Origin of the sequence: Bacteroides sp. L10-4 (assembly GCF_013373675.1) — a bacterium.
In the GTDB taxonomy this organism is placed as follows: Bacteria; Bacteroidota; Bacteroidia; order Bacteroidales; family Bacteroidaceae; genus Bacteroides; species Bacteroides muris.
Genome location: NZ_JABXJH010000003.1, coordinates 57,672 through 115,342, shown reverse-complemented (window position 1 = coordinate 115,342; position 57,671 = coordinate 57,672). Strand labels below are relative to the sequence as shown.

Genomic DNA, 57,671 nt, shown 5'->3' with positions numbered 1-57,671 from the left:
GAGGTATAGAAGTTCATCTTGTCCGAACCTCCGGATGCCGATACCGTGTGGTTCTGGATGGAACCGGTGCGGAACATTTCATCAAACTGGTCGGTGTTGGGGAAGAGGATGGGGTCTACCATGCTCATGGCAAGCCATTGTTCGGCAGAAGCCGGGCGGAAGTTGGTAGAGTTGTTGCCGGAAGCCGCTGCACGCATATGCATGGTCAGCGCGCGGCTGTAGTCGGCCATGTAGTCGTAGAATTCCACGGGGCTGGACCATGCGTAGGAGCCGTTGTAGTTCACTTTCGCCTTGCTCTCTTTCAGTCCGCTCTTGGTAGTGATAAGGATAACGCCATTGGCAGCACGCGAACCGTATACGGCAGACGAAGCCGCATCTTTCAACACGGAGATGCTTTCGATGTCGTTCATGTTGATGCGGTTGATGTCTACGTCGGGCATGCCATCCACCACAATCAGCGGGTCTGAGTTGTTGATGGACCCCAGACCGCGCACCTTCAATGAGGCACCGTCGCCTCCGGCAAAACCGGTGCTTTGGCTTACCACCAGGCCCGGAACCAGACCGGAGAGGCTGGAAGATACGTTGGTAATGGAACGGCTGGCGATGTTCTCGTCGATTTTCACGGCAGACACCGAACCGGTCAGGTTGACTTTCTTTTGCGTACCGTAACCGATGACCACGACTTCATCCAAGGCTTGTGAGTCTTCGGAGAGGGTGACTACAATATGGTTTTTTCCTTTCAGTTCGATTTCCTGAGTGGTGTAACCGATGAAAGAAACCACCAGCGTGGCGTTGGGCGGGGCTTGCAGGGAGAATTTTCCATCCAAATCGGTGATGGCACCATTGGTAGTCCCCTTTACGGTCACATTGGCACCGATGACGGTTTCTCCCAGTTTGTCTTTCACCGTACCGGTAATCTGGACATTCTGTGCCGTAGCGGCTCCAATGCCGATAAATAGCAATAGGAATACAAATAAATGTTTCATACGAAATTTTTTTAATGAATAAATGTTGGTTTCATGGTTTTGAAGAGGTGTTGTTCTCTTTGGGAAGATGCAGCGAGCCGATGCGTGTGCCGACTCGTCGGGTGATTTTTCTGCGAGTGTTATTTCATAGGCGGTTCTTTTTTTTAGGGGTTATTGGTATAGTCTGTTTACTTAATGATTTTTTTTGTAGGCTTCTTTCAGCTCCTCATACCATTTCTGTAGGACGAAGAATGCCTTCTTCTTTTGTCCTTTGTCTGATACCAGTCCCTTGCGGTTGAAGTCATCTTGTATTTCGGGTACGTGACGACGGGGAGAGCGGAAATCTTTCAAAATCCATGGTGTGGTGCCTGCCAGTCCTGGAATGCGTTTCAGCATTTGGATGTGGCGTATATACATGTCTTCTTGATATTCTTCGGTGAAGCGTTCTTGAGGTGACCCGTGTCGGCCGTATAAGGCACCGCCTCCAAGTTCGCTGATGAATACTGGTTTAGGGGTTTCGAACGTCCAGTTGACGCGATCGCATTTCTCGGAGTCACCATCGTACCAGCCTACGTATTCGTTAAAACTTATGATGTCCAACACTTTGTCCAATGGGTCGTTTACTGTCATCAGGCCGGGACTGACTTCTTCTTTTTCCATAGCTGCACCTATCAGGCGCACATTGTCGAGACTTCTTGCTTTGTTGGCCAAGTTGGCCAGAAAGGTCAGACGTGGTTCGCTGATGGGAGTTTCGTTGGCAATGGACCAAATGATGATGTTGCAACGGTTTTTGTCGCGTGCAATCATGTCGCATAACTGTTGTTCGGCATTCCGATAGGTTTCTTTGTTTTCCCAATGAATAGTCCAATAAACAGGAATCTCTGACCATACAAGGAAACCCATCCGTTCGGCTTCGCGCACCATTTCTTCATTGTGTGGATAGTGGGCCAAGCGCACGAAGTTGCATCCAAGTTCCTTGGCCCAGCTCAGCAGGGTGTGTGCGTGGTCTTTAGAGTAGGCACGACCGCTGTAGTAGGCTGTTTCTTCGTGGATGCTGATGCCTCGGCAAAATATTTCCCGATTGTTCAGCATTATCTTGGTGCCTTCGGTACGGATGGTTCGGAAACCTATTTCGTCAGTTACTTTATCAGCCCCGGAAGTAATGGTTATGGCATATAGCTTGGGGTTCTCCGGAGTCCACAAAAGGGGGGCGGCTTTTACCTGAAAGGAGGCATAGCCGTCTGCATTGGTGGTAACCTCTTTTTTGATTTTCAATTCAGGAATGTCTAGCGTTACTTTTTGGGATTGGGTGTTGCCGTCCAGTTGTATCCAACCCTCGATGGTGCGTGTGTCGTCCTTTTTCAGCTGTACATAATAGTCGCGGATGTAGGTCGAAGGCGTTTCTACCAGACTGACCGGGCGGGTGATACCTCCAAAATTCCACCAATCAGCATTTATGGTGGGCACTGCTTCGGGAATCCGTTTGTTGTCTGCTTTCACTACCAGGCTATTTGTACCTTCTTTCAGCAAGTGGGTTATTTCAAAATTGAAGGGGGTGAATCCTCCTATGTGCTTGCCCAGTTGCTTGCCATTCAGCCACACGATGGCTTCGTAGTTGACTGCTCCGAAGTTCAAGAAAAGCCGTTTGCCGGGTTCTAATGAGTATTCGAAGTGTTTCCGATACCACACGGTTCCTTCGTAATAGTATAATTGGGGACGTTGTGTGTTCCAGTCGCCGGGGACAAATAGCAGTTTGTCTGTTTCGAAATCATACTCTTGTAGTTTGGTCTTGTCCGAATAGGTTTTATCTTGGGCATATCCTCCGTCGTAGGGTTTCAGTCGATAATCGTAGTATCCGTTTTCAAACGGGTCGACGATGGTTTTCCATTGTCCGTCGAGCGAGGTGGTCTGGCGTGAACCGATATTCATGATGGAAGGAGCCTGTTGGGCAAATGCCGTTGCTGCTAGGAGGGATGCCAATAGGAAAGCAAAAACTTTTTCTTGTAGGTGTTTCATGTCATTAAATTTTTAGGGTTATACCGGTCGGTTTTTATTACCGGCAGATTGTACTTCTTTGCGCAAATTGATGGCAAATGTATCATCATATTATATGTCTTCTCCGAAAGAAACTACATCTTGGCTACTTCGAATCCTTATTTTGACTACATCAATGCTTTCTCATGCTTGTGTCAAATAATTGGTTTATATGTGATTATATATATTTTATTGGTGTCTCATCTATTCTGTTAAAGAGGCTGATGGAAAATGTGGTTTGAAAGAAAGAGATTATCTTTGCTATGCGAAATAAATATGGACTACTATGAAACGCAGACTCTGTTTTATTCTTTCCTTTTTAGTCGGGGTTGCTTTTTCGTTGAAGGCGGAGTGGCAACGGCCAGTGACCAACTATACAAGACATGCCTATAAGGCCGGAAACCAAAACTGGATGCTGCAACAGCATGAGAACGGTTGGTTGTATGTGGCCAATAACAAGGGGTTGCTGGAGTTTGACGGCACTTCCTGGGAGCTATATCCCATACCGGATGCCAAGATGCGGGCCATGAAGATTGGGGCAGACAATCGTATTTACATCGGTGGGATTGGCCGTTTCGGCTATTTCACTCCAAATAGGTTGGGGGGATTGGACTATACCTGCCTTTCGGATAATCTGCCCGGCAATTCGGTGGTTGGTGTTATTTGGAATATTTTGCAGGATAAGGACAAAATATATTTCCAGTCAGACCGTGGCCTGTTTTGTTGGGCAGATGGACGGGTGGACTATATAGAATCGGCCGATGAAATAAATGTTTCAGCAATACTCTATAATAAATTTTATATTGGTACACCCGAAGGAATGTCGGTGATGGAGGATAATCATTTCCGGCTGATTCCGGAAACAGAAAAGCTGGGAAGGATTTCGAGTTTGCTGCCCTATAACGGCCAGGTGCTGATAGTGACTCGTTACAATGGCTTGTTTGTTTATGACGGAGAAGCCATCCGCAAGTATGCGTGTGCGGCTGACGACTTCATGCGTCGCAATCGCATTTTTTGCGCGGCACTCCACCAGTCGTTGCTGGCACTTGGCTCTGTGCAAGAAGGGGTTTGCCTTTTGGACTTGGAGAAAGGCGATACAGATATAATCTCCATCCACAATGGTTTGCAGAATAAGACGGTTCTCTGCATGAACTTCGATAGGAAGAATAATCTTTGGCTGGGTCTGGATAATGGCATTGATTGTATTCGGTTGAGTTCTCCGGTCTATTCTTTATATGGCAGCAAGCCTGTCATCGGGTCGGGATACTCCTCTTGTCGGTATGGAGATAAACTGTATCTGGGCACCAATCAAGGACTTTACCGTACTGTTCTGCCCGAGGGACGGAGCAAGGAAGCAGCGGTGGAATTTTTGTCTGAGACGGGCGGTCAGGTTTGGTCGTTCTTGCGTTACGACAACAAGTTGTTTTGTGCTTCGGACAATGGGGTTTATGTAATCGAGGGAGACAGGGTAGAACATCTGGACGGGCTCAGGGGAGTGAGGCAGCTGGTGGCACTGCCTGGTAGGCCGGATGTATTGATAGCCGGTGCGTATGGCAAATATAGCGGACTGTATCTGTTGGAGAGGACTGCCGGTAGTTGGCAGGTGGTGTGCAGGCTCAAGAATTTTACTTATGCCGCCAAGAGCCTTATGGCCGAAGGGATGGGAAACATAGTGTGGATTACTAATAAGGATAGGGGAGTTTGCAGGGTGAGCCTTTCGGACAACCTGCGCGAGGTGGTTCATCTGAAGAAATACAACCATGTTTCTTTTCCTATCGGTAATGAGGCCTTGCTAGCGCGGGTGAGCAACGAGCTTGTGGTGGTCTCCTGTCATGGATTGTGGCGTTACAATCCGTTGACGGATGCGTTGGAAGAACACTCGGAGCTGGAGAATATGCTGGATGGCAAGGCGGCTTATACATATATGACGATGGATGTGTCCCATAACATCTGGTATGTGTCGGGGGGGCCTTGAAGTTGTTGCGCTATGATGCGGTGAAGAATGTTTATACAAAGAATTCTCGTGACTTTTTTTTGAAGGGTTCCTTAATCGAGAATTATGAGCATGTAGGGGTTTATGGCGACGGGGCTATTGTTGGCACGGAAGAAGGGTTCTCGTTGGTGAAACCTTCGATGGTGGAAACTGGCAAGGAGCGGCTGGCCTTGCAGATACGTCATGTGTATCTGACCGGTCGTAAAGATTCGCTGATATACGGTCGCAGTTATCGCTACGAAGATGTGCCGGTAGTGGTCCCTTATAAGTACAACTCTCTTCGTATGGAGTATAATGTGAACAATTACGAGACAGCTTCTTCGGCTCTCTTCTCTTACCGGCTGGGCAAGGGGGGAGACGAAGGAGAGTGGAGCGAGTTTGGCGAGAGCGCCATGAAAGAGTTCACCGGCCTATATGAAGGCGACTATCTGTTCAGTGTCAAGCTGCTGACGGAGGAGGATGACGAACCTGTGATGACTTCTTTTTCGTTCAGGGTGCTGCCGCCCTGGTATCGCACTTGGTGGAGCCTGATGCTGTACGTGGCCGCCTCCTGCCTGATGTTGTATGCTGTGTATGTGCGGGTGGTGGCCAGCAGGAAGCGTCTGCTGTTGCAGAAAGAGCTGGAACTTTATCGGCAGAAGCAGGCATTCGAGGAGGTCAGCGACTTGAAAGATAAGAAGATAGAGTCCTTGAAAGAGGCCAATCTGCAGGCCGAACTGCAGCATAAGTCAGAAGAATTGGTCCGCACTACATTGAACATTGTGCGTAAGAATGAGATGCTGATGGATATCAAGAAGGAGGTTTTAGGCATCTCGCATGCTGTCGGTGAAGAGAATCTGGTTGCCCTTCGCCGCAAAACGCTCCGTCTGTTAGGACAGATTGAAACGAACATCGAGCACGATGGTGATTTGCAGGCTTTTCAGACTACTTTCGATTCGGTACATCACAACTTCTTCAGCAGGCTGGAAGAGGCTTATCCCAAATTGAGTAATAAGGAAAAATTGCTGTGTGCCTATATCAAGATGAATCTGCTCTCCAAAGAGATAGCCCCGTTGATGAATATCTCTTTGCGCGGGGTTGAAATCAGCCGTTACCGCTTGCGGAAAAAGTTAGCTTTGGGTGAGGGGGAGAATCTTGCAGAGTTCTTGCAAAAGTTTTCTAAATGAATATCTTAAATAATTCGTTACGGAATAAATCCCTCTTTTCTTGTACCGGAGTCTGAAACATGCCTGCTCCGTATAAAGTGACTCATGTGGAGAAAATACAATATTACTTTATTAGGATTACAGTATTACTTTATTTTGAATAAAGAAGCGTAAAGCGTGAATCCGTTGATTATTAGTATAATGCAATTCTCTGGTAACCTTTGTACATAAGCATGATACTCCCTGCGATTTATCTTTGCTGCAACACCAGCAGGCTTTCCGGCCCCATATTGAACAGCAGGTCTATGATGCTCAGGTTGGGCAGAAAGCCAAGTCTTTCCTGAAATACCTGATAATAGGGCTGTGGTGAGAACTCCGTGTCTTCCAGCCTGAAGTTCTTTTTGGGGTGGATTCGCTCGCGGAAGTCCACCTCGTCTGTGGCAAATTCGGTACGGTATTCCGCAGTGCGTTCCATGTCAGGCTGTATATCTATGAGCGAGCAGACGAGACGGCACAACTCTTCGTTGAAGTCTATCAGAAACTCATACTTCTTTTCATAGAAAGGACGGAAATCGTCTTTATAATATTCAAAGAAAGGGGTATGGTTATAGGCCGACTCTATGGCATTCCAATGCAGGTGCCGCCAGTTGCCGTGGTCGGAAATACGTATATCCCGCATCGGACATTTCAGCGTGTCCGGCTTGACGGTGGGAATGGAAAGTGCCAATTCACCGTCCGGTGCGGCAATGGTGCAACGGTTGCGGTAGGTCTGCTTCATATAGTGGTCGTGCTGCTCGATAAACACTTTGTCGTATGCCAGCAATTTGGTGTAATACTCTACGGGGGCCAGATAGGCGGAAGAAAGAAATACGGTTTTCATCAGTATATTTAGGATTGGGCGATTTATGATTTGCAGTTGAAGTTACTGTTCATTGTTTATTCTTTCATTTTTATTCTTTCATTTTTATTCTTTCATTTGTGTCATTCCACTCTTTTCCACATTCTGTCCCAGCGGTAGCCGTTGAAGAGTCCTGTTCCTTTCTTTTTGGAAAACCAGATGACGCTTGCCTTGCCTATTATATGGTCTTGGGGTACAAAACCGAAGAGGCGGGAATCTGAAAGGTTGATGGAATTGTTGGCGTTTACCCAATAGTAATCTTTGCTGAAGTAGCAGTGTTGCACGGGCTTGCCTTCTATAAAGAGGGTGTCGTTCTTTATTTCAGCCTGCTTCTTTTCGTGAAGTACCAGTGTGTTTTGCAGCAAAGTTCTGTTCCACGGATATACGCGTATGGCTTTGCCTTTGCTGGGGATTATCAGCGGTTTCAACGTTTCCATGGAGTCTTCCTTGACAATCGGTTCTATCCAGCAATTTCCGTTCATGGCTTGTTCCAGCAAGTAGTGTTCATAGCGGCTGAAACTACGTATATTCTTTATTAAGTCCTGTCCCAATAGTTCGTTGGGAGCGATGGAAAGGATGGAAAGCAATGAATCCAACTGTCGTTCCCGTTGTCTGGGATAAGAGTAAAGGAACTTCTGGTCGGGCGCATTCTTCTCGGAAGGAATCACCGAAAAGAGCGAATCTATCAGTAAAGTGTCTCCGGGAGTGCCGATGCAACGGCCGATAAAGACTTCCCGCCGGTCAATCATGGGTTCTGAAAGATTGGCCGGGTTGTTGAATACGAGAATATCTTCTTTCCGTACCGGACTGTCTGCCCAGCGATGATACCCCCATAATTTCATAAAAGGAAGTCGCAGACCGTAGCTCCACTTGTTCACAAGAATACGCTCACCCTGGTACAGTGAGTTTTCCATACCGGAAGAAGGGATAAGATAGGAAGTTGCAACACAACCTCGAAGCAGCACTACGACGAGTGTCACTCCAACTATTGCAATTGCTATTTTCCAGCCTTTCATCCTATCGTTCGAAATTAAAGAATGAAAAAATTAAAGAATTAAAGAACGAAAGGTTTGCAATCGTTTCCCACCTTCCCCTTTAATTCTTTAGTTTCTGATTATTAATTCATTTAATGCCGTCCACCCACTTGAATATCCGGTTCCAGCGTATCTTGCCGTCAAACCAGTTGCGGTCTTTGTCTAATGACAACCATACTACGATAGGCTTTCCTACGACATGGTTTTCCGGTACAAAACCCCAGTAACGGGAGTCGGCGGACTTGTCGCGGTTGTCGCCCATCATCCAATAATAGTCCATATTGAAAGTATAGGAGTCGGTCTTTTCACCGTTAATGTAGATGCCGTCTTCCTTGACCTCCAGCTTGTTGCCTTCGTAAGCAACGATGCAGCGTTCGTAGATGGGCAGGTTGTCTTCGGTCAGCTTGATGGTGGCGCCTTTGGCGGGAATCCAGATTGGGCCGTAGTTGTTGCGGTCCCATTTGGTGTAAAGGTTCAGCGGATACATCTGTCCCGAGAACTCTCCCGGCTCAATGATAATCTTGCTGATTAGCTTCTTGTTGCCCGTAAGGGTCTCGTACATCTTTTTGGTAAGCGGAAGATGATAGACCGGCGTCAGCCTGCCTTGGGCATCCCGGTAGTCCAGTCCCATTTCAATCAGATTCTCTTCCCAGCCCAGACCGTCGGTCATCAGAGTCTGGTCTTCTTTGCTGATGCCCAGTTCACGGAACATATCATCAGTGATATAAGGTCCCGTAGTTTGTACAAAGTAGTTGAACTGCATTTCCGTAGGGTTCTCGGTAGCCTTGCCGTCAATGTATACTTGCCCTTTCTTGATTTGCAATGTATCTCCGGGCAGGCCTACGCAGCGTTTTACATAGTTTTCACGACGGTCGACGGGGCGTATGACAATGTCACCGTACATTCTCGGATTGGAACGGATAAGGTTACGCCCGGCATTGTAGTACAAATCATAGACAGTACGTTGCTGCTTGCGTGTCAGGCTGTCCATATTCACCTTGTTGGGATACACGCGTTTTCCTTCTTCGTAAGCAAGGGTATAGAAATCTGTCTGTTGGAAATTGGTGGCTACCGTGTCGCCTGCCGGGAAGTTGAACACCACAATATCGTTCAGTTTCACTTTTCCGAAGCCCGGCACACGTTTATATTCCCATTGAGGCCATTCGATGTATGATTTGGTGTTGAATACCGGCAGCGTATGCTGTGCCAGCGGCATGGAAAGCGGCGTATTCGGCACGCGCGGACCATAGCTCATCTTGCTGACATAAAGGAAATCGCCTACCAACAAGGATTTCTCCAGTGAGGAAGAAGGTATCTGATAATTCTGGAACACATAGATATTTACGAAGTAGACGGCTACCAGCGCAAACACGATGGCATCTATCCAGCTCATGATGCTGCGTACGGCAGCGTTCTCCGATTTCTTCCAGAATCCCCAAGGTATCTTCTTGCTGATGTAGATGTCAAAAATGAAGGGGAGCACAATCAGTCCCAGCCAGCTTTTTACCCAGACCAGAAAGGCAAGGTAAAGTAGGGTGACTATGCTGAATTTAATCCATTGGATACGTGTTGCTTTTCTCATGATGTTTTAGTCTTTTAAGAATGGAAACAGGTCACTCATTCCCAAAGCACCTTCGTGCTTGGCGGTATATTCGGCGGCAAGGACGGCTCCCAGGGCAAATCCCCTGCGGTTCTTGGCATCATGGGTGATAGTGATGCTGTCGGCCTCGGAGTCGTAGCGGATGCTGTGGATGCCCGGTACTTCCCCTTCGCGGATAGAGTTTATTGGCAGTTCATCGGCCGTACATTCTGCAGAGCCCGAAACAGTCCCGTCGGGAGCTTGGAAAGTTCCTTCTACCCATTTGTCTTTGCGGTCGAGATTCTCCAGAATACCTTCGGCAAGCGTGATGGCCGTACCGCTCGGGGCATCCATCTTATGGATGTGATGCGTTTCGCTCATCCTCACGTCGTAGGCAGGGAATTGGTTCATTATCTTTGCGAGGTACTTGTTGACAGCAGAGAATATGCTTACTCCCAGACTGAAGTTGGACGACCAGAACAGCGTTTTGCCACCTTCGGTGCAAAGCTTCTTCACTTCGTCTCCATGTTCTGCCATCCATCCCGTACTGCCGGATACCAGTTTGACTCCGGCTTGGAATGTTTTCATATAGTTGTTGTATGCAACCATGGGATTGGTGAACTCTATGGCAACGTCGGCGCTCTTGAAGGCTGCCGATTCAAAGTCTTCCTGATTGTCGACATCGATGATGCTTACAATTTCGTGTCCGCGGCTGAGGGCTATCTTTTCGATTTCCTTGCCCATTTTTCCATAGCCGATTAATGCGATTTTCATTATTTCTATCTGTTTTAATTTAGTTTATCAACAAACTATAGGTTGCAAAGATAATCTTTTTCTTACATTTGTGCTCAACATTAACGTCTTGTTAACATGGAACAACTACTGCATTACGTTTGGAAGCACAAAATATTTCCTTTGTCGGCACTCCAAACAACCTCCGGACAGCCGGTAGAAGTGATAGATCCCGGTTTGCCGAACATCAATGCAGGCCCCGACTTCTTTAATGCCAAGCTGAAAATAGACGGTACGCTCTGGGTGGGCAACGTCGAAGTGCATACACGGGCATCAGACTGGTTGCTCCATAGGCACGACCGCGACAAGGCATATGATAACGTCATTCTGCACGTAGTGGGCGAATCTAATTGTGATGTGTATCGCACGAACGGTGAATTGATTCCTCAAATGGTGCTCGCTTGTCCCGAAACTGTCAGCCGGCGTTATGAAGAGCTCCGTCAGACAGAGATTTATCCTCCCTGCTACTCCATCCTTGCATCCCTTCCGAAGCTCACCGTCCATTCCTGGCTGTCCGCCTTGCAGGTGGAGCGCTTCGAGCAGAAGGCACGCGCCATATCCTGTCGGCTCGAACGCTGTAATCATCATTGGGAAGATGTTTTTTTCATTACTCTTGCCCGTAACTTCGGTTTCGGGCTGAATGGAGACGCTTTCGAGGCATGGGCAAACCGTCTTCCGTTCCGCGCCGTAGACAAGCATCGGGACAGTCTGCTTCAGGTGGAGGCTTTCTTCCTGGGGCAGGCAGGACTGCTGGAGGAAGACTCGGCAGGGATGGATGATTACTATTTGAAACTTCAGAAAGAGTTCCGCTACCTGCAGCACAAGTTCGGGCTGGCGGCTCCTATGTCCGTTGAACAGTGGCGGTTTCTGCGTCTTCGTCCCGATAACTTTCCGCATGTACGTCTGGCCCAGCTTGCCAAGCTGTATCACAAGGAGCGGGCGCTCTTTTCGCGCGTCATGGAAGCTGAAACGCCGGAAGCAGTGAAGAAGATACTGTCTGCCGATACTTCCGTATATTGGGAGGAGCACTTCAACTTCAGAAAGGTTTCACCCCGGAGGGAAAAGCGGGTAGGGGACGGCGCCTTGAATCTGATAGCCATCAATACGGTTATTCCGTTTCTTTATGCATACGGCATGCACAAGGCCGATGACGCTTTGTGTGACCGTGCCACCCGTTTCCTTGAATCCTTGAAGGCTGAGAACAACCACGTGACCCGTCTGTGGGACGGTGCCGGCCTGCCGGTATCTACCGCTGCCGATTCGCAGGCATTGCTCCAACTTCAAAAGGAGTATTGCGACAAGAAGGACTGCCTGTGCTGCCGGTTCGGTTACGAGTATCTGAAGCATAACGGATGATAATAATTATCACCCCATAGCCTTAGCAGTTTATCACTTTTATATTATCTTTGCGCCTTGAAAAATAATCCGAGTATATGAAGGCTATCCGCTTTGTTCTTTGTCTGTTTGCGGCACTTATGCTGACCATTCCCAATGGTCTGGCTGCCGAAGAGGAGGATTTCAAGACATTTCTCAGGAAATTCACGTCCAGTGCTTCATTCCAGTATTCCCGAATCAAGTTTCCTTTGAAGTCTCCCATCGCCCTTTTGAAGGATGACGGTGAGACGGAACAGACTTTTCCCTTCACCCGCGAGAAGTGGGCATTGCTGGACGAGGAAACGCTGAAGGAAGGGCATATTGCCGAAGAGGAGGGAGGCACCTATATATCTCGTTTCACAGTCAATGAACCTGCCCATAAGGAGTTCGAAGCAGGCTATGATGAATCGGAACCTTCCCTTCGTGTGGTCTTTGAACTGGCAGACGGCAAGTGGTACGTCACCGACTGCTATAACGACTGGTACAACTTCGACCTTCCTATCTGTGAACTGGAAGAAACCATTCAGGCTGTACAAGAGGAAAACAAGGCTTTCGAAGAACTTCATCCTTGAGAAAGTAGGGGCAGAAATTCGCCTCAATCATTATTTTATCCTTCTTCTGTACGATTTATGCCCCTCTTTTTCCAAAAAGAGGGGTTTCTTTGTACCGTACTAATACATTGAAATATGCGGTTACGACTTCTTTTGCCGATTTTCAAGCGGTGAATATCAATAACCTTAAATAAACGGACATGATGCAATTCAGTAAATGGAAAATGGGAGCGGCAGCGCTCGTTTGCATGTGGCTGCCGGGCAGTGTACATGCACAAATCGTGAAGAATGAGCGTTTGCTTTCTTTTGAGGAGAAGCTGGTTCCGGCGTTTGTCACTACGGCAGCCGGTTCGCAGTTGGGCATTAGCGATGAACATTATAGGGACGGCGACCACAGCTTGAGCTGGACTTTCGAGCCGGGTGCCGCACTGTCCATCAAGAAAGACTTGAAGTTTGAGAAGAAAGACCCGACGGGGAAAGACACCTATCTTTCGGCTTTCATCGTATGGGTGTACAATGAGCAGGCCCAGGACAAGCAGATTCAGTTCGAGTTCCTGAAGGATGGCAAGGTATGCACCTCTTTTCCTTTTGGCATCAACTTTACCGGTTGGCGCGGAGCATGGGTATGTTATGAACGCGATATGCAAGGCACCCCGGAAGAAGGGATGGACGAAATCCGCATTGTAGCCCCCGACGTGAAAGGGAAACTCTTTTTCGACCATCTGATTACTGGCAGCAAGGTAGATGCCCGCCAGCAGACTGCCGACTTGCAGGTGCCGTTCGTAAATAAGGGAACCACCAACCACTGGCTGGTTATCTACGAACACTCCTTGTGGAAACCGGACATCCCCCTGACAGACGTGACCGAGGCGCAGAAGCAGGATATACGGGTTATGGAGAAGCGTTTCCGAGACATGCTCTACACGCCTTCCGTGCTTTCGGACAAGGAGATGCAGTCCATTCGCAAGAAGTATGATTTTTACCGGATTACCTATAAGAACGGAAAAGTGGCGGGACGTCCTATTTATTTCGTACGTCAGTCCGAGGCTTACGAACGTATCATACCCGATTGGGACAAAGATATGTTCTCCAGACTGGGGGTGGAGATAAGCGACTACTTCAATCTGATGAAACGCATTGCCACTGCTTATAACAATACGCAGGATGCGGTGCTGAGACACGAGTTGAAGCAGAAATTCATCGCCATGTACGATAACGCCACCGACCAGGGCATTGCCTACGGCAGTTGCTGGGGAAATATCCACCATTACGGATATAGTATGCGCGGCCTTTTTGTGGCTTATTTCCTGATGAAGGACGTGTTGCGTGAGGCAGGTAAGCTGGAAGAGGCGGTACGTACGCTCAACTGGTATGCCATCACCAATGAGGTATATCCCGAACCTGCCGTCAACGGTATTGATATAGATACGTTCAACACCAAGTTGCAAGGGCGCGTAGCCAGCATTCTGATTATGGAGGATACGCCGGAGAAACTGCAATACCTTCGTTCCTTCTCCCGCTGGCTGAACAAAGGCTGCCTTCCTGCGCCGGGACTGGCCGGTTCTTTCAAGTCGGACGGTGCCTGCTTCCATCATTGCAACAATTATCCCGCTTATGCGGTGGGCGGTCTGGACGGTGCCACCAATATGATTTACTTGCTGAGCGGTACGGAGTTCCGTCTGTCCCGGCAGGCGCACGAGACGGTGAAGAAAGTGCTTCTCGCCATGCGTTTCTATTGCAACCTCAAGCAATGGCCGCTCTCCATGTCGGGCCGCCATCCCAACGGGGGAGGAAGTCTGATACCTATCCAATATGCCACGATGGCCATTGCCGGTACGCCGGACGGCAAGCAGAAATACGACCCCGAAATGGCCGCAGCCTATCTGCGTCTGGTTGCCCATACGGAAGCTCCGGACAAGAATGCGCCCGACTATCTGCCGAAGGCTTCTACCCGCCACGAGCTGGAGATGAAGAAGCTGCTCGAAACCCAAGGCTTCCGCCCCGAACCGGTTCCGCAAGGCAATCTGGCTTTGGGCTATGGTTGTGTATCCGTGCAGCGCCGCGACAACTGGGCTGTCGTAGTACGCGGACATTCCCGTTACCTCTGGGCTGCCGAACACTATCTCCCCGCCAACTTCTATGGCCGTTATCTGGCGCATGGCAGCATGCAGATTCTTACCGGAAAACCCGATGAAACGGTTACTTTTGCCACCAGTGGCTGGCAGGAGGCAGGCTTCGACTGGAATCGTATTCCGGGGGTCACGAGTATTCATCTGCCTTTCGACCATTTGCGTGCCCGGGTCTTGAATGTCGATACCTTCTCCGGCATGGAGGAGATGCTCTATTCCGATGAGACTTTCGCCGGCGGTTTGTCCCAAGCACATCAGAACGGTAACTTCGCTATGGTACTGCACGAACATGACAAGTACAACGGCTCGCACCGTGCCCGCAAGTCTTTCCACTTCTTCGGCGGCACCATTGTATGCCTCGGTACGGACATCGAGAACCTGAATGACGAGTATCCGACGGAAACCACCGTGTTCCAGCTTGCCGCCACCACTCCCGAAACCCGCCGGTACTGGGAAGCTTATCAGAGTGACGGACAGACCTATATCGACCCCAACGGCGTGGGCTATTACATCTCCAAAGCCTCACGCCCGGATGCCCGTTACGAGAAGAACTTCCCGCAAGTGACCGTGGGCGAGCGCAGCACCGAGCCTACTTCCGGCGACTGGATATCCCTGACGCTGCAACATGGCAAAGCCCCGAAGGGTGCTTCCTACGAATATGCCGTGCTGCCCCACACGGATGCCGCCGCTTTGAAGGCATTTGCCAAGAAACCCACTTACAAGATTCTGCGGCAAGACCGCAACGCCCACATTGTGTCTTCTCCGGCCGACGGTCTTACTTCTTACGTCTTGTTCGAGACTCCGCAGGCGCTGCCCGACGGCGGATTGTTGCAGAAAGCCGATACATCGTGCCTTGTCATGATACGCGAATATGAGGACAAGCTTCTGCTGACTGTCTCCCAGCCCGACCTGGCCTTGTATCGTGGCCCGAGCGACGAGGCTTTCGACAAAGACGGAAAACGTATTGAGCGCAGTATCTATTCACGCCCGTGGATAAAAAATGTCAGTGGTGAAATTCCCGTGACCATTACGCTGAAAGGTTTGTGGAGAGTGACCGAAACTCCATATTGTCAAGTGGTGGTGGCCGACCGGAAGCAGACAGTACTTCGTTTTACCTGTCGCGATGCAGTGAGCCTTGACGTGGAATTGAAAAGGTGAACCTTAGAAATCGATTTTTAAATCCGATAAATTTGTACCATGATGAAATTCAAAGACGTACTATTTTGTACCACAGCTTTTGTTCCAGTTTTGTCGGGAGCCAAGGAGTTGCCGAATATTATCTATATTGTGACCGATCAGCAAACGGCTTCTGCCATGAGCTGTGTGGGAAATACGGATGTGCATACCCCGAATATAGACCGTTTGGCGCAGGCGGGTGTCTTGTTTACCAATGCTTATTGCTCTGCTCCCTTGAGCGGTCCTTCTAGGGCATCCATGTTTACGGGACACACATCCCATGAAATAGGTCTTGCGAGAAACAATGTGCCTATGTCCGATTCCTTGCGGGCAACGACCTTGGGAGTTCTGATGCAGCATGCCGGATATGAATGCGCATATGCCGGAAAGTGGCATGTACATACCGCTTCCATACCGGATCGGGAGTTTGGTTTTTCTGTCCTTCATCCGCACACCGACCACGGATTGGCTGAGGCTTCCGTTGCCTTTCTTGAACGGGAACACACCCGGCCCTTCTTTCTTGTAGTTGGCTTCGATAATCCCCACAATATCTGTGAATATGCACGTGGGCAGAATCTGCCATACGGCAATTTGCCTGAACTTTCTCAAGACGAATGGCCTGGATTGCCCTTGAACTTTTCCCGTCATCCTTACGATGCCGATGTGATAACCTATGAACAATCGCTGAACTATTCGACCTATCCCACGCGTCATTATTCCCCGGATGACTGGCGTCGCTATCGCAGTCTTTATTTCCGTTTGGTAGAAAAAGTGGATGCTGAAATCGGAAAGATTGTCGACATCATTGATCGGCGGAATCTATGGAAGAACACGGTAATTATCTTCACGAGCGACCACGGTGACGGTGTGGGAGCACATCAATGGAATCAGAAGTCTGCTCTTTACGAAGAAGTGGTGAACATCCCTCTGATAGTGACTCTACCCGGAAAGAAGAATGCCGGAAAAGAGATGCCGCAGCTCGTCAATGCAGGTGTTGACTTCTTTGCTTCCGTATGCGACTGGGCAGACATTCCTCTGCCCGGAGGTTTGTATGGCGTTTCTTTTAAATCCTTGGTTGAGAGTGCCGACCCAGAACAGGCACACCAACCTTATGTGGTCATAGAAACCACCTTCGACAAAGGTATTACCCGTGGTTGGGCTTTGCGTACTCCGCGTTATAAATATGTGTTGTATGATAAAGGAAACTATCGTGAACAGCTTTATAACATGGAGGACGACCGCGGAGAGATGCGTAACTTGGCTCTTGAAAAGAATTATCGGGAAGTGTTGCAGCAGCATCGCGCCTATTTGGGCGAATGGATGAGACGGCATCGTGTGGCGCAGATACGGCCTGAGGTACATCTAATCCCAGAGTAATGTTCTTTCCATTTTGTAACTGTTTGCATCGCTTGTGAAACTTCGGTAAGCTCAAAATCGGTTTCTCAAAGTTCTGCAAACAGTCGAGCGACGGCTACTTCGTAGTTGCTTAGCTTCGTTGTCTTATGGATGATTTTCTTTGCTTTCCGGTCGGCATTGGGAAGCAGGTATTCCCAAAAACTTTTCATTTTTGTCAGCAGTTGTAGGTCACCACCTTGTAGGCGTTCCTTGTAGGCATTGAACACTTCGTTGTGTAGTAGTCTCACTTTTTTTGCCATTTCATCGGAAGAAAGAGGATGTCCTTGCTGGTACTCCCAGGCCAAAGCAGGGTTGGCGAGCAATCCACGTCCTATGACAACACCAACCAATCGGGGAAAGCGGGCGACTATGCTTTCGATGTCATCTGGCGTGTGTATGTCACCGTTGTACAACAGTGGTTTGTCACATCCCTTGTAGAAGGCTTCAAAGCCATTCCAGTCAACAGTACCTTTATACTGCTGGATGCCTAAGCGCGGATGGAGAGTGACATGTGAAAGTGGCAGTTCGTTCAGTAGAGGGAGCAGGGCGAGGCACTCGTCCGCATGTTCCCATCCCAATCGCAGTTTTACTGAAAAGCGGATTTCCGGGAACTTCTCTACAGCGGTTTTCAGCAGCGCCTCTACCTCCTTGGGGTGGGGCAACATACCTGCTCCGTTGTGCCGCTTGACCAACATGGGAAACGGACAGCCAAGGTTGATGTCGGCTTCCCGATAGCCGTATTCGATGAAAAGGGCCATTATCTGCTCTAATTTATCGGGAGTCGGGGCTATGAGTTGCGGAATGAAGTGCATTTCCCCGTTGTTGTCGGGATGGATTTCGCGTATGTCCTTGCGACGGATTTCGCCGTGTTCCACACGTACAAACGGAGAATAGTAGGTGTTGATACCTCCGAAGATTCGGGCATGTGCCAAGCGGTAGGCCGAATCAGTGTAGCCTTGCAGTGGGGCGAAGTAGATGGGTAATCTGTTTTCGTTCATATCGGCAAAGATACATGTTTTCTTGCGAAACAGCACTTGCTTTGCCGAAATTTTATATTTTCCCCACTGCTTTCTCCGGCTTTTTATCGCTTGCTAACTATTTGTTCAGCAGGATAAATTCTATAGGCTGCCCGTGTCTGCAAGTCACGGTGAGTACTGTTTCTGTTTGTCCTACTTCTACGGTTACGTCCTCCTGCAGTGTTTTACATTTCCATTGACCTTTCAGTATCAACTTCTTCTCAATGGGGCGGCTTGGCTCTTTGGTGGTAAAAGCCTTTTCAGAGATATTCAAATTGGGGTCGCATACGCTGAGCAAGAGGTTGGAACCAGATTGCTTTTGCATTACCATCGTTTCTGCAGGGATGGAAAGGAATAGTTCGTCTTTTTGGGGAAGATAAGTTTCAAAGGCTGCGTATGCAGTGATACCTGTCTGTTTATCGATAACCACATGGGCGATACTGTCTTTGTGGAGTATCTGGTAAGGTGCTTTCCGTCTGGCGGCATCCAGTTCTTTTGGACTGGGCTGTATCAATACCATATATTCGTATCCGGCATTTTGTGGCGCTGCCCCATGATTGATATAGGCAGAAGCAAAAGTTCCTTGTGTCTTGGCACGGGTTTTTTCATGGTGGGAGTCTTGCCGGGCAATCTGTATCTGCACGTTATCTCCATTCACCAGATAGTAATTGTTATATCCATCTTGGATGCAATGACGTTTGCCATCGTTTAATTCTTGGTGGAAAGGCACGTCCTTTAGTTTGCCGTCTACATAGATGTCGCTTTTCCCCTTTTGGAAGGTACTTTGAAAGAGCGTTGTTTCCGTTGGGAAAGAAGCATTGCTATTACTGATACCCGTACCCAGACATATCATACGGTTATTGAAACAGAACACAGATTTGCGGGCAACGAAATCGGGTGTGAAGTTTTTCAAGTTACGTTCCATCAGCTTCATGGCAAACATACCGTTCTTACCTTCAAGGGAACTGCTGCCGGAGAAGTTCTCTTTGGAATGTGCCATGGTGGTACCGGGCAGAGGACTGTCTAGTAAGTCGAACGGTAAATGTATTGTGGTGGTTCCGGGCAGACGGTTCCAGTCCCATCCGTTTTCATCGAAACCGCTGGCTTTGCGCGACGGATAACCCATGATTTGGACGGAACCATAACTTTGGTAACGTCCGTAACGATTATCTTTCCTATAGATTTCGGATCCCCATACATCGGTAGTATAGCCTTTCAAGGTTACCATCCAGTCGTTTCGGCGGAAAATGCCTGCCGAACCATAATTGTATACAAAAAAGCCTTGCGGAGCTTTTGCGGGGGTAATTCCTTCTTTTCTGAAATAGATGGCTTCGGGAGTATCATTGTTGCAAAGCCGCATATAGTCTGCTGCTAAGTGGTGGTCGAAGGTATTGCTTTCTCCTGATAAATCTCCGGCAAGGGCAAGATAGGCAAAGGCAGCTACGTCATTTTCTTTCATGGAACCTCCGAAAGGGTGTCTTCCGCTGATACCGATACCCCATTCATAGATGTTGCAATAATTGCGCATAGATATGAATGCGGATTTCAGCACCTGGCGTGCTTCCATGGTAGGCACGTACCGGGTATGGCTGGTGAGTGCTATGAACTGCCCTACCATGGCGAGCACTCCGGTGGTATAGGCAGGATAGAATCCTCCGTGGTGGAAGGTTGTTCCGTCTACCTTGATACCGCCAATGGTTCCCGGACTGTATTGCAAGGAACCACTCAGCCATCTGGAGAGTCCGGCAAGGGCCCGTGCTCTTTCCCTTTCGTCCACAAACAAGAGTGCAGATACGGTTTTTGCCATCAGCAGGGTGTGCCAGCTATCCAGTAATTCGTCCCGTCCGTATTGGAAAGGTATCCTTGTTTCTTGTAATGCTGACCAGAAGATAAGTGCTGAGAGAATATTATCCCTATTGGGAGCTTTCCAGATAGCGTCGCGCATCAGCCATGCCGTAGTATATATTTTTCGTACCTGATAACCGTAGTGATGGTTGGTGCCCATGCCACTGCCAAAAGCGAAACCTTGGTTGATAGCGTAGTCCCAAACGAGGAAGTAATTCTTTGCCGATTGGGCAGAATGGTTGTAGTAAGCATCGTATGCAAACCCCGAGAGCATATCTTCCAGATCGTTCCAAGAGAGTTCGCCTTTTCGACGGTTTAGTTCATCGGGTGCTACAACGGGAGCACCGGTGAAACCGTTACTGGATGGACGGATATTGGCCGCCTTGAATGTGCTGTAGGCTTTTGATATTCCTTTTTTAGGTGCTTTTGGGGTGTCGAGTATTGCGGTCAGCCGTGCTTCTATAGTGGCCAGTTCTTGTTTCTCGTCGGTGGTTAACGATTCGCTCAGAGGTAGGTCGTATTGATATTGTTCCCATTGCCAGACGCGGCACCAATGCCACAGGTCGCGATAGGTCAGCGAGTTATTGGTCGGCATCTGCAAATCGGGGGTAGTACGGTCATTGATTTTTTTTACCGGGAAGGTCAGTCGGTCTATAAAGACTCGTCCGGTGCGGTTGGGGGCAATGATACGGTAACCGGCAATTTTCTTATCTTGTTTGTCTCCTTGCATGTGCTTGAAGCTTATCCAGCAGGCGCGCCATCCGGCAGCGTATAGTCGGAATCCGAAGTGATGGGAAACATGTCCGTTGGGAGAGTAAAATTCAAAACGCAGGGAGTCTTGCTGAGGCTTTTCATTGTATATCCACAGAGTGATTCCGTTGTCGCCCTCCAGGGTAAAAACAGATTCGGATGGAATGTCCAATATGCTGTTAGGAGAGAATTTCCACTCCAGGCTCTTGCTTCCTTCTTTATAGTATGATGATGATAACGCCAACTCTTGTTTATCGGAACTTTTGAAGTTACAGGGGATTTCTTCTTCGAAACTTACGAATTGTGCAAAAGCGGATGAACTAAGATAGGTCAAAATAAATAGCAACTGAAAAAACTTTCGTGTCATAACTATCAGGTTAAATAAGGTCATTAATTGATTGTGTTACAAAATTACGGAATATTGTTTTCATAAGATGTGTGGATTGTACAAAACAAGTGGTAAAATCATTCATTAAAATGAGGAGAGTAATCTCTCGATTACCCTCCTCTGCACAAATAAAATTAATTAAGGTCTATTTGATTATTTGTGATATAGAGATAATAAGGTTAGAAGTCTTGCGGTTTTATTACCACCATTTGTTCTGTTTTAGTTTAGTATTCACGGACAGTTCTTTGTTGGGAATGGGATAGAACTGATGTTTTTCTTCTGTTTTGGCTGCTACAGTAGCGGCGAAGTCATATTTGCCACCGGTCTTGTCGGCCTTGGCTTCATTTTCACTCTGTGAGTTCCAGCGTTTGTCGGCTGCTGCCGTACCCAGTGTATTCTGCATTCTTTCCAAGTAAATTCCCCAACGTACCAAATCGAACTTACGTATGGACTCGAAGCAAAGTTCGCGGGCGCGTTCATCACGTAATTCTTGTTGGAACTGGTCGTATGACAAGTTTTTGAGTTCCGGAATGCCGGCGCGCTTGCGTACAAGATTTATTGCTGTATAAGCCAGGTCCGTAGGTTGCTTGTTCACTTCATTTTCGGCTTCGGCCAGCATTAGCAATACGTCGGCATAGCGCAGAATCGGATAATTCTCGGGAGTCCAGTTCTTGTTCTTGTTTTCGGCTGTTTCCCACTCACGGCGGAACTTACCACAACGGCGCATGGTGATTTCATGGTCTTTCCATTTTACTTGCACGTCTTTCGCATTCAAGTAATAAGGTGCCATGGAAAGGTCACGACGTTTGTCTGTACTGTTCTTTTCAAATAAATCCCAAAGGACTAATGTACCTGCATAGAAAGCATAGGTATAACCTTTACCCATGGCGTTACCATTTCTTTGGGCGTTACCGATGGTATTACCAATACGGCTTTCGGTATAATTATTGTCAAGGCGAGTACCTATAAATTCTACTTCCCAGATGGATTCGTTATATTCAGTGTCATATTTATCTGTTGCCATACACTTCCACATGGCGTACACATCAGGGTTTAAGTCATGTTTCTTGGATTTGTAGACTTCATTGGCATATTGAGCCGCTTTTTTATAATAGGCTTCTCCACCGTCGGAAGGTTTTCCTGCTCTCCATAAGCATACGCGTGCTAGGATGCCATATACAGAAGTTTCTTTCACGTGGGATGGGCTTTTGTCATATTCTTTTTTGTCAACCAAGGGAATGCAATCTTCCATTTCTTTGATAATCCAGTCTAATGCTTCCGCATTGGAGGTGGCAGGCATACTGGCGGCATTGATGTCATCTAAAGATTGTTTGCGGATAGGCACCTCATAGAAAGCCTGTACAAGTAAGAAGTGATAGTAAGCACGGAGGAACTTAGCTTCCCCTTTGATTCTATCTTTGGCGATTTGACTCATTTCTGCCTTGTCTATGTTCTCAAGCAAACCATTGGCGTTTTTAATGCCGGTGTATAGTGCTTCCCAGATATTCCATATTTCTTGAGTGGTGCTGGTATAGTCGTTTGCCCATAGCTTACCGGAAAAGTTGCTGTTGCGCGTATAGTAGCTCAGGTCATCTATATTGGTCATTTCTGTGGAATAGAAATTACCATATAAGTTGGCGGTTGCCATTGGGTAATATACTGCGGCAAGTGCCATGGTACATTCAGACTCGTTTCTATAGAATGTGGTTGGTGAAACGAAATCGTATGGTTCGGTTCCTAAGAAGTCACATGAAGTCATAGAGACTACTCCTATGAGGACAAGGGCTTTTTTGAATATATTATAGAACTTTTTCATCATTGTTTTTGTTTTATACGTTTGTTGTTAGAAAGTAAGGTTCACTCCGATAGATGCGTTGAAAGAGCGTGGATATGCAGACCAGTCGAATCCGGGAGTCAATACCGAATTACGTGTAGATACTTCTGGGTCTGAGCCGGAATAGCCTGTAATGGTAGCGATGTTTTCAGCGGAAACAAATACTCTGGCAGAGCTGATGAATGCTTCTCTCAGCATCTGTGCCGGAAAATTGTAACCTAAAGAGATGGATTTCAGTTTCAAGAACGAACCATCTTCCACATAGAGAGAACTATACTCGTTGGAGCCGAGGGCATTTGCACGGGGCATGTTGCTATACGGGTTTTCGGGAGTCCAACGGTTGGTATAGGATGCAAACATGTTAGTGTTCTTCTTCTTGGCGGGATTTTCAAAGACCATTCGGTTAGCGTTCAGAATATCATTTCCTAAACTCCATTGCAAGAAGATACTGAGGTCCCAATTCTTATAGGTAAAGCTATTGGTGAAACCGCCGGTGCATGTGGGCAGGCCGTTACCGATGGTGGTACGGTCTTTGTCATTGATGATACCGTCGCCTGTATCAGGAATACCGTCGCCATTGGTATCTATCGTAGGCATGTCTTTATATTTGGGGTCACCGGGTTGGCAGCCTTTCACGTAAGAAGCGATACCCTCTTTCAGGGTGTACACTTTCTTGCCTTTGTCGTCCGTAGTGATGTTGAAGTCCGATTCTTTGTAGGTACCTTCATAAATGAAACCATACATCTTGCCGGCCGATTCGCCGATACGGCTGACGTATGCGGGCATGGTTTTGTACTTGTTGTCCCAGCTTACATAACTTGTAATTTCACCTTTTCCTTCCGTCAATGCGGTAATCTTGTTGGAGTTGAATGCTATATTGAAGTTGGAAGTCCATGAGAACTTCTTATTCTTCAGGTTAATAGTTTCCAAAGTAAGCTCGAAACCTTTGTTCTTGAGTTTACCGACATTGAGCGTTGCACTGGAGAAACCGGAACTGCCTGGAACATCAGCTCTGAGTAACAAATCCTTAGTGGTTTTTATATAATAATCGGCAGTCACGTTGATACGTCCGTCGAAGAAACCTAAATCCAGACCGAAGTCTATTTGTTCGGTAGTTTCCCACTTGAGTTGTGAATTGGCTTTATTGGCAATATGGAAACCTGGGGTAAATGAACCATTCCAAGGATATTTATACACGTTGTCGCTTGTAATCAGTTTGGCCATGTAGTCAAAGTCGCCCACACGGTTGTTACCTGTCTGGCCGTAGCTGAGGCGTAGTTTTCCATTAGACAGCCAAGAAGCATTTTCCGATACAAAAGCTTCGCGACCGAAAGCCCATGCCACAGATGCAGAAGGGAAATATCCCCAGCGGTTGTTTTTCGGGAATTTAGAAGAACCGTCGGCACGCATGGTGGCGTTAAGGTAGTATCTTGAATCATAGTTATAGTTGATACGACCGAAATAGGACATCATCTTGCTTTCTCCCTGGTTGCTCTCTATGGTTTGGTTGGTACCTTTATCTAGTCCTGCCATACCGAAAGACTCATTACTGATATGTTCGGTTGCTACGGAGTGGGAGTAATTGCTGTTCTTCTGTAAACTTAAACCTGCCAGTACATTCATGCTGTGAAGTTTTTTATTGAACTGATAGGTCAATGTGTTTTCGTTCAGATAGCTTCTGAATTCATATTGGTACAACTTAGCATTGATACCTTTACTTTGTGTATTGGAAGGGTGAGAATTACCGGTACGGGTATTAGGACCATTAAACTCTTCTTCCTTTATGTCACGGCTCGAATAGCCTGCTGCAACTTTAAACTTCAAGTTCTTGATGATTTCATACTCTGCACTCAAGTTGGCTTGCAATGTGTTGGTAGTGTTCCTGCGATATTCGTTCTTGGCCGACAATACAGGGTTGAAGCGATAGTCTTCTGCCATGTCTATATCGGTATCGTAAATTTCGTCTTTTAAGTCGGCGCCTGACGGAGATACGGGACGGTAAGCCCATACACTGTACATGAATGCGGTAGACATGGCGCTGGTGTTGTTCGAGGGATTGGGCCCGTTCTGTGTTGTACTGGCAAAGTTGGCGTTGGCATCTACCTTCAGTCTCTTGTTGAATTGCTGGCTGAGGTTGACACGTGCCTGGTATCTGTTTAAGTCAGAATTGATGATGACGCCTTCCTGGTCATTGTAGGATACGGAAGTAGAATATTTCAAGTCGCCGGCATTGCCATTCAAAAGCACGTGATGGTTATGGCTCATGGCTGTGCGGTAAATCTCTTTCTGCCAATCGTAGGATTTGAATTTGCGGTAATCCTCCAGTGTATTTCCATCTTTCAGATACATGTTCTTGAAATCCTCTGCACCCATGACTTCTTGTTGGAGTTTCACAAATTCATATCCATCCATCATTTCGGGGGTATTGTTCACCAGTCCTACCGTGAAACTTCCGTTGTAGGAGATGGTCGGTTTTCCAGATTTGCCTTTTTTCGTAGTGATGATAACTACACCATTAGCACCACGCGAACCATAGATGGCGGTGGCGGAAGCATCTTTCAAAACGTCAATGGATTCGATGTCATTCGGGTTTAAAGAACCCATGTTAGAGGTTTCTTGCGGGAAACCGTCGATAACATATAGAGGCGCTGTGCTTTGGGTCAATGAACCGGCACCACGAATCACGATGTTGAAGTTGTCACCGAGTCCGCCGTCCGTCGATGAAACCTGCACACCTGCAATACGTCCTCCTAAAGACTCAGCAACATTGTTTACCGGAGTTTTGACTAATTCCTTGATGTCTGCTTTCGCGATGGAACCTGTCAGGTCTTTGCGGCGGACATCGCCGTAACCCACTGCCACTACCACTACTTCTTGCAGTTGTTGTGAGTCTTCTTTTAAATTGATGGAAAGTTTCTGCTGATTGTTTACCTGAATTTCTTGTGTCTGATAGCCGATGAATGAGATAACCAGAGTTCCTTTGGCTGGTACACCGGACAAAGTGAACTCTCCGTTCATATCGGTGATACTGCCATTGCTTGTACCCTTCACGAGGACTGACGCACCGATGATCGGACCGAAGTCATCATTCACCGTTCCGGAGACGGTCAGTTCCTGTGCATTGGCCTGCGTGGCAAATAGGACAAGTAACATAATACCTAATGCTTTAAAGAAGCTGGATTTTTGTTCCATAAATATTAATTTAATTAGTTAATAATAAAGGTTGTTTCTTCGTCTTGTACTCACTTTGGGGTGAAATCACATCGCAAATGTAGGGGATGGAATATACAAACATATCCGTTAATAGTTCGCAAAAAGTACGAATTCGTACAAAACCCGCGGACGGCAACACTCTTGTACTTTTATCTCCCTCCGTTTCACGGCTCTTTCATTTAAGGGAGTTAGAAGGAGTTATCGCCCTTTAACTCCTTTAAATGAGAGGGCCGTGCCTCCGTTTTAGTCCTTTGCGCCCTTAACCTTTTCCAGCAGGGCGGAGAGCGCTTCTATCTTTTCCGGATGGGCATCTGCCACATTGTCTTTTTCAGACGGATCGACGGAAAGATTGTACAGTTGGGGCTGCGGGGCGTTTCCCATTTCCGTTTGGGTCCAATACTCCAGTGCGGGTTTGTCGCTGGGCTCTATGTATTTCCAGTCTCCCTCGATAATGGAGAGCGTATTGTCCAGATTTTGCTGTACGATATAGTCACATCCGGCGGTGTCGGTTCCCAGAAAGTTGTTGAGCTGGTCGCGGCTGTCGGGAGCGGTGCCTGCTTTCAGCGGATAGTCCAGCAGGGCGGCGAGTGAGGCATAGACGTCAATCATGGAGAAAAGGGCTTGTTGTTTGCCGGGCTTGATGCCGCCGGGCCAGCGTACGATGAAAGGGATGCGTGTGCCGGCATCGAAGGCGCTGTATTTCCCGCCGCGGTAGTGCTTCATGGGAGTGTGGCCGTTCAGCAGTTCGCGTGCCCGGTCTTGATAACCGTCGTCTATGATGGGACCGTTGTCACTACAGAATACGAAAATGGTGTTGTCGGCAATGCCGAGGCTGTCCAGGGTATGCATGATTTCGCCCACGGTCCAGTCCAACTGGAGGATGACGTCGCCACGTACGCCCAAACCACTCTTGCCGGCGAAACGCGGATGTGGCACGCGGGGAACATGTACATCTTGCGTACCCATATAAAGGAAGAAAGGTTCGTCTTTATGGGCGGTGATGAAGTCCTTCGCCTTGTCTGTTATCACGTCGGCGATGTCTTCGTCGGTCCAGAGGGCGGATTTGCCGCCGGTCATCCAGCCGATGCGGGGAATGCCGTTGATAATGGTATTGTTGTGTCCTTGGCTGGGCTTCATTTTGACGAGTCCGGGATTTTCGAGGCCGGTAGGCCAGTCACCTACTTTGTGGTCGTAGCTCACGGTGATAGGGTCGTTGGGGTCGAGGTTTACCACGTGCCCGTTCTCTACAAAGACGCAGGGGACGCGGTCGACGGTGGCGGGGATGATGTATTCATAATCAAAGCCGATGTCTTGGGTGTTCGGTTTAATCCGGCGGTTGAAGTCCGTACCGCCTTTAGGGCCCAGGCCGAGGTGCCACTTGCCCACTGCTGCAGTGGCGTAGCCTTCTTCCTTGAACATATCGGCCATGGTGACGCAGGCTGTATCTATGATGAGTTCGGAATTGCCCGGAGCGATGCCGGTATTCTTCTGTCGCCAGGGATACATGCCCGTCAGCAGGCCGAAACGGGAAGGAGTGCTGGTGGAAGAAGTGGCATAAGCGTTGGTAAACTGCATGCCTTGTCCGGCAAGGCGGTCAATGTTGGGAGTGCTTACTTTGGTGGCACCGTAACAGCTCAGGTCGCCGATACCCAGGTCATCAGCAATCAGATATACTACATTGGGCTTCTGCGGCGAGTGCTCCGAAGTCTTGTCTTTAGGTTGGCTTCCGCATCCCGCTATCAGGGCTGCACCGGGAATCAGAGACCACAAGGGGGAAAAATGCTTCATAGTTCTTTGACTTTAGATTGTAATTCTGAGGTCAAAGGTAAGAGGTTTTATGGAATCGGGTGTATAAGGAAGTACAAGGGAAGGGAGAAAAAGTACAAACCGTATCATGCGATGGCTTGATGTACAATATTAAGATGTCTCTTCACTGTCTTCCGTACTTTCCTCTCCTCCATTCTCTCCTTTGCGGTAGGCCAGTGGGCTGACATGGTAAATGTCCTTGAAGCATTTGGAGAAATAGCGTGAAGAACTGAAACCGATCCGGTCTGCAATTTCAGTGATATTCAGCTCCGGATTGTTGCGCAGCATCAGAGCGCCTTTCTTCAGGCGGATGGTCAGGATAAAGTCGTTCGGAGTTTGTCCGGTGATAGCCTTCAGCTTGGTGAACAGATTGGTGCGTGCCATTGCCATTTCACGGGCAAAGACGTTGACGTTGAACTCCGTATCGTCCAGATGTTGCTCGATGACTGCCATGGCACGGTCCAGAATCTCCTTGTCTATGGGGTTGGTGGCAAGCATCTGTACAAAGGCTTGCGGCTGCTTGCTGAACTTCTCCTGCAGGAGGATGCGCGAGTTCACGAGGTTGTTGCAGCGCGAAATCAATAGATTGGTGTTGAACGGCTTGGTGATATAGTCGTCCGCACCGATGCGCAGTCCCTCGATATTCTGTTCGATGGCAGTACGTGCCGTGAGCAGTACCACGGGAATATGGCAGGTGTTGAAGTCGCTCTTTATCTGTTTACACAGTTCCGTTCCCGACATGTTGGGCATCACCACGTCGCTGACTACGATATTGGGCATTTCGCTGCGCACCAGTGCAAGTCCTTCCGCTCCGTCGGCCGCAGTCAGCACTTCGTAGAAGGGCTTGAAGATACCTGCCAGCATGTCGCGGATGGAGTCGTTGTCTTCCACTATCAGGATTTTTGCATCCGGGAGTCGTTTGATGGGAGCACTCTCTTCCAGCTCTGCCTTGAGCAGGGCATCGTTTTCCGGTTTGGGAATTTCTATTTGTTGCACACTGTCTGCATTCTTGTTTATTTGCTCTTCGTCAAACTGTGCGTTCCCCAATTGCAGGTTTACGATGAAGCTGGTGCCTTTGCCCAATTCGCTTTCCACACGGATGGTGCCGTGATGGAGTTCCACGATACCCTTTGTCAATGCCAGGCCGATGCCCGTACCCGTCTTGCTTGCATCCGTAGAGTCCGTCTGGTCTATTTGGTAGAAGCGGTCGAATATCTTGTCCACTTCCCGGGCATCTATGCCGCTGCCGGTATCGGTCACGCGGATGACGGCATTGCTGCCTTCGGTCTTGATGCCGAGGGTGATGCTGTCTTCCGCCTTGGTATGCTTGACGGCGTTGGACAGCAGGTTGTTGATTACTTTCTGCATCTGTTTTTGGTCATACCATACTTCGAGGCTGTCTGTTTCCTTCTCGAAGCGGAGGCTGATTTGTTTGGCGCTGGCATATTCCAGGAAAAGCAGATAGTTCTCGTATAGGAAGTTCACGATGTTGTGCGGACTGACCTTTATCTTCATGTGCCCTTGTTCCTGCTTGCGGAAGTCGAGCAGTTCGGTGATGAGTTCCCGTAGCTGTATGCTGTTCTTGTAGATGCCCAATACCTTGTTATATATGGCAGGCGTGAAGTTCTGGAGTTGCATCAGCGTTTCCACTTGTGCCACGATGAGCGTCAGCGGGGTGCGGAATTCATGGGAAATATTGGTGAAGAAACGCAGCTTCGACTGGTTCAGGGCCTCTACGTCGCGGATGTGCTTCTGTTCGTACTTCAGCGATTCGCGCAGCTTGATTCTCGACTTGTAGGTACGCACTAGATACCAGAGCAGGATTCCCGTCACTATCAGGTAAATAAGATAGGCAAGGGGAGTCTTGTAGTAGGGAGGCAACACGTGAATGGTCAGGCGGACTTGCGGACAAAGGCTCTCGTCTTTTCCGTTGGGCCTTATAATCAACTTATAGGTTCCGGCGTTCAGGTTGGTATAGGTGATGTTGTGCAATCCACGGGCACTGTTCCAGTCGTTGGAGAAGCCTTCCAGCTTATAGATGATGTCGTCTTTGTTGGCGGCTACATAGTTGGAAGTGGCGAACTCTATGCTGAACATGGACTGATTGGCGTTGAGCGTAATCTCGGGGGTGCAGTACAAGGCTTGTTGCAGGATGCCGGTCTCATCTCCCACTTGTATTTCCGTTCCGTTCACAATGAGGCGGGAGAGGATGATTTTGTAGGGCTTCGGCGTGAAGTTCAGCTCCATTTCATGGAAGGAAATCATTCCCTGCGTGCCTCCCAGGAATATCTCTCCGTCACGGGTCACGCAAAGGGCATTCTCGTTGACGGCAGTCGTCGGGAAACCGTTTTCGGCGCTGTAGTTTATGAATGCCTTTTGCCGGTAGTCGAAGATGGAGAACCCTTCGTTGGTGATGAGCAGCAGTTTGCCGCTGGTGGGAGATTCCCGGGTTTCATAGATGCAGTCGCTGGAAAGGCCGTTTTTCGCCTGGTCAAAGTTCTCGAAGTCGTTGCTTGCAGGATGATATAAGTCCAGCCCGCTGCCCGAGGTGGCGAACCACAGATTGCCCTTGCTGTCTTGGGTAATGTTGTTTACATTGTTGTTGCTGATACTGTGCGGGTCGGCAGCGTCATGCCGGTAGTTGGTCAGTTCGTTCGTATCGAAGCGGTAGCTGAACACACCTTCGCCCGTGGCTGCAATCCAGAGTGTGCCATTGTTGTCAAAGGTAATGTCTGCCACCATCTTGATTTTTTTGCCTTCTTTACTGTCTTGGAACAATAGCCGGCATTTCCCGTCAGCCGGATCGAAAAGGCAGATGCCGTTTTGGGTGGCTATCACCAGTTGGTCTTGGTAGGGGGCGATGTCACGGATGATGTCCGACGGCAGTGTTTCCGGATCATTGACTTCCATGCGGTAGTGTGTGAAGCGTCCCGAACGTATGTCCAGCTTGTTCAGTCCTCCCAGATGTGTTCCTATCCAGATGACATCTTTGGCTGCATCGTAGTAGAGGGCTTTGATATTGTTGTGTGAGATGCTGTTCGGGCTGTCTTCCGGGCGGAACCATTTGAACTCACGGGTACGGCGGTTGTAATAGTTCAGTCCGCCCCCTTCGGTGCCAATCCACAGATTGCCGTCCTTGTCTTCTATGGTGCGGCCTACAACCGGATTGCTCAGCCCCTTCTTTTCGATGGGCGAATACATATAGCGGCTGTATATCTCGTACTCGGGGTTGAAATAGTTGACGCCGCCAAAGTAGGTCCCCAGCCACAGCGTTCCTTGGTTGTCCTTCACAATGCACCAGATGGAAGAGTGTGTCAGTCCGTCGTTCTGGGCATCACTGGCAGTATGGTTCTGGAAGAGTCCCGTACTTTTGTCATAGCGGTTCAACCCGTTGAATGTTCCAATCCAGATGTTTCCCAGATTGTCTTCACAGCAGGCTCTCACGAAGTTGGAAGAGATACTGCATGGATTCTTTGCGTCATACTCAAAGACTTCGATTTCCCCGTCGGCCTTTACATGGTGCAGCCCTTCTTCCCAGCTGCCAATCCATAACTCGCCTTCGCTGTCTTGGTATATGCTGGTGATGTTGCCTTTCAGGATGGGGTGGGTCAGCTCGTTCTTGTCCAGTTGCAGGCGGTATGCTCCGTCGGTGGTCGTTCCAATCCACATTTGTCCTTTGTCCAGATGCATACAGCAGATTTCCAGACTTTTTCCGGGAAGCTGGTAATAGAGGTCAAAGTTCCCGGTCTGCTCGTTATAGCGGTAGATTTCATTCTGTTTTCCGATGAAAAGGGCCTCTTTGTAATATATGCTGTGTACATTTCCTTGCAGCAGGGTGGTGAATCTTTGGGTGGCGAGATTGAACTCGGCTACTCCTTCCGTACAGAGCAGGTAGATTTTTCCGTTACGGTTGCCGGCCATGCGCAGCACGGTGTTGCAGAAAAGGCTGTAAGGGTCGTTCTTCTGCAGCTTGTAAGTTTGTATGTCTTCTCCGTCATAACGGTTCAAGCCTTCTCGGGTTCCAATCCATAAGACACCGTTTTCATCGATGTAAAGGCTGTTCACGGAGAATTGTGACAGACCGTCGTCGGTTGTCAGATGGTTGAAGGTGATGTTTTGACCTTGCAGGGTTGTGGCAACCATGCTCAGTAATACAAGAAGCAGCCGGATGGTAGACTTTCGCACTTTTTCTGGTGGTTTTTAAGGTTTCAGTTACAAATATAGGTATATTTTATGCAAGACTTCTTATTTATCCGGAGCTTTTTGAGGTTATGTCCGTTTAAATGTATAATTTTGGATGCTCGGTGAACCATACTTGCCTTTTGGCATAAGGCAAAAGAGCATTTTTGTAAACTAATTAATCCATAAATTGTCATGAAAGACCTTTTATCTATTGTATCTCATTTTCGACTGAAAGGTACGGTCGTTGAAATCAAGCCCTTAGGTGCCGGACTAATTAACGACACGTACAAAGTGACCACCTCCGAGGCCGATGCTCCGGATTATGTATTGCAGCGTATCAACCATGCCATCTTCCAGAATGTGGAGATGCTGCAGGCCAATATCGGGTCAGTGACCGGACATATACGCAAGAAACTGGAAGAAAAGGGCGAATCCGACATCGAGCGGAAAGTGCTTCATTTCGTTCCCGGGGCGGATGGAAAAACCTATTGGCATGACGGTGAGAGCTACTGGCGCGTGATGACCTTCATTCCCCGTGCCAAGACTTACGAAACTGTAAATCCTGAATATTCCTACTATGCAGGAGCGGCCTTTGGCAATTTCCAGGCTATGCTTGCCGACATTCCGGATACACTGGGCGAGACTATTCCCGATTTCCACAACATGGAGTTCCGCTTGAAGCAATTGCGTGAGGCGGTGGCAGCCGATGCGGCCGGACGGGTGAAGGAAGTGCAGTATTTTCTGGATGAAATAGAGAAGCGTGCCGAGGAAATGTGCAAGGCAGAGCGCTTGCACCGTGAAGGCAAGTTGCCCAAGCGCGTCTGCCACTGTGATACGAAAGTGAACAACATGATGTTCGACGAAGACGGTACGGTGCTCTGTGTCATCGACCTGGACACGGTGATGCCCAGCTTCATCTTCTCCGATTATGGCGATTTCCTCCGCTCGGGTGCCAACACGGGGTTGGAAGACGACAAGAACCTGGACAATGTGAACTTCAATATGGAAATATTCCAGGCATTCACCAAGGGTTATCTGGAGTCGGCCAAGTCCTTCCTGCTTCCGGTAGAGGTGGAGAACCTGCCGTATGCGGCTGCCTTGTTCCCGTATATGCAGTGCGTACGCTTCCTGGCAGATTATATCAACGGTGATACTTACTATAAGATTCAGTATCCGGAGCATAACCTCGTCCGTACCAAAGCTCAGTTCAAACTGTTGCAGAGCGTGGAGGAACATACACCGGAGATGAAAAAGTTCATTGACTCATGTATCTGAAAAAGTATCTGATGATGATAGCGGCCGCCCTTTGCATGCTGCCGCTGTCTGCAATTAATCCCCAAAATAGTAAAATGAAAGAATTGAATGTAAAGAAGGTGAGTGTGGCCAACATACCGGTGGAATCGGTTCCTGCCCTTCTGGATAAAGAGAAAGTGGCTTTTCAGCCTGTCAATACGGTGAACTGGGCAGACTATCCTTACTGTCCTGATGTGGAGTTCCGCATAGCCCATACCTCCGATGCCATCCTGCTCCATTTCAAGGTAAAGGAAGGCAGTGTGGCTGCGGTTGCCGGACACGACAACGGCCCGGTGTGGGAAGACGCTTGTGTGGAGTTCTTCTCCGTGCCTGCCGCCGACGGAGTGTACTACAACATGGAGTGCAATTGCACCGGAACTTTGCTCATCGGCGCCGGTGCCGGTCGCGACGGTCGTCGGCATGCCCCGCAAGAAGTGCTCGACAAGGTGCAGCGCTGGGCTTCTTTGGGTCGCGAATCGTTCGCGGAAAGAGTAGGAGAGTGCAGTTGGGAAGTGGCTCTGGTCATCCCTTATTCCGCTTTCTTCCTGCACCGCATCACTTCATTGGATGGCCAGACCATTCGTGCCAACTTCTATAAGTGTGGTGACAAGCTTCAGACCCCCCACTTCCTTTCCTGGAATCCGATTGAACTGGAGAAGCCGAACTTCCATTGTCCGGAGTTCTTCGGTGCACTGCATTTCGAGTAATCATAACGTGAATTCGGCGAATTAGCAGAGCATCTGAATTCGTCGAATTCACGTTGATTAGACTTGTTTTGTCCTGACATTTTCGGTCAATTAATACTTTGCTCTCGGATTTAATGGCTATTTTTGCCAAAAGTCTATAGAGATGAAGTTCCAAGAAACAATAAAAAAATGCGCGAGGAGCATAACATGCTTCAAAGGCAAGTTGCAGCAGCTCTGAATATTGATACTGCGCTCTGAATGACAGATACCGATAATATAAAATAAATAAGAGAACATACTTAAGAGCCTTAACCATGCAGGAATATTTTTTATGCCATATACTGAAATTTTATCCGTGCATTCTATTTACATTATACAGAGTTGGTTGCCTTTGCACCACGAAAGATTAAATCAATGGAACAATTACAAGTAATTCAAAGCAAGATATATGAAATCAGAGGTCAGAAAGTAATGCTTGACTTCGACCTTGCAGAAATGTACCAAGTAGAAACTCGTGTACTTAACCAAGCAGTCAAGCGTAACATAGAACGCTTTCCTAAAGACTTTATGTTTCAACTTACATTAGAGGAATGGGACTCTATCTCATCACAATTTGTGATGACATCACGAATGAAACGACCTAAGTCCGCTATGCCACTGGCTTTTACAGAGCATGGAGTAGTAATGCTTTCAAGTGTACTAAGAAGTGATATTGCCATTCAAACAAGTGTTTTGGTTGTACGTGCTTTTGTTGCCATGAGACAACTGATTACAGCAGCCCCACAAATAGACAGAGTAGGACAATTGGAACAACAAATGAAAGAGTTGAAAGACTACATAGAAGAAGTGTTCGCCGATTACAACGATATTAATGACGATACGCGGATGCAGTTGGAACTCATTAATCAAACATTGGCAGAACTGCAAGCCAAGAAGAAACTGGAAGAAAAACCACGCAGAAGAATCGGATTTATACAGCATGATGAATAAATGTTTAATCGCTAAATACAGAATAAGTATGTCGCCATAATTAGCTTATACTATCTGTCATTAGCTTCGCTCAAAACCTCTTCTGATTATTTCATTAAGGTATAGTCAGAGCGTAGCGAAGAATCTCTTCTCTGCGTATTCATAAAGAGAGTAGATTCTTCACTACGTTCCCTTAGACAGATACAATAATATAAAATAAATAAGAGAACATACTTAGAATATGAGAAATTACATCTGTAGGAGCGTTTAAAGCAATGGGAGCAAGAAGGAAAGAAAAGAAAAGAAAGTTTGCAAACCTGCCCTCACCACCCTCACCCCTTTCCCGAAACGCCCTGTTCATCGGCATTGCGGTGGTGAGTGAGAGCAAATAAAAAGGGTGAGGGCAAAATTTGCCCTCACCCTTTCGGCTTTATCCTGTTGCTTACTATCACTCCCCTCAAGACGCACGGGCTTTCGTCCATCTCTCCCCCGTCCTTTATTGAGAAAAGCATATATATTTCTTGTGCCAAACGCAGTGTATTGACAACGGCTCACCTTAGTGGTCTGCTTTGTTCACCTAAGTGAGCTGATTTGTTCACCTTAGTGGTCTGACTTGTTCACTATAGTGGAGCATTGGCAAATCAAAAGGTTTCTCGGGAGAAACACGTATGCGGAACACAAAGAAACCCTGTACAGCACACGATGAATATGGTTCAAACGGGAATGCATCCTTTGAAAAAAACACGACCGGACAAGGATAAGCTAAACAAAAAACATTATTTTTGCAGTATATCAAGCTGCAAACTGCATGAGAAAACGAACCATAGCCCTCATAGCCATACTGACCGCACTATTGGCAGCCTGCACAGAAACGACAGGCTACAATACAACATTGGTACAAGCAGACTCGCTGATGGCATCGCATCCGGACAGCGCACTGCACATGCTGCAAGGCATCCCAGCCGAGAGCCTGAAAACAAAAGCAGACCGTGCCTACCATGCACTGCTGCTGACGCAGGCACGGGACAAGAATTACATAGTGCAGACGGATGATTCACTGATACGAATAGCCGTGCGCTACTATGACTCCATGAGAGACAATAGAATGCAGGCGCGAGTCTACTACCTTTGGGGCAGTGTTTGCAGAGACAAGAATAGGCAGACAGAAGCTATAGAAAAATACATCAGAGCGACCGATTTAGCACAAAAAGCAGGAGACGAAGTACTGCTGGGACGAATATACGCCAATGCGGGCTATATTTATTACCTGCAGAAATTCTATGCAAAAGCAGATTCCATTTATCGGCAAGCCGAGCAAATCAGTATCCGGCTGAAAGATACTTCCCTGCAGATTTCAAGTCTCGCCATGCAAGGAAACATACAACTTTACCAAAAAAAATATCAGCAAGCAGAAAAGAAACTGCTACAGGCAGAATCTCTTTTGAAAGAAGTCAGACAAGATGCCATAAAAGCAAACGTTTTTTCAGCTCTGGGCGCACTGTATGTCAGAACCGGAGAGAGCACAAAAGCACTGCGATATGCCAAGCAAAACTTCAAGCTACAAAAAGACACCCTGCACTGTTACCGTACCTTCTTGGAATTAGGAGATGCCTATTATCAAGCAGGGCAATATGACTCTGCCACCATATATATAAGGAAAAGCCTCGCATCCTCAAGCTATAGCACCAAAGAAGCAGCCTATATGCGACTGGCCGATATAGCAAGAGCACAAGGCGACATTTCCCGGTCTCTCAATATGGAACAGCTATATTCGACCTATAAGGACAGCGCAAACTTATCTCAGCAGAGAACCGGAATCATCGAAACAGAGCAGACCATAGAGATGCTACACCAACAGACACTGTACGAATCTTATCTGAAAGAATATCGCTACTACATTCTCTGTTCGATACTCATAGGCATTGGAAGCATTTATCTATTGTGGAAACGTTATCTCAAGAAATTCCATCAGCAAAGACAAAAAGCTCTTTTAAAAGAAAAAGAACTACGCAGACAATACCTTTCTGTGAAAGAAGAAACGAAACAAAAAGAGGAACAAATAGCCGCCCTGCAACAAAAAATAATACAACAGTATATTGACGAAGTTCAAAAGGAACAAATGCAAAAGGAATTGGAGAAATTGAATAAACAACACATTGTACTACTAAAAAAGGTGTTAGAATATTCGGATGTCTACAACAAAATGAAGAAAATCATTTCGGACTGTAAGGAACACGGAATCTCTAAGGTGACATTGACAGACGATGAATGGATTAGATTTATGGCAGAAATAGAGAAAACGGGCATCCTCTCAAAACTGGCTGTTGAATATAAATTCAGTAAAAACGAAACCCGTTATTGCTATCTACTATTTACTGACTTCTCCATCAAAGAAAGAATGCAGATTCTGAAGATTGCCCATGCTACCCTCTACCGGACTGAGCAGAGAATTTGCAAGAAGATGAATGTCCCTTATCAGGCAAATGAATTACAAAAACTGCTAAAAAGCATAATAAACAGTACTCTTACTGATGTATGAGACATGTCTCATGCAAAAATGAGACAATTCACATCAAAAGTGAGACATGCTTTTTTGTGCAATAGATGAAAATTGCGCTAACTTTGCCATAAACAAAAAAACAAAAAGCATGAAACGAATCTTGTATCTTACCGCTTTAATCGTATTCTTTATAATAATGAGTACAGCAATATCCAACGCCAAAGAGCCTGCTAATAATGATGGAGAAATTACACTCACTGCGACCAAAGATGACACGAGACATATAGGACATGAACAAGATGTAGAACCGGACAAAGCCGGGACTCCACGCAGTATCATTGTTCAGCCGGCCTATGCTTACCTATATAATAATGTGGTAAATGTTAGTTTCAATGAAAACATTGCAGTTGTCAATGTCACTATCACCAATGAATCTACCGGTGAAACGGTCTATTCAGAAACACACAGCAGTCCTGCTGCCCTCAATATAGACCTGAACGGCGAAAGCTCCGGTAACTATCTCATTGAGATAGAAGCGGACGACACTTATTTGCAGGGAACATTCTCTTTATAACTCTAACACCCAAAAAGCGAATCACTCATGACCGCAGTTGACAACACCGGCACCGTTCTTTATCACTATCTACGGGCACTATCCGTAAAAGTGAGCCGGAGCACCGTGCATCGTCTGCTCGACACCCCTGTAGGCAGCAGCATGCGGGGTATCAGCGATGCGCTCGATGCGTTGCACATAAAGAACGAGGTGTATCAACTGCCACCGTCACCCGACTACTTCGCGCAATTGGAAGCTCCCTTCATCACTATGATGCAAGTGGACGCGAATCCGTTCCGCGTAGTGACGAAAAAGGACGATTTCATCGTGGAATTCGGGAATTCGGAGCGCGTCGGGGTGGACATCTTTTTGAAACGGTGGACGGGCTGTGTGCTATTAGGATCCACTACGTCAACCACTACATCAGAGGCTCATTGCCGCTGGAAGAACATCGCCTACTATTTGTCGAAGTATAAGATTGTCGCGGCTATCCTGTTGGCAATAATCTTGGGGATGGCAAGCGCAGGACAGTACAACAGTGAGTCTACTTTCATCTCTTACGTGGGAACCCTGGCTTTCGGCATGCTTGTCTCCGTAGCCATCCTCTACAAGGAACAGATCAACGACAGGTTCCTGGAACAGTTCTGCCACATTGGTAAGGCGGTGGATTGCAATGAGGTACTTCATTCCAAAGGGGCAAGTATCGCAGGAGTAGGGTTGGGTGAACTTTCGTTGCTCTATTTTGCCACGCACTTCCTTTACTGTGTACTGTGCCCGAAGAAATTCTGCGGAATAGCTTTCCTTTGTTGCACAATAGCCCTTTGCTTCACCCTATACTCCGTTATTTATCAGCTGTTCATTGTCCGAAAAGGGTGTATGCTCTGCATGCTGGTGAACATCACTATATGGGTAAGTGCTGTCATACTTTATGGAAACATTCATAACTCGGTATTGCGCATCTCCCTAACCGATTTATCCATACTGGCAACTACCGGATGCGTTTGCCTGATAGCAGGAATTTCACTAAAATCCTTGTACAAAGACTACAAAGAAAAAATAACATTGCAACAGCGGATGGCACGTTTCCTAAGTCCCGAAGTCTTTCAAAGATTACTGCCGCTCGAAGCACATATAGAAGAACCGATACCTGCAAACATTGCTTTGCAAAGTCGAAGAGAAAACAGCAGGCTTATGATTGTAACCAATCCTAACTGCGGAAATTGCGCCAAGATGTACCCTCAAATCAAAGAATTGTCATCGACTGTTCCTATATCATTGATACTATTAACTTTTCCAAACGACCGACTTGGTGAATACATCGCACAAACCGTCATTGCAGCTTATCTATCAGAAGGCTGGCAAAAAGCCATGTCTCTGCTTGAAGAATGGTACCGGAACAGACGGATGAGCGAAGCAGACAAATACCCTGTCACCCCCGAAGCTGAACGGATGTGGAAGGAACAGCAGAAATATTGCCGGAAGCAAAAGATTGGTAAAACTCCTGTTTCAATAGCAATGGGCTATTATGTACCTGAAGTGTATTCATTGGATGAATTGAAATATGTATTGACATAAAGATATTGGTTTCGCGAACCAACCCGTTCAGGAAACTCCTGAACGAGTAATTTTACTAATTAAAATCTTATATTGTATGAAAAAAGAATTTTTGAAATATCAAGTTTCCAAAGAAGCTATGAATGAGCTTAAAGGAGGAAAACTGCAAAGATGCCATTGTGGAGGTACTACTAATCAAGACTTCATCACATCGGCTGATACTTATGATGAGCTTGAAAAACAAGTAGGTAGTATCTGTGGAGATGCCGGTTGGGCATGTACTCCGGTTTAGGTGTATTGTAATAACCATAGGTTGAGCAATAGGCATTTTCTTTTGCTCAACCTATGACAAAATGAATGATTATGAACTTCAGATATTTCTACATACTATTATTGCTCACTTTCTTCCCAAGTGTCTCTGCACAAAAAGCGGTAATAACGTTCATTGCCGACAAAGATTGCGAGATAATTACTTATGCGCCTATAGATGGTGAGTATAACACTAAAATTCCCTCATCAAGATTGGCGACCACTAAAAATCAGTTAGTAACTTATACTACTGAGATTTCATCATACACATTCGTATACTGCCAGTTTCCACAATATCAGAAGTCATGTGATATCATTCTGTTCCCCAACGATTCCGTTCAGATATCAATATCCGAATCAGGCATCAAGTTTCAAGGCAACAACCATGCCGGACAGCAATATTTCTATGACAATGCAAGAAAAAAGCCTTTCTTGGAAAAGTCCTTGAAAATGCAACAGATAGCCATTGAATACATTGAACAAAAAAGGAGTATACATAGCATTATACCTGCAATTATCGACTCTTTACATCTGGCCGCACATATAGAGGACATAGAAAAATTGCCATTAACATCAAATACCACTCCAGAATTCGCCAAAGTACTTAAAGCCGAAAGAGAAATGTTCTATTATGGCAATATCATGGACTTGATAGGTTATCTTCGCCAATCCTCAAAAAAATATGAGCATATTGCCAAAGACAGTTTGGAAATAGAAGAAATAGCAAATGGCATATTTCAAAAATATCCTTTGAAATATGAATACCTAAAATATAGTTCACTGATATATATCCTAAAATATATATCCTACTACTATAATGACAAAGAGTGCCCGGAAGGTTATGATCCGGAAACTTTCGGACCTTATAAGGCGTATTTGTATGCACCTGAAGACATGCAGCCCGGATTGCTGGGAGGGGCTTGCATGGTACAGTTGAAATACAACTCCGGAGAAATGAACTTGAGCAAACTGAAAAAGTTCTTCAACGAGAAGTTTCCCAAGAGTGAATATGCAGCCATTATAAACCAAAGAGTCCAAGAAGAAACTGATTCAAGTAATGAAACTACAGACAATTCATATTTCATTAAGGAAAGAATAGACTCTTTATCCCAACTCAGGGATATAAAAGAGCTCAAAGGGAAATACTTGTTCATTGATTTGTGGGCAAGCTGGTGCATGCCGTGCAGAGCAGAGTTCAGCCACAAAAGCAAGTTGGAAGAATTGCTGAATGCCTATGGCAATATAGCTACAGTATACATTTCCATTGATGATGAAAAGCAGGAGAAAGCATGGTTGAACTGCGTCAAATATTACAAGCTGGAAGGTTACCACTTAAGAGCGACTTTTGCTTTACAAGAAGACATCAAGAAAAACATATATGGAAAGGAGCAATTTGAGATTCCAAGATACTTACTGATTGGGCCGGAGGGAAAGATTATTAATAATGACCTGCCGCGTCCGAGCGAGTATCCCCAACTTAAAGAGGCGTTAGGGCTGGTTATAAAGTGATATCACTAAACAGGGAGGGAATATAGCAAGAAAACAATGCGTAATTTAATTATTCTGTGCCAACTTACTATTTTATCATTGTCATATAGTACTCGGGGTGATGTTCCTAAAAAGAACTTTACCGTTTTCGTTACTGTAGATAGTACACTGTGCGTTCCGGAACAACATATATATTTATACTATTTCCGACACAACGAATGCAATATTGAATATTCTGCACAAGTGTCTGCCGGCTGCAATACCATTTGCTTACAAGGATACGTGCCGGAGCAGGAAGGGGTTTCTCTTTTGTTTGAGAGGCAAGGCCCGGGCACTGTGAATATGGTCGCAACTCCGGGTGATAAGAGGGAAATGAATAACCGGAAAAAGGAAGCAAGCCTCCTCAGCAAAGATATGGCCAAAGAAAACTTGAATATAAACGGTAGATATGCCCTTTGGAATCTGCAAGTCAGCAACCAAGACAACGCCCCCGTCGTGTTGCCCCTTTCTACCGGAAAATACATCCTATTAGACAGTCTGATTACCCGATGAAATCTTTCCCCCACTACTCCCAGCACGACGTGATGGACTGCGGCCCCACCTGCCTGCGCATGGTCTCCGCTTTCTATGGCAAGCGCTATTCATTGGAAGGGTTGAGGGAGAAATCATTCATCACCCGCGAAGGGGTTTCCATGCTGGGCATCAGCGAAGCCGCAGAAAAGATTGGATTTCGGAGCATCTGTGTACAAGTGAGCTACGAGATGCTGACGGAAGCTCCTCTGCCTTGCATCGTCCACTGGAACCAGCAGCACTTCGTGGTGGTTTACCGGATGAACGACAAGCATGTATGGGTGGCCGACCCCGGGGCAGGCAAGCTGAAGTACACTCGTGAGGAGTTCTGCCGTTGCTGGCTCAGTGCAAAGAAGGACGGAGAAGATACGGGAGTGGCACTGTTGCTGGAACCTACACCGGAATTCTATGCACAAGAGGATGAGGGGGAAAAGACAGACTATAAAGGCTTCGGTTTCCTCTATTCTTACTTGCGCCCCTACAAGCAACTGGTGGGGCAGCTGCTGCTGGGGTTGCTATTAGGCAGCATGATACAACTGATGCTCCCCTTCCTCACGCAGAGCATCGTGGATTTCGGCATCAACAACCGGAACCTCGGATTCATCTATCTGGTACTCATCGCCCAACTGATGCTGTCCTTCAGCAGCAGCGCCGTGGAGTTCATACGCGGATGGATATTGCTGCATCTGGGCACACGCATCAACATCGCCCTGATTTCGGACTTCCTCGTCAAGCTGATGAAGCTCCCCATGGGCTACTTCGACACCAAAATGACGGGCGACATACTGCAGCGCATCAACGACCACACGCGCATACAGAACTTCCTGACCGGAAGCAGCCTCAGCGTAGTGTTCTCCATGTTCAACCTGCTTATTTTCAGTATCGTGCTGTTGCTGTACAACGCCATGATATTCCTTATCTTCATGGGAGGAAGTGCCCTCTACGTGGCTTACGTCTGGCTCTTCATGAAGAAGCGGGCGGAACTGGACCACAAACGCTTTGCCCAGCAGAGCGCCAACCAAAGCTCGGTGGTGCAACTGGTGAACGGCATGCAGGAAATAAAGCTGAGTGCCTGCGAACAGCAGAAACGGTGGGAATGGGAACGTATACAGGCAAGGCTGTTCAAAGTAAACATCAAGAGCCTTGCGCTGCGGCAGTACCAGGACTCGGGAGCGGTGCTGATAAACCAGACCAAGAACATCGTAATCACGGGGCTGGTGGCATCGCTCGTGGTGAAAGGGGAAATGACGCTGGGAATGATGCTCTCCGTGCAGTACATCATCGGGCAACTGAACAGCCCCGTAAACGACCTCATCGCCTTTGCCCGCGACATGCAGGACGCACGCCTCAGCATGAACCGCCTGGGCGAAGTGCGCGACAAACCCGACGAGGAAAACCCCGCCGGAGAACTGATAAGGGAGATACCCGCAGGGAAAGACCTGCGGATAGAAAAACTGAACTTCAAATACGACCCGCTCAGCGAAACGCCTACCTTGGATGGCATCAGTCTGGAAATAGCGTCGGGCAAGCAGACTGCCATCGTAGGCATGAGCGGAAGCGGGAAAACCACGCTGGTGAAGCTGCTATTGGGATTCTATCCGCCTGCAAGCGGACAAATATTTTTAGGAGACACCCCGCTAGACAACTTCAGCATCCGCGAGTGGAGGAAGAAGTGCGGCGTGGTGATGCAGGACGGGTTCATCTTCTCGGACAGCATTGCGGGAAACATCGCTCCCGGCGTGGAACACATCGACAAGGAACGCCTGCGCCATGCGGCGGAAGTGGCGAACATACACGGATTCATCGAAGGACTGCCGCTGGGATACAACACTCGGATAGGGCAGGAGGGGCACGGGCTGAGCCAGGGGCAGAAGCAACGCATCCTCATCGCCCGCGCCGTGTACAAGAATCCGGAGTTCATCTTCTTCGACGAAGCCACCAACGCCCTGGATGCCAACAACGAGCGCATCATCATGGAGAACCTGCAGCGCTTCTTCGAGGGCAGGACATCGGTAGTGGTGGCACACCGCCTGAGCACCGTGCGCAATGCCGACCGGATAGTGGTGATAGAGCAGGGACGGATTGCCGAAACTGGCACGCACGAGGAGCTGACGGCACGGGAAGGAAGGTACTATAGGCTGGTGAAGAATCAACTGGAGCTTTGAGAATGGAAAATGGAAAATTGAAAGCGGAAAATTGGGAATGAAGGATTCGGAAAGGGAGATAGAGTTGCGGAGCGAGGAGGTGCAGGAGATTCTGGCACGACCGCCGCATGCACTGGTGCGGTGGGGCATCACGGTGTTCTTCGTTGTGCTGGCGTTCTTCTTCATAGGAGGGTGTTTCTTTAAATATCCCGACGTGGTAAGCGCACCCGTCACCATCACTACCGAGCACCCGCCGATATGGATGGTGGCGCGGGGAAGCGGGAAGATAAAGGAGGTGTACCGCAAAGACCGGGATTCCGTGTGGGCGGGGAACATCATCGCCGTGCTGGAGAATCCCGCCGTGACGGAAGACGTGCTGCGCCTGAAAAGGCAGCTGGCATCCTTCAACCCGGCAGACAGCGGCGCCTGCACCGGGCTGTTCCCGGAAAAGCTGTCACTGGGCAGCATACAGAACGCCTACGCCTCTTTCCTGAAAAGTCTGACGGACTGCCGCAACTTCCTCTCGCTGAACCTGTACGAACAGAAGATGGAAGCCACCCGCCGAGAGTTGCAGGAATACCGCAACTACATCGCCCACCTGAACAGACAAGCGGAACTGGATGAGGAACAGGTGCGGATAGCATCTACCGTGCACAACCGCGAGAAGAAGCTATTCGACGAGGGGCTGACCGCCCAGTCGGAATACGAGGAAGCCAAACAGGCATTCTTGAACAAGCAGCAGGGGCGGGAACAGCTGATGACCTCGCTCTCGTCGGCCCGGATACAGGAAGCGCAGTTGCAACAGAGTATCATCGAAACGCAGATGGAGCGAAGCCGGGAGTGCAACAACCTGAACATAGCCCTGAAAACCGCCTACAACGAATTGCTGGTAAGCATCAATGATTGGGAGTTGACTTGTCTCTTCGTCAGTCCGGCAAGCGGCATACTCTCGTACAACCACGTCTGGCAGAAGAACCAGGACGTGGGCAGCGGAGACAGGGTGTTCTCCGTGGTGGCCAAAGACCCGGGAAGCATCATCGGGAAAATAAGGCTCCCTGCCGGAGGTTCGGGAAAGGTGACGCCCGGACAGCGGGTAAACATCAGCGTGACTGGCTATCCGTACATGGAATTCGGTTTCCTGACAGGGGAAGTGACGGCCGTCTCGCTGCTGGCGGACGAGGAGAGCACTTATACCGTCACCGTGGGTTTACCCCAGGACTTGTGCACATCCTACGGAAAAAAACTGGAATTCAAAGGGGAACTGACAGGAACGGCGGAGGTGATGACAGACCAAAGGAGTGTGACAGGAAGGTTGATGAGCCCGCTGAGGTATTTGTGGGAGAAGTATTTGTAGGGGAATACGAAAGAGGCACGAACTACGCGAACTCACGAGAAGGAATCTGTTTATTCGTGATTGTCTGCGTGATTCGTGCCCGAAGAAAAGTCTCACTTCACAATTCCTTTGGAATTCCTGATGAAGTTGATGATATTGTGTATCTCGTCGCTCATCGGAACCTGGTCCTCAATCTTCTGCAAGGCATCCTGCACGCTGAAGTTTCCCTGGTATACCAGACGGTATGCATTCACGATATGGCGCAACACACGTTCGGTCGCCTGGTGCTTGTGTTGAAGCACGGCGGCGTTGATGCCGTGGTACTCTGCCGGGTTGCCGTTCATGATGACGTAGGGCGGCACATCCTTGGCGATGCGGCAGCCTGCCTGAATCAGCACCCAACTTCCTATGTGGCAGCATTGGTGCAGAATAACGTTGCTGCTCAGAATGGTGCAGTCGTCTATCTGACATTCTCCGGCTACGGTAGTCTTGATACCCAGTACACAATGGTTGCCTATCTGCACGTCGTGGCAGAGGTGTACACCATCCATCAGGTAGTTTTCATTGCCGATGCGGGTAGCGCTTTCTGCATGGGTGGCACGGCTGATGACCACGTTCTCGCGGATATCGTTGTGCTCGCCGATAACCAGCAGGCTTTCTTCTCCCGTATAGTGGAAGTCTTGTGGTTCGGCACCCAGGATGGCATTATGATGCACCTTGTTCCCTTTTCCCAGGCGGGTGCCGTTCAGGACTTTGGCGCCCGACATGATTATACAGTCATCACCTATTTCCACGTTCCCTTCGATAAATGCAAAGGGCTGGATGGTTACATTCTTGCCGATTTTTGCGGCTGAATCTACATAAGCTAACGGACTTATCATAGTTATCAGTAATTAGTTATGAATTTATTCTCTTCCTCCTCCAAGTGCCTGGTACAGGCTGATGATTGCCTGCATGCGGCTGAAGGTGTCGGACACTTCCGAAAGCTGTGCGCTGAGGTAGGATTGCTCGGCAGACAAGACTTCCAGATAGGTTGACGTGCCTAAGTTAAACAATTCTTTGGTATCTGCCGCAGCTTTTCGGGCTGAATTTACCTGAGTGTTGCGTGAAACAGCCTTGTCTGTCTCCGCTTGGTACTGGTAAAGCGCATTGCTTACTTCGTTACCGGCATTCAGCAGGGCGGTTTGGAACTGTATTTTAGCTTGTTCTTCCTGAGCCTTGGCTTGTTTCAGGCGGGCCATGTTGGCACCGCGATAGAACAAGGGCTGTGTCAGCGAACCGATGGCGGAAGCCAATAGCTTGCCCGGATTGACGATTGCCGATCCTGCGCTGTTGGTCCATCCTGCCGAACCGCTCAACGTAATTTGCGGATAGAAAGCCGCACGTGCGCTATTGGTGTTGTAATAGCTGGCTGCCAGCGACATTTCAGCAGCCTTTACGTCCGGACGGTTTGACAGCAACTGCAAGGGGATACCTACTGAAAATTCCGTAGGCAGCTGTTGCTCTTCCAGCACACCGCGTGCGATGCTCTGTGCCGGTTGGTGCAACATCAGGCAGAGGGCGTTTTCGGTTTCGCGGATGCCCTGGCGTATGTCTGGCAGTGATGCCATGACTTGTGCATAAGCATTGCGGCTCTGTTCTACGGCGGCAGAAGTGGTTCCGTACATGCCGGCGTCCTTCAAGGCCTGCACGGTTTCCAGATTCTTTTTCAGGATGTCGGCGGTACCTTCCGTTATTTGCAGTTGGCGGTCGAGCATCAACAGTGTGTAGTACATGTTGGCTACGTTGGCAATGACCTGCGTCTGTACGGCCTGCTTATAGAACTGTGTCTGTTTCAGAGACGCTTGAGCCTGCCGTTTCGGGTTCAGCAGTTGCCCGAAGAGGTCTATTTGCCAGCTTGCCGTAACCGGCAATGAGTAGGTTTGCGTGGCTTTTCCTTTGTCCCAACTGCTCACGGTTCCTTGCGGAGACAAGGCGAGCATCGGAGCATAGGCAAGGCGGGCAGACATCAGTGCGGCTTGTGCCTGCTTTACGTTCAGGGCTGCGCTACGCAGGTCGGCATTGTTGGTGAGTGCTTGCTCGATAAGTGCTTGCAGCTGCGGGTCTGTGAACACTTCTCTCCAGGGCAGGTTACCGAAGTTGGCTGTATCTGCGGACAGCGTATCGTTGACGGATGCCGTATCGCGATACAGTCCGGCAGTTGTGATATCTTCGGGTCTGTCGTATGATTTGTAGATGTGGCAACTGCTCAGTAAGGCAGTAGCACACATCAGGCATATTATCTTTTTCATATCTTTCAAGTTTCCTATTTTGTATATTGTTCGATTTCCGGTTCTGCATCCGAGTTGTCCACGTCTTCCCATTCCATCGGCTTGAATTTCTCCTGCAGGTACTGGAATGCCACGAACAGTGCGGGCACGATGAAGATTTGCAGAATCATGCCGATTAACATGCCGCCGATGGCTGAAGTACCCAGCGTGCGGTTACCGTTGGCACCCGCGCCTGAAGCAAACATCAACGGAAGCAGGCCGACAATCATTGCCAACGATGTCATCAGGATAGGACGCAGACGGGCACCTGCACCCAGCACGGCAGCCCACGTGATGCTCATGCCCATCTTGCGGCGGTCGAGGGCGAACTCTACAATCAAGATGGCGTTTTTGGCCAACAGACCCATCAGCATGATAAGGGCAATCTGCATATAGATGTCGTTGGACATGGTGCCCAGAATCATTTTCAGTGCAGGAATGTTGCCCAATGAACCGATGCCGCTGACAAACAAGAAGCTGCCTAGCAAACCGAACGGCACGGAGAGCAATACGGAGAGCGGAAGGATGTAGCTCTCATATTGCGCGCTCAGCAACAGGTAGACGAACACGAAGCAGAGCACAAAAATCAATCCCGTGGTACTGCCGCTTGTTTCGGCTTCTTCGCGTGCCATACCGCCAAGTTCGTAGGCAAAGCCTGCAGGCAGGTTCTCCTTGGCTACTTCTGCAATGGCTGTCAGTGCCTGGCCGGATGTATAACCGTTGGCGGGAGCTACCATTACCTTCATGGATGTATAAAGGTTGAAACGGCTGATGATATCAGGACCGTATACCTTCTTGATAGATACAAACTGAGTGATGGGAGCCATTTCGTTGCCGTTGCGTACCTTGATACTGGAGAGCGACTCCAGATTCTTGGTTGCGTTCGGTTCTGCCTGAATCATTACACGATACATTTTACCGAAGCTGTTGAAGTTGGAAGCGTAAATACCTCCAAAATATCCCTGCATGGTGCTGAGGATGTCACTCGGGCTGATACCTGCTTTCTTGCAGGCGGCTGCATCGATATCCAGCATATATTGCGGGAAGTTGGGGTTGAAGCTGGTTTTTGCGGAGTTGATTTCCGGACGAGTTTCCAGGGCGGCGGTATAGTTGTTCACCACGTCGAAGAAGTGGTTCAGGTCGCCACCGGTCTTATCCTGCATGTTCAGCTCGATATCACTGGATGCCGAGTACCCCGGAATCATAGGGGGAGCAAAGAACAATACCTGGGCTTCCTTGATGATTTTCTGTGCACGCATAAAGAGTGTAGCGTAGACCACCGTTGAATTCTGCATGGTGGAACGTTCTTCCCAGTTCTTCAGTTTGATGATGAGCGAACCGTAAGAAGGTCCCTGACCTCCGATAAAACTGAAACCTGAGATTACGGTACGCGATTCTACTGCCGGATCGGCTGCAACAAGACTGTCCACACGGTTAAGCACTTCCATGGCACGTTCTTGTGAAGTTCCTGGAGGAAGAGTCACTACTCCCATAATGGTACCGGTATCTTCATTGGGCACCATACCTGTCGGTGTGATATTCATAAAGACTACCAGCAGAATGATGGAGCCTACAACGATACTGCCCGACAGCCACTTCTTTTGTATGAAACGCAATACTTGTTTTTTATATTTGCCAAGAATGTTATCGTAGGAAGCATTGAAAGAGTGCTTGAATTTGTCGGTGGTCATGCCTGCCAGTGCAAGGATGCTGATTACAATCATAACCATACAAAGTATGGGATGATTCTCGAAACTGAATAGCCCGAAAATCATGCCTAAGATAGCAATGATAGTGAAAAGCAGCGTCAGGCTGGGACGCATCATCCGACCAATGGAATCTGCATAACGGGCAATCATGATTTTGCGGGCCTCCTTGGCTGCAACACCCATCCGTTCTTGCACGGTAGTGTCGCTGTTGTGCGGTTTCAGGAAGATGGCGCACAAGGCCGGACTCAGCGTCAAGGCGTTCAGGGCCGAGAAACCGATGGAAATCGCCATGGTAAGACCGAACTGGCGGTAGAACGTACCGGCAGTACCGCCCATGAAGCTTACCGGAACAAACACGGACATCATTACCAAGGTGATGGAGATGATGGCACCGCCCAGTTCGCTCATGGCATCGATGGATGCGGTCCGTGCCGACTTGTATCCTTGATCCAGCTTGGCATGGACACCCTCGACAACGACTATGGCATCATCGACCACAATCGCAATAGCGAGCACCATGGCCGAGAGGGTCAGCAAGTTGATACTGAATCCAATCAGTTTCAATACGAAGAAAGTTGCAATCAAAGCTACCGGGATGGCTATGGAAGGAATCAGTGTAGACCGCATATCCTGCAGGAAGATGTATACTACGATGAATACGAGGATAAATGCCTCGATCAATGTCTTGACAACTTCGTGGATAGAAGCAAACAGGAAGTCGTTGGCACTCTGGGCAATATTGATTTTCAATCCGGAAGGCAGAGTCGTGGAAGCATTGTTAAGTACCTCTTCCAAGTCACTGATGGTTTGTGTGGCATTGGAACCGGCCATCTGGTAAACGATACAGGTCACAGACTTGTGTCCGTTTACCATATTGTTGAAGTTATAAGACAAACGTCCCAGCTCTATGTCCGCTATGTCTTTCAGGCGGAGTACTTCACCGTTTTCAAGTGCCTTGACAACGATATTCTCAAACTCTTCGGGCTGTTGCAGACGTCCTTTGTAGCGGATGGTGTATTGGAAGCTCTGCTTGCCGCGTTCGCCGAACTGGCCGGGAGCCGCCTCTATGTTCTGCTCCGCTAATACGCCGGAAATGTCGTTGGGCACCAATTTGTATTGAGCCATGATGTCCGGTTTCAGCCAGATACGCATGGAGTAGTCCTGACCGAGCACATTGGCATCGCCCACACCGTTTACACGCTTTATTTCCGGAATAAGGTTGATGTTGGCATAGTTCTCTAGAAATTCGATGTTGTACTGGTCGTTCTCATCATAGATGGAGAATACCATCAACATGGAGGTTTGGCGTTTCTGGGTAGTTACGCCGACTCTGGTAACTTCTGCCGGCAACAAGCCTTGTGCCATAGATACACGGTTCTGTACGTTGACCGCAGCCATGTCGGGGTCGGTGCCTTGTTTAAAGTAAATGGATATATCTGCAGAGCCGTTGTTTGCGGCATTGGAGGTCATGTACATCATGTTCTCCACACCATTGATTTGGTCCTCTAACGGTGCAATGACAGAGTTCAATACCGTTTGTGCATTGGCACCCTGATAGGTGGCACGTACCGAAACGGTAGGAGGGGCAATGTCCGGGTATTGTGTGATAGGCAGTGTGGCCAGACCAATGAGTCCCAGGATTACTATCAGGATGGAGATTACCGTTGACAGTACCGGACGGTTTATAAATCTATCTAATTTCATTTCATGAAAAATTAAAGAATTAAAAATTAAAGAATTAAAATGGGATAAGAATCAATGCTGTGCCTGTTGTGAGCAGCTTTTCATTCTCTCAATTTTCATTCTTTTATTGGAATGCCGTTTGAATATTGCCTTCTTTCTGGTCTTTCAGGGCCTTCTGATATTCTGCTTCTTTCTCGGTGGGAGTGATGGGTGTGATACTCTGTCCGTCTTTTAGATTCTGCACGCCTTCGATAACGATTTTCTCGCCTGCTTTCAAGCCGTCTGTTACGTAATAATACTTGCCGTCATTCAGTTTGAATACTTTGATTTCGGTATTCTTTAGGGTGTTGTCCGGCTGTAGGACGAATACGAACTTTTTGTCCTGAATTTCCGTTGTGGCAGATTGTGGTATCATGATGACATTCTCCATTAGATTCGGAAACACGACGTTGCCGGTACTTCCACTACGCAGTACATTGTGCTTGTTGGGGAAAAGAGCACGCATGGTTACAGAACCGGTAGCCTGGTCTATGACTCCGCTGATTGTTTCTACGCGGCCGCTGTCGGCATACATGGTTCCGTCGATGAGCTGCAATTGTACATCCGGCATCTTTTCTAAGATTTCTTTGATGCTGCCGCCTTCACGAATCTGTGACAGGAGTTGGCGTTCGGTCATAGAGAAGTAGGCGTACATTTCGGAGATGTCGGCAACGGTAGTCAGCGGACTGGCTACGGAAGGACTGACCAGGCTACCTACGCGGTAGGGGATGCTACCTACTACACCGTCACTGGGGCTGGTTACACTGGTGTATGACAAGTTGTTCTTGGCATTGACCAACTGGGCATTGGCTTGTGCCAGTTGCGCCTTTGTTTGTGCCAGCTGGTTTTCGGCCATTTGCAAGTCGTAGTCGCTGATGATGTTCTTCTTGTTCAGTTCACGTTTGTTGTTTACAGTCAGTTCTTGTGTGTTTACGGCAGCTTTGGCTGTTTCAACAGCAGCTTTGGCCGAATTTACGGCTGCCTGATACTGTACGGGGTCGATGCTGAACAACACTTGTCCTTTACGCACTGTCGCGCCTTCGTCCACGTGCAATTTTGTGATGAAACCGCTTACCATCGGGCGGATTTCCACATCTTGTTTGCCTTTGATAGTGGCAGGGTAGCTGTTTGTCAGGTTGGCAGTGGTGGTCTTTGCCTCAATCACTGCAAATTCGGGAGTTTTGCCCGTTCCTTTGTCGCCTTGTCCGCAACTGCTAAGCAGTGTCAGGCAACATGCCAATAATACTAATCTACTCTTCATACTCTTTTGTTCTCTGTATAATTTTATATTCTTCTTTTTTCGACTTTTGAAAGGCTGTTTTGTGTGCAATTCATGATTTAGAAAGCAAGGCGGGGAAAAGAAAACTGAATGTAAGTATTCAGTTTTCGTCTACAAAATTATTCTTTTCTTAGTATATAAGGTGTGAAACTCTTCCTTTTTTAACTATGTTTTATACATGGATGAGGGCAACAAGGACATTTTTTGATTAAAATACTGTAAAGCATACCGCTAATTGGTAGATAACCTTTATTTTTGCAGTATGTTAGAACGTAAACGCCATACTAAAATGAAGCCGCTTTTCCGCAGGTTGTTGGGGGGTGTCGGCATAGCTGCCGTGCTGTATTCTTGTGCCAGTGTGGGCCGCATTGAAGGAGGACCTTATGATGAGACTCCTCCGCGTTTTATTTCCGGCACTCCTGCGCCCGGCGCACTCCATTGCAATAAAAATAAACTTTCCATTGAGTTCGACGAATTTATCAAACTTGACAAGCCGAATGAGAAGATTGTAATATCTCCTCCGCAGGTGCAACAGCCCGAAATTAAGTCTAATGGGAAGAAGGTGGTCATCACCCTGCAGGATACATTGAAAGCCAATACCACTTATACATTCGATTTTGGTGATGCCATCCAGGACAATAATGAGGGGAATCCCTTGGAGAATTTCTTCTATTCTTTCTCTACGGGCGACCGTCTCGACTCTATGGCTGTGGCCGGTACAGTACTGAATGCGGCCAATCTTGAACCGGTGAAAGGAATGCTGGTCGGTCTGCATGCCAATCTGGCCGACTCCGCTTTTACCAAACTTCCTTTTGAACGGGTGGGGCGTACGGACAGTCGCGGACGTTTCTCTATCCGTGGAGTGGCTCCCGGCAAGTATCGCATTTATGCCTTGCAGGATGCCGACCAGAATTTTGCCTATTCCCAGCCGACGGAAGTGATAGCTTTCAATGACTCCATCATCATTCCTTCCATGGAAGAGCGCATGCGCCAGGATACGGCTTGGATAGACTCGCTGACAGTAGATACGATTGTAGAACGTCAATATACCCACTACCTTCCGGATGATGTCCTGCTGCGTGCTTTCAAGGAGCTTTCCTTCTCGCAACGTTTCTTGAAGGCCGAACGGTTGACTCCGGAGAAGTTTTCGCTCTATTTCACTGCTCCGGCAGACACGTTGCCTTTATTGAAAGGATTGAACTTTAATGAGGAAGATGCGTTTGTTATAGAACAGCCCACCGGCCGGAACGATACGATTCATTATTGGATAAAGGATTCCTTGCTTTATAAGCAGGATTCCCTGAAAATGAGTATCACCTATTTGTATACGGATAGCTTGAAACAACTGGTGCCCCGTACCGATACTTTGAATGTGCTGGCGAAGTTGACATACGACAAGCAGCAGAAACAGAAACAGGAGGTGAAGGAAAAGGCACAGAAGGAGCGTGAGAAGAAAAAGAAGAAGTTGAAGGAAGGTGAGGTGGAAGAGCCCGAGCCGACGGAATTCCTGGCTGTAGATGTGTATGCCCCTTCTGCAATCGATGTATACGATTATCTTACTCTGTCGTTTACGGAGCCGGTGGCAAGCATAGATACCACCGCTTTCCATCTGAAACTGAAAGTGGACTCGTTGTGGCAGGATATCCCGTTCGACTTTATGCGCGACTCTTTGGATTTGAAGCGCTATAATCTGTTTGCCGAATGGGCACCCGGTGAAAGCTATACATTTGAAGTGGATTCTACTGCTATATGCGGGTTGTACGGGTTGTTCTCCGATAAGATAAAGAAGGACTTCAAGGCCAGGAAACTGGAAGAGTACGGGCAGATATTCTTTAATGTGCATGGAGCGGACTCTCTGGCTTTTGTGGAATTGCTGGACGGTCAGGACAAAGTGCTGCGTACGGTGCCGGTGGTGGATGGGAAAGCCGATTTCTATTTCCTTAATCCGGGCAAATATGGAGCGAGGCTGATAAATGATACGAATGGAAATGGCATCTGGGATACGGGAAACTATACCGAGAAGCGCCAGCCTGAAATGGTTTACTATTATCCGATGGTTCTGGAGCTTAAAGCGAACTTTGATTTGACTCAGGAATGGGATATCAAGGCTAAGCCTCTGGATAGGCAGAAACCGAACGAACTAAAAAAACAAAAACCGGATGAAGACAAGAAAAAGCAAAGCAGGAACAAAAATAACCGTAATGGCAATCGCAACAGCGGTAGGGGCCGTAGCTATTAAGTGGAAGCGGCTGTTTGTTCTGTGGATGGTGGGGATGTGCTGTTTGGGAATCTCCCAGTCTGTTCAAGCCCAGTGTGCCGCCCGAAACGAGGCATTCCAGTCGGGCGAGCACGTGATGTACGACTTATATTTCAACTGGAAATTCATCTGGAAGAAGGTGGGCTTGGCCAGTCTCACCACCAACGCCACGACCTATCATTCCGAGCCGGCCTTTCGCTTCAACTTGCTCAGCGTGGGCAGCAAGAAAACTGACTTCTTCTTCAAGATGCGCGACACGCTGACCTGCTACGTCAGCGACCGGCTGGAGCCGCTTTACTTCCGTAAGGCGGCGGAGGAGGGGAGCCGTCACACGGTAGACGAGGCTTGGTTCTCCTATAAAGACGGTGTAGCCAGTGTGAAACAGCGACGCACCTGGTATAATCCTGTCCGCGAGCCGCAGGAGATGGAGTACAGCGATAGCCGTTGTATTTTCGACATGCTGAGCATCCTGGCCCAGGCTCGTTCCTACGACCCCAAGGATTACAAGGTAGGGCAGAAGATACTCTTCCCCATGGCTACGGGGCGCAGGGTGGAAGAGCAGACGTTGATTTATCGCGGTAAGGAGGACGTCAAGGCGAATAACGACACCGTTTACCGCTGCTTGGTATTTTCTTTCGTAGAGTATAAAAAAGGTAAGGAGAAGGAGGTCATCACCTTCTTTGTGTCCGACGACAGGAACCACCTTCCCATCCGTCTGGACATGTATCTGAACTTCGGTTCGGCCAAGGCGTTCTTCAAGAGTGTCCGGGGCAACCGCTATCCGATGACGTCTGTGATAGGGAAAAAGTAATCTTGTCTCCTTTCCTAAACACACTGGATTCGAAAGTGGCAATCAGTTTTCCTTCCTGGTTGGTGACGTCAATCTGGTAATATCCGGTGGTGCGGCCGATGTAGCGTTCGCGTGCTTCGGCATACAGCACATCGCCCGGTCTGCTACTGCGCAGGAAGGTGATAGTGGATGAAAGAGAGAAAGCCAATACTCCGTGAGAGTTGGCTGCTGCTGCCAGTGCCAGGTCGGCAAGGGTGAAGAGGACGCCACCTTGTGTACGGCCTCCCGCATTGAGATGTTCTGCTGTGATAACCAGGCGTGCCTTGCTGTACCCTTCCTTTATTTCTATCAGTTCTACACCTGCATTCGTGGCGAAACGGTCGTTTTTGAAAAATTCTTGTGCGGTCATGGGGGAGTAATGGTTAATGATTAATGGGTGGAAAACATGTAATTCCGGACACAAAAGTAACGATTTTGGCCATTAATTGAATTATTTAGGCAGGTTAAATCTGTACACTTGCTCTACTTTTGCAGCAGGAAAAATCATAAACTCTTAATAAATAAATCCCTTATTATGAAAACAGTCCTCACTACGTTGGGAATCTCCCTTCTTGTATTGGCAGGTTGCGCAGGCCAAAAGCAGGCTGAAAGCAACTTTATCCAAGAAAACATTGATAATGCTGTGGCTCAGGAGACAATTCAGACAGACATTATCGAAAAATCCGGTAAAATCCTTAATCCCCGCACCATTGATAAGGATGGGAACATTGTCTATGTACCTATCGACGATTGGTGTTCCGGTTTCTTTTCTGGTAATATCTGGCATATGTACGAGCTGACCGGCGACCGGAAGTGGCTGCCGTTAGCAGAGAAGTATACCGAGGATTTGGATTCGGTACAATACCTCACTTGGCATCATGATGTAGGCTTTATGATTGGCTGCAGCTACCTGAACGGATACCGTTTTGCGGGTAAGGAAGAGTACAAACCGGTCATTATACAGACGGCCAAATCCTTGTCTACCCGTTTCCGCCCTGCTGCAGGCGTACTTCAGTCGTGGGATGCAGACAAGGGATGGCAGGCTGAACGTGGCTGGAAATGTCCCGTTATCATTGATAATATGATGAATCTCGAACTGCTGTTCGAAGCTTCCAGACTGTCGGGCGACTCCACTTTTTACAACATAGCCCGGAAGCATGCCGATACGACTATGGCTAACCATTTCCGTGAGGACAACAGCTGCTATCATGTGGTGGATTATGACCCCGAAACCGGTGAAGTCCGTAAGAGACAGACTGCACAAGGTTATGCCGACGAGTCTGCTTGGGCACGTGGACAAGCGTGGGCCTTGTACGGCTACACTATGTGCTATCGCTATACACACGACGCCAGATACTTGGGACAGGCTGAAAAGATTTACAACTTTATCTTCAACAACAAGAATCTTCCGGAAGACTTGGTTCCCTACTGGGATTACGACGCTCCCAATATCCCGAATGAACCTCGTGATGCTTCGTCAGCTGCCTGCACGGCATCCGCCCTTTACGAGCTGAGCACTTATCTGCCGGATAAGGGATACAAGGAAACTGCCGACCGGATTATGGAAAGCCTCGCTTCTCCTTCCTACCGTGCCAAAGTGGGTACCAATGGTAACTTCATCCTGATGCACTCTGTGGGTAGTATTCCCCACGGGGCGGAGATTGATGTACCGCTGAACTATGCCGACTATTACTTCCTGGAAGGATTGATGCGTAAAAAAAATCTGGAAAAATGAAAACTCAATTAAATATTTTGTTAGGTGGTTTAGGCTTGTTCGCCTTGCAGGGTTGTAAAGTCCCGCAAGCGGAACAAGCCGTCCGGCCGAATGTCATTTACGTTTTTCCTGACCAATACCGTAACCAGGCGATGGAGTTCTGGGGTCAGGAAGGTTTTCGCGAGAAAGTGAACTTTCGGAATGACCCGGTGCACACCCCGCGTTTGAATGATTTTGCCCGGGAGTCGGTAGTATTGACATCTGCCATGAGTAACTGCCCGTTGAGCAGCCCCCACCGTGGTTCTCTATTGACGGGAATGTATCCTAATAAGAGTGGTATTCCATTGAATTGCA

At 48.0% G+C, this 57,671-nt stretch carries 36 protein-coding genes and 1 pseudogene (2 of these 37 cut by a window edge); 20 read left to right on the top strand and 17 right to left on the bottom strand.

Going from position 1 to position 57,671, the window contains the following annotated elements; translation table 11 throughout:
* A protein-coding gene (locus HU824_RS02210; protein WP_176467940.1) for a TonB-dependent receptor crosses the window boundary here: on the bottom strand, nucleotides 1–986 show its 5' end (the start). The gene continues 2,053 nt to the left of window position 1, outside the view; the window shows 986 of its 3,039 coding nt (coding positions 1–986); the start codon lies at nucleotides 984–986; its stop codon lies off the left edge, out of view.
* Nucleotides 987–1,157: 171 nt separating this feature from the next.
* Nucleotides 1,158–2,981 carry a glycoside hydrolase family 2 protein gene (locus tag HU824_RS02205; RefSeq protein WP_176467939.1) on the bottom strand — a complete coding sequence of 608 codons (1,824 nt, stop codon included), beginning with the start codon at nucleotides 2,979–2,981 and terminating at the stop codon, nucleotides 1,158–1,160.
* A gap of 304 nt (nucleotides 2,982–3,285) precedes the next feature.
* Here HU824_RS02205 and HU824_RS02200 point away from each other — a divergent pair.
* Nucleotides 3,286–6,158, top strand: a pseudogene (locus HU824_RS02200) (transcriptional regulator).
* Nucleotides 6,159–6,387: 229 nt separating this feature from the next.
* On the opposite strand, the gene HU824_RS02195 reads toward HU824_RS02200, so the two are convergent.
* From HU824_RS02195 to dapB, 4 genes are all read right to left on the bottom strand, one after another.
* Nucleotides 6,388–7,017 (bottom strand): WbqC family protein, encoded by a 630-nt coding sequence (locus tag HU824_RS02195; RefSeq protein WP_176467938.1) that lies wholly within the window; start codon nucleotides 7,015–7,017, stop codon nucleotides 6,388–6,390.
* A gap of 101 nt (nucleotides 7,018–7,118) precedes the next feature.
* Nucleotides 7,119–8,051, bottom strand: a complete 933-nt coding sequence (gene lepB / locus HU824_RS02190) for a signal peptidase I (protein ID WP_176467937.1) — start codon at nucleotides 8,049–8,051, stop codon at nucleotides 7,119–7,121.
* 106 nt (nucleotides 8,052–8,157) lie between these two features.
* A complete protein-coding gene (lepB, locus tag HU824_RS02185; RefSeq protein ID WP_176467936.1) occupies nucleotides 8,158–9,651 on the bottom strand; it encodes a signal peptidase I in 1,494 nt (497 codons plus the stop codon).
* 6 nt (nucleotides 9,652–9,657) lie between these two features.
* Entirely contained in the window at nucleotides 9,658–10,422 is a 765-nt protein-coding gene (dapB, locus tag HU824_RS02180; protein WP_136008715.1) for a 4-hydroxy-tetrahydrodipicolinate reductase, read from the bottom strand.
* 96 nt (nucleotides 10,423–10,518) lie between these two features.
* Here dapB and HU824_RS02175 point away from each other — a divergent pair, with 96 nt between their 5' ends.
* The 4 genes from HU824_RS02175 to HU824_RS02160 all read left to right on the top strand — a co-directional run bounded on the left by HU824_RS02175 (nucleotide 10,519) and on the right by HU824_RS02160 (nucleotide 17,047).
* Nucleotides 10,519–11,796 (top strand): DUF2851 family protein, encoded by a 1,278-nt coding sequence (locus HU824_RS02175; protein ID WP_176467935.1) that lies wholly within the window; start codon nucleotides 10,519–10,521, stop codon nucleotides 11,794–11,796.
* Nucleotides 11,797–11,873: 77 nt separating this feature from the next.
* Nucleotides 11,874–12,386: a DUF4348 domain-containing protein gene (locus HU824_RS02170; protein ID WP_176467934.1), complete on the top strand. Its 513-nt coding sequence runs from the start codon at nucleotides 11,874–11,876 to the stop codon at nucleotides 12,384–12,386.
* Between the two features lie 179 nt (nucleotides 12,387–12,565).
* Nucleotides 12,566–15,652, top strand: a complete 3,087-nt coding sequence (locus tag HU824_RS02165) for a chondroitinase family polysaccharide lyase (protein WP_176467933.1) — start codon at nucleotides 12,566–12,568, stop codon at nucleotides 15,650–15,652.
* A 39-nt stretch (nucleotides 15,653–15,691) separates the two neighbouring features.
* Nucleotides 15,692–17,047, top strand: a complete 1,356-nt coding sequence (locus HU824_RS02160; protein WP_176467932.1) for a sulfatase — start codon at nucleotides 15,692–15,694, stop codon at nucleotides 17,045–17,047.
* 65 nt (nucleotides 17,048–17,112) lie between these two features.
* Here HU824_RS02160 and HU824_RS02155 read toward each other — a convergent pair whose 3' ends face one another.
* The 6 genes from HU824_RS02155 to HU824_RS02130 form a co-directional block, all read right to left on the bottom strand.
* Nucleotides 17,113–18,063 carry a tRNA-dihydrouridine synthase family protein gene (locus HU824_RS02155; RefSeq protein WP_136008711.1) on the bottom strand — a complete coding sequence of 317 codons (951 nt, stop codon included), beginning with the start codon at nucleotides 18,061–18,063 and terminating at the stop codon, nucleotides 17,113–17,115.
* 97 nt (nucleotides 18,064–18,160) lie between these two features.
* Nucleotides 18,161–21,043: a chondroitinase family polysaccharide lyase gene (locus HU824_RS02150; protein ID WP_176467931.1), complete on the bottom strand. Its 2,883-nt coding sequence runs from the start codon at nucleotides 21,041–21,043 to the stop codon at nucleotides 18,161–18,163.
* A gap of 220 nt (nucleotides 21,044–21,263) precedes the next feature.
* Complete coding sequence (locus tag HU824_RS02145) at nucleotides 21,264–22,880, bottom strand: RagB/SusD family nutrient uptake outer membrane protein (RefSeq protein ID WP_176467960.1); 1,617 nt, start codon at nucleotides 22,878–22,880, stop codon at nucleotides 21,264–21,266.
* A gap of 27 nt (nucleotides 22,881–22,907) precedes the next feature.
* The gene (locus HU824_RS02140) at nucleotides 22,908–26,051 is read right to left on the bottom strand and encodes a TonB-dependent receptor (RefSeq protein ID WP_255260440.1); all 3,144 of its coding nucleotides are present in this window, start codon (nucleotides 26,049–26,051) and stop codon (nucleotides 22,908–22,910) included.
* 303 nt (nucleotides 26,052–26,354) lie between these two features.
* Nucleotides 26,355–27,899, bottom strand: a complete 1,545-nt coding sequence (locus HU824_RS02135) for an arylsulfatase (RefSeq protein WP_176467929.1) — start codon at nucleotides 27,897–27,899, stop codon at nucleotides 26,355–26,357.
* A gap of 129 nt (nucleotides 27,900–28,028) precedes the next feature.
* Complete coding sequence (locus HU824_RS02130) at nucleotides 28,029–32,102, bottom strand: two-component regulator propeller domain-containing protein (protein WP_176467928.1); 4,074 nt, start codon at nucleotides 32,100–32,102, stop codon at nucleotides 28,029–28,031.
* Nucleotides 32,103–32,291: 189 nt separating this feature from the next.
* Between HU824_RS02130 and HU824_RS02125 the strand changes: the two genes are divergently transcribed.
* The 11 genes from HU824_RS02125 to HU824_RS02075 all read left to right on the top strand — a co-directional run bounded on the left by HU824_RS02125 (nucleotide 32,292) and on the right by HU824_RS02075 (nucleotide 45,519).
* On the top strand, nucleotides 32,292–33,374 hold the full coding sequence (locus HU824_RS02125) for a phosphotransferase enzyme family protein (protein WP_176467927.1): 1,083 nt from the start codon (nucleotides 32,292–32,294) through the stop codon (nucleotides 33,372–33,374).
* A complete protein-coding gene (locus HU824_RS02120) occupies nucleotides 33,365–34,099 on the top strand; it encodes a carbohydrate-binding family 9-like protein (RefSeq protein WP_176467926.1) in 735 nt (244 codons plus the stop codon). Before HU824_RS02125 ends, HU824_RS02120 begins: the two co-directional genes overlap by 10 nt.
* A gap of 393 nt (nucleotides 34,100–34,492) precedes the next feature.
* Entirely contained in the window at nucleotides 34,493–35,068 is a 576-nt protein-coding gene (locus HU824_RS02115) for an ORF6N domain-containing protein (protein WP_136008704.1), read from the top strand.
* A 787-nt stretch (nucleotides 35,069–35,855) separates the two neighbouring features.
* Nucleotides 35,856–37,586, top strand: coding sequence for a lipopolysaccharide assembly protein LapB (locus tag HU824_RS02110; RefSeq protein ID WP_176467925.1), 1,731 nt, complete (start codon nucleotides 35,856–35,858; stop codon nucleotides 37,584–37,586).
* A gap of 109 nt (nucleotides 37,587–37,695) precedes the next feature.
* Nucleotides 37,696–38,121 (top strand): DUF3244 domain-containing protein, encoded by a 426-nt coding sequence (locus HU824_RS02105; protein WP_255260439.1) that lies wholly within the window; start codon nucleotides 37,696–37,698, stop codon nucleotides 38,119–38,121.
* A 27-nt stretch (nucleotides 38,122–38,148) separates the two neighbouring features.
* Complete coding sequence (locus HU824_RS02100; RefSeq protein WP_176467924.1) at nucleotides 38,149–39,675, top strand: vitamin K epoxide reductase family protein; 1,527 nt, start codon at nucleotides 38,149–38,151, stop codon at nucleotides 39,673–39,675.
* A gap of 76 nt (nucleotides 39,676–39,751) precedes the next feature.
* Nucleotides 39,752–39,946, top strand: a complete 195-nt coding sequence (locus tag HU824_RS02095; RefSeq protein ID WP_176467923.1) for a hypothetical protein — start codon at nucleotides 39,752–39,754, stop codon at nucleotides 39,944–39,946.
* A 71-nt stretch (nucleotides 39,947–40,017) separates the two neighbouring features.
* Nucleotides 40,018–41,472, top strand: coding sequence for a TlpA disulfide reductase family protein (locus HU824_RS02090; RefSeq protein WP_176467922.1), 1,455 nt, complete (start codon nucleotides 40,018–40,020; stop codon nucleotides 41,470–41,472).
* Nucleotides 41,473–41,823: 351 nt separating this feature from the next.
* Complete coding sequence (locus tag HU824_RS02085; protein ID WP_176467921.1) at nucleotides 41,824–42,003, top strand: hypothetical protein; 180 nt, start codon at nucleotides 41,824–41,826, stop codon at nucleotides 42,001–42,003.
* On the top strand, nucleotides 42,000–44,186 hold the full coding sequence (locus HU824_RS02080; protein WP_176467920.1) for a peptidase domain-containing ABC transporter: 2,187 nt from the start codon (nucleotides 42,000–42,002) through the stop codon (nucleotides 44,184–44,186). Before HU824_RS02085 ends, HU824_RS02080 begins: the two co-directional genes overlap by 4 nt.
* Nucleotides 44,187–44,223: 37 nt before the next feature.
* Nucleotides 44,224–45,519 carry an HlyD family secretion protein gene (locus HU824_RS02075; RefSeq protein ID WP_176467919.1) on the top strand — a complete coding sequence of 432 codons (1,296 nt, stop codon included), beginning with the start codon at nucleotides 44,224–44,226 and terminating at the stop codon, nucleotides 45,517–45,519.
* Nucleotides 45,520–45,611: 92 nt separating this feature from the next.
* Here the strand turns inward: HU824_RS02075 and lpxA are convergent, their stop codons facing one another.
* The 4 genes from lpxA to HU824_RS02055 form a co-directional block, all read right to left on the bottom strand.
* Nucleotides 45,612–46,379, bottom strand: a complete 768-nt coding sequence (gene lpxA, locus HU824_RS02070) for an acyl-ACP--UDP-N-acetylglucosamine O-acyltransferase (protein WP_176467918.1) — start codon at nucleotides 46,377–46,379, stop codon at nucleotides 45,612–45,614.
* Between the two features lie 24 nt (nucleotides 46,380–46,403).
* On the bottom strand, nucleotides 46,404–47,789 hold the full coding sequence (locus HU824_RS02065) for a TolC family protein (protein ID WP_176467917.1): 1,386 nt from the start codon (nucleotides 47,787–47,789) through the stop codon (nucleotides 46,404–46,406).
* A 14-nt stretch (nucleotides 47,790–47,803) separates the two neighbouring features.
* Nucleotides 47,804–51,220 carry an efflux RND transporter permease subunit gene (locus HU824_RS02060; protein ID WP_136008697.1) on the bottom strand — a complete coding sequence of 1,139 codons (3,417 nt, stop codon included), beginning with the start codon at nucleotides 51,218–51,220 and terminating at the stop codon, nucleotides 47,804–47,806.
* 103 nt (nucleotides 51,221–51,323) lie between these two features.
* On the bottom strand, nucleotides 51,324–52,499 hold the full coding sequence (locus tag HU824_RS02055; RefSeq protein WP_176467916.1) for an efflux RND transporter periplasmic adaptor subunit: 1,176 nt from the start codon (nucleotides 52,497–52,499) through the stop codon (nucleotides 51,324–51,326).
* A gap of 280 nt (nucleotides 52,500–52,779) precedes the next feature.
* Between HU824_RS02055 and HU824_RS02050 the strand changes: the two genes are divergently transcribed.
* Nucleotides 52,780–54,756, top strand: coding sequence for an Ig-like domain-containing domain (locus tag HU824_RS02050; protein ID WP_176467915.1), 1,977 nt, complete (start codon nucleotides 52,780–52,782; stop codon nucleotides 54,754–54,756).
* Nucleotides 54,677–55,585 (top strand): DUF3108 domain-containing protein, encoded by a 909-nt coding sequence (locus HU824_RS02045; RefSeq protein ID WP_136008695.1) that lies wholly within the window; start codon nucleotides 54,677–54,679, stop codon nucleotides 55,583–55,585. Before HU824_RS02050 ends, HU824_RS02045 begins: the two co-directional genes overlap by 80 nt.
* Here HU824_RS02045 and HU824_RS02040 read toward each other — a convergent pair.
* Nucleotides 55,530–55,973, bottom strand: coding sequence for a PaaI family thioesterase (locus HU824_RS02040; protein WP_136008694.1), 444 nt, complete (start codon nucleotides 55,971–55,973; stop codon nucleotides 55,530–55,532). The two genes, HU824_RS02045 and HU824_RS02040, sit on opposite strands and share 56 nt — an antisense overlap.
* A 165-nt stretch (nucleotides 55,974–56,138) precedes the next feature.
* Between HU824_RS02040 and HU824_RS02035 the strand changes: the two genes are divergently transcribed.
* Nucleotides 56,139–57,338 carry a glycoside hydrolase family 88 protein gene (locus tag HU824_RS02035; RefSeq protein ID WP_176467914.1) on the top strand — a complete coding sequence of 400 codons (1,200 nt, stop codon included), beginning with the start codon at nucleotides 56,139–56,141 and terminating at the stop codon, nucleotides 57,336–57,338.
* Nucleotides 57,335–57,671, top strand: the start of a protein-coding gene (locus HU824_RS02030; RefSeq protein WP_176467913.1) for a sulfatase. The gene runs 1,208 nt beyond the window's last position; 337 of the gene's 1,545 nt are visible here — the first part of the coding sequence; it begins with the start codon at nucleotides 57,335–57,337; its stop codon lies off the right edge, out of view. The genes HU824_RS02035 and HU824_RS02030 overlap by 4 nt, the downstream gene beginning before the upstream one ends.

What these genes read in the sequence shown, in the direction of transcription:
- HU824_RS02100 (WP_176467924.1), top strand. Translation starts at nt 38,149, where the DNA reads ATGACCGCAGTTGACAACACCGGCACCGTTCTTTATCACTATCTACGG.
- HU824_RS02060 (WP_136008697.1), bottom strand. Translation starts at nt 51,220, where the DNA reads ATGAAATTAGATAGATTTATAAACCGTCCGGTACTGTCAACGGTAATC.
- HU824_RS02115 (WP_136008704.1), top strand. Translation starts at nt 34,493, where the DNA reads ATGGAACAATTACAAGTAATTCAAAGCAAGATATATGAAATCAGAGGT.
- HU824_RS02055 (WP_176467916.1), bottom strand. Translation starts at nt 52,499, where the DNA reads ATGAAGAGTAGATTAGTATTATTGGCATGTTGCCTGACACTGCTTAGC.
- HU824_RS02080 (WP_176467920.1), top strand. Translation starts at nt 42,000, where the DNA reads ATGAAATCTTTCCCCCACTACTCCCAGCACGACGTGATGGACTGCGGC.
- lepB (WP_176467937.1), bottom strand. Translation starts at nt 8,051, where the DNA reads ATGAAAGGCTGGAAAATAGCAATTGCAATAGTTGGAGTGACACTCGTC.
- lepB (WP_176467936.1), bottom strand. Translation starts at nt 9,651, where the DNA reads ATGAGAAAAGCAACACGTATCCAATGGATTAAATTCAGCATAGTCACC.
- HU824_RS02035 (WP_176467914.1), top strand. Translation starts at nt 56,139, where the DNA reads ATGAAAACAGTCCTCACTACGTTGGGAATCTCCCTTCTTGTATTGGCA.
- HU824_RS02120 (WP_176467926.1), top strand. Translation starts at nt 33,365, where the DNA reads ATGTATCTGAAAAAGTATCTGATGATGATAGCGGCCGCCCTTTGCATG.
- HU824_RS02095 (WP_176467923.1), top strand. Translation starts at nt 39,752, where the DNA reads ATGAAAAAAGAATTTTTGAAATATCAAGTTTCCAAAGAAGCTATGAAT.
- HU824_RS02075 (WP_176467919.1), top strand. Translation starts at nt 44,224, where the DNA reads ATGAAGGATTCGGAAAGGGAGATAGAGTTGCGGAGCGAGGAGGTGCAG.
- HU824_RS02140 (WP_255260440.1), bottom strand. Translation starts at nt 26,051, where the DNA reads ATGTTACTTGTCCTATTTGCCACGCAGGCCAATGCACAGGAACTGACC.
- HU824_RS02170 (WP_176467934.1), top strand. Translation starts at nt 11,874, where the DNA reads ATGAAGGCTATCCGCTTTGTTCTTTGTCTGTTTGCGGCACTTATGCTG.
- HU824_RS02165 (WP_176467933.1), top strand. Translation starts at nt 12,566, where the DNA reads ATGATGCAATTCAGTAAATGGAAAATGGGAGCGGCAGCGCTCGTTTGC.
- HU824_RS02105 (WP_255260439.1), top strand. Translation starts at nt 37,696, where the DNA reads ATGAAACGAATCTTGTATCTTACCGCTTTAATCGTATTCTTTATAATA.
- lpxA (WP_176467918.1), bottom strand. Translation starts at nt 46,379, where the DNA reads ATGATAAGTCCGTTAGCTTATGTAGATTCAGCCGCAAAAATCGGCAAG.
- HU824_RS02195 (WP_176467938.1), bottom strand. Translation starts at nt 7,017, where the DNA reads ATGAAAACCGTATTTCTTTCTTCCGCCTATCTGGCCCCCGTAGAGTAT.
- HU824_RS02110 (WP_176467925.1), top strand. Translation starts at nt 35,856, where the DNA reads ATGAGAAAACGAACCATAGCCCTCATAGCCATACTGACCGCACTATTG.
- HU824_RS02085 (WP_176467921.1), top strand. Translation starts at nt 41,824, where the DNA reads ATGAATAACCGGAAAAAGGAAGCAAGCCTCCTCAGCAAAGATATGGCC.
- HU824_RS02175 (WP_176467935.1), top strand. Translation starts at nt 10,519, where the DNA reads ATGGAACAACTACTGCATTACGTTTGGAAGCACAAAATATTTCCTTTG.
- HU824_RS02160 (WP_176467932.1), top strand. Translation starts at nt 15,692, where the DNA reads ATGATGAAATTCAAAGACGTACTATTTTGTACCACAGCTTTTGTTCCA.
- HU824_RS02090 (WP_176467922.1), top strand. Translation starts at nt 40,018, where the DNA reads ATGAACTTCAGATATTTCTACATACTATTATTGCTCACTTTCTTCCCA.
- HU824_RS02135 (WP_176467929.1), bottom strand. Translation starts at nt 27,899, where the DNA reads ATGAAGCATTTTTCCCCCTTGTGGTCTCTGATTCCCGGTGCAGCCCTG.
- HU824_RS02155 (WP_136008711.1), bottom strand. Translation starts at nt 18,063, where the DNA reads ATGAACGAAAACAGATTACCCATCTACTTCGCCCCACTGCAAGGCTAC.
- dapB (WP_136008715.1), bottom strand. Translation starts at nt 10,422, where the DNA reads ATGAAAATCGCATTAATCGGCTATGGAAAAATGGGCAAGGAAATCGAA.
- HU824_RS02065 (WP_176467917.1), bottom strand. Translation starts at nt 47,789, where the DNA reads ATGAAAAAGATAATATGCCTGATGTGTGCTACTGCCTTACTGAGCAGT.
- HU824_RS02145 (WP_176467960.1), bottom strand. Translation starts at nt 22,880, where the DNA reads ATGAAAAAGTTCTATAATATATTCAAAAAAGCCCTTGTCCTCATAGGA.
- HU824_RS02045 (WP_136008695.1), top strand. Translation starts at nt 54,677, where the DNA reads ATGAAGACAAGAAAAAGCAAAGCAGGAACAAAAATAACCGTAATGGCA.
- HU824_RS02205 (WP_176467939.1), bottom strand. Translation starts at nt 2,981, where the DNA reads ATGAAACACCTACAAGAAAAAGTTTTTGCTTTCCTATTGGCATCCCTC.
- HU824_RS02125 (WP_176467927.1), top strand. Translation starts at nt 32,292, where the DNA reads ATGAAAGACCTTTTATCTATTGTATCTCATTTTCGACTGAAAGGTACG.
- HU824_RS02050 (WP_176467915.1), top strand. Translation starts at nt 52,780, where the DNA reads ATGTTAGAACGTAAACGCCATACTAAAATGAAGCCGCTTTTCCGCAGG.
- HU824_RS02150 (WP_176467931.1), bottom strand. Translation starts at nt 21,043, where the DNA reads ATGACACGAAAGTTTTTTCAGTTGCTATTTATTTTGACCTATCTTAGT.
- HU824_RS02040 (WP_136008694.1), bottom strand. Translation starts at nt 55,973, where the DNA reads ATGACCGCACAAGAATTTTTCAAAAACGACCGTTTCGCCACGAATGCA.